Here is a 57,671-nt window from a genome sequence, read left to right on the forward strand (position 1 = left end):
ATCGATAAATGGAATATTATCTGGATCAGTTGTTAAGGCGCCATAACGTTCACGTAAAATATCTTTTTCATCTTCTGGTAATTTGTTGATTAAGTGATTGAAGACATTGTCTTTTTCTAATGCGATAACCCCTAAACGCCAACCAGTGACACCGAAGTATTTAGAGTACGAATAAACTCCTAATGTGTTGTAAGGAAGGGTACACATTAATGATTTGAAATCGTTAGAGAATGTACCATATACGTCATCGGTAACAATCATTAAATCTGGATTTTGACGTTGTACGACTGATTTTAAGTAATACATAGACTCTTCGTTGATTGCAACTGACGGTGGATTACTTGGGTTAACAACACAAGCTAATTTGATGCTAGTATCTGCTAATTTATCTAACTCTTCTTGCGGATATTGCCAAGTATGACGGCCTTCTTCACTAATTTCTGAAGCATAAATTTTTACGATATCGAAATGATAACGAGGTAAGTTAGCAATTTCTACATAAGGGGTAAAGATTGGAACGAATAAGGCGATTTTATCTCCTGGAGATAAAATGCGGTTGGCAATTAGTGAGTCGAAGATATAGCACATTGCGGCTGTACCACCTTCAACAGCGTATAATTGGTGAGTAGATGTTTCGGGATTCCCACCCATTTCTTTAATCACATAATCTTTCACAACTTGTTCGATATGGATTAACATACGATCAGGAACTGGGTAGTTGTCACCGATAATAGCATCAACTAATTCAAATACCCAAGAATCTGGATCAAATCCTTTATCTTTAATACCATATTCAATGATGTTAGATAGTAATTCAATACCAGGAGCATCTTTATGATTTCTTACATAAGAGGTGAATCGCTCATAAATTCCTGGTTTTTCAGGCATACCAGCTAAATCTTTTTCATGCCAAGTACGTTGTGTTTCTTCAACGGCGAATTGTCCAAGAGTGAAGAAGGCTTGACGTGGAGTGGCAGCTGTCCAGTTAGGATTTCCGCGTCCTGCATTGAGCATAATACGGACACCTTTTTGTTCAGATTGTTTAGCCATATGAATTAACTCATCTTTTAATTCAAATGGGCTTAAGTGTTGTACTCTTTCAATGATATCATTGATTTTTTTACGCTTAACTTCAGCTCGTGTAGTCATACAAAACTTCCTTTCAAATTTTGTTTCAAGATATTAATAAGGTTAGGAGAAGAAAATAATAACCAAGGATCCCCAAACAGTTAATAAGATATTACCAACAGCGTAAGGAACGGTGTATCCAAGTACGGGTGCATTACTTTCAGCTTTCTCAGTAATAGCCCCAATTGCCGCTGTTGTTGTTAAAGCTCCTGCAGTTGCTCCTAGAGCAATTGGAGCTGAAAATTTGAATACATATTTTCCAAGAAAAATTCCCGCGAATGTTGGAATAAGTGTCACCACCACACCTGCTAAGAAGAAACTGATCCCTGATGATCTTAAACCAGAAACGAACCCTGGACCGGCATTAATACCGACAACAGCAACGAAAGCAGCAAGACCAACATTACTTAAGAACCAAGCAGTTCCTTTTGGAATACGACCAATGGTCGGACGACGAGAATGAATTAGTCCAAAGATTAATCCCATAATCAAAGCCCCACCACTTGTAGATAAGCTGATTCCAACATGGCCAATCGTGAGCGCCGGTATCCCAATTAATCCACCAATTAAAATCCCTAAACCAACGAAAATCATATCCGTTTCATCTGAATCACGTGCTGGTTTTCCGATTTTGTACGCTAAAGCTTCTACATCATCAACAGGTCCTGTTAGTGTAATCACATCTTTCTTTTTAATAACTGTTTCGTTATTATAAGGGATTTCATCTCCTGTACTTTGAAGTTTAGAGATAAAAACACCACGTGTTAAAGTGTTGTGACGAACCTCACTAATTGATTTTCCAGTAATTTCACTATCTTTAACATAAACAGCCACTGTTTCAGTTGGAAAGTTAATTAACGTATAGTCTGAAATTTCTTGCCCAATCTCTAGAAGGTTAATTTTAGAGACATCTCGTTCTTTAAAAGAAAATGCAACGCGATCATTTTTTTGGATAATTTCATCCTCATTTGGTCTGAAGACATCATTCCCACGTTTCATTCTCACCATAAATAGACGAATACCTTCTGTGGCAAGTTTGTGTTCAACTGCTTTTACAGTTTGTCCAATGTAGCAATCATCAATGATATAAGCGCGATAATCGACATCTCCTGCACGCGAATTTAAAAGTTTTCCTTCAAGTGCATCTTTAGACGCATTATCGATTTTTCGACTTTCTTCAGCTAAATCAACTCCATAAATTTTTGGACCCAGTGTTGAAAGAACAAAAGCGCATCCGATGGTACCAAAAATGTAAGTGACGGCGTAACCGACTGGAACGAAATCACTCATGGATTTAATATCAGCAGCTGAGACTGATAGCTGACTAATCGAATCTTGAGCAACCCCGATAACAGCAGATTGAGTTAAAGCTCCCGCTGCGAGCCCTGCGGCTTGTCCAGCGTTGTAATGAAGGATTTTTCCAACGATAATTGTTGAAATGAGTCCAATTACGCAGACGATAACTGAAAAAATAACTTGTGGAATTCCGTCTTTTTTGAGCCCTTTAAAAAATTGAGGTCCTGCATTATAACCTAGAGCAAATAAGAAAAGAAGGAAGAAAACTGATTTTACAGTGGCATCAATCGTGATGTTTAATTGCCCGATGATAACCCCTGTTACTAATACCCCAGTAACGGAACCGATTTTAAAGGTACCGATTTGGATTTTTCCTACTGCGTATCCAATGGCTAGCGTTAAAAAAAGCGTTAGTTCTGGATGTGAGCGTAATGCATCGATAAACCATGTCATAGTAACTACCTCATTTACTAGATTTTTAAAAATGACAATAATATTATTATCTGTGCTAGTAAATTTATGCTGTCTTTTAAGGATTCCCAACAATTTACTACCCAATGTTTGGTTTAAATTTGAAAATCAATATAAACTAATAAAGATATAATTTTAAAAAAGAGGTGTTTAAATGAATTTTTATTTAATGCCACATCCACCGATTATTATTCCCGCTATTGGAAAAGGGGAAGAATTAAAGCTTTATAAAACGACATTAGCCTGCAATCAAATTGCCGAGGAAATATCAAAGCTTAAACCTCAAACCATCATTATCATTACTCCCCACGGGCCGATGTTTTCAGATGCCATTTGTATTTTAGATGATGAAAAAATAGAAGGTGACTTATCGCAATTTCAATGTCATGATGTGAAGATGAGTCTAACATTCGACCGGGAGTTAAATGAATTAATTTTGAATTTAAGTCAAAACAGAAATATTCCAGTTGTCTCAGTTGATCAACATCTTTTAAAAATGTATCATCGTCGATTTCAACTAGATCACGGAGTTGTTGTTCCTCTTTACTTTATAAATGAGCAATATCGAGACTATCAATTAGTTCATATTACTTATGCTCCATTAAAAGATCGTCAACTTTATGAATTTGGAATGGTTTTACAAGAAGCAGTCAAACAATTAGACCGACAGGTTGTCATGATTGCGAGTGGTGATTTATCACATAAATTAAAAGAAGCAAACATGAAGTATGGCGAAGAGTTTGATCGCCAGTTTTTAAACCACCTAAAAAAAGGTGAGCTTTTAGAGCTTTTTGAATTAGATAAAGAAGTGGTCTACCAGGTGGCAGAGTGTGGATTACGCTCGATGAAAATTATGAGTGGTGCCATGGATGGTGGAAAGTATGAAGGTAATGTGTTAGCTTATCAATGTCCTTTTGGTGTCGGTTATGGAACGGTAAAGTTTAATTATTTAGGAGTAGGGATAAAAGGATTAAAATATATTGAGAAAAAGCCTAAAATTAAGGCAGTATCGATTTTACAGAAAGAAAATCCCTATGTTTATGTTGCACGTAAAGCGTTAGAGGATTATTTTCAACAAACTAAAACGCTGTTAACACAGGAAGATTTACCGAGTGAAATGTTTGTTAAACGGCAAGGTGTGTTTGTTTCCTTAAAAAAACAGGGTCAATTACGTGGTTGTATTGGAACCATTTTTCCAACAACTGATTGTGTAGCAACAGAAATTGTAAGAAATGCGATTGCAGCGGCAACACAAGATCCTCGTTTTATGCCAGTTGAGGAAGAGGAATTAACCGAGTTAAAGGTTTCCGTTGATGTCTTAACCGAGCCTATTTCTTGTTCTAAAGAAATGTTGAATCCTAAAAAATATGGGGTCATTGTTAGCTGTGGAATGAAAAAAGGGGTATTATTACCTGACTTAGAGGGGATTGAAACAGTCGAGGAACAACTATCAATTGCCTGTCGTAAAGCGGGGATTGGTGAAACTGAATCTTATGAAATTGAACGATTTGAAGTGATTCGCTATCAAGAAGGTGATTAAGATGGATGCTCCTGTTTTGTTTTATAAAGGAAAAAAAGATTTAATTCAGTGCGAATTATGTTCACATCTTTGCATTTTATCGGAAGGAAAGTGGGGGAGGTGTAAAGTTCGGACGGTTCATGATGGACAATTAATTGCAACTAATTTTGGTAAAGTTACCTCAGCAGCTTTTGATCCGATTGAAAAGAAACCCTTGTATCATTTCATGCCAGGGACTTGTATTTTATCGATTGGAAGTTTTGGATGTAATATGACCTGTTCTTTTTGTCAAAATTATGAGATTTCACAACATCAACCTCATTCAAAGACTTTACCGGTTGAACAGTTATGCCAGATTCTTTCTGAACAACCCAATCATGTTGGCGTCGCGTTTACCTATAATGAACCTTTCATGTGGTATGAGTATGTCTATGAAGCCGCTAAAAAAATTAAACAAACAATGCCACATCAAAAAATTGTGATGGTCACGAATGGCTATATAAATCAATCGCCATTAATGAAGTTATTACCGTACATTGATGCCATGAATATTGATTTAAAAGGATATACCAATCAGTATTACCGTAAAATTTGTGGAGCAAAATTAAACCCAGTTCTTGAAACCATTAAGCTAGTAGCGAATAAAGTACATCTTGAAATTACAACGTTGCTAGTGAGTGATGAGAATGATTCACTTGAGGAAGTCAAGGAAATTGCAAAATTTATTGCCAGTATTAATCCTAATATTCCGTTTCATTTAAGTCGATATTTTCCCAAATATAAATTAAATCATCAAGCAACGGAAATAGAGGTGTTAATAAAGGCGAAAGCGATTGCTCGAAATTATTTGAATTATGTTTATATTGGTAATGTTGCTAATCTCAATCAAAATACTTACTGTCCCGATTGTCAGGAGTTGTTGATTGAGAGAAATTTATATGAAAGCAAAGTTTTTTTAACTGAACCCAAGTGTCCAACCTGTGGAGCAAAAATTGAAATGATATTAACTTAAAAACTAAATATTGTTAAAAAAAGTGTGTTATTTTTGACTTTTTCTCAAGAAGAAGATAAAATATTTTTTGTCTTGAGAGGAGAGATATTTATGATGAAAAAATTGGTTAATACCGCTTTTACTTACACAGTAGTTGCGTTAGTTTGTGGGGTTATTTATCGTGAGTTCACAAAAATGGTAGGATTCACAGGCCAAACGAATTTATCATTATTACATACCCACTTATTTACACTTGGAATGTTATTTTTCTTAGTGGTGTTAGCTTTAGAAGCAATCTTTAAAGTAAGTGAGCAAAAAATGTTCAAGTGGTTCTTTATTATTTATAATATTGGATTAGTTTTATCAGCAATGATGATGGCTGTTCGTGGATTTTTACAAGTTCAAGGAACAGAATTATCAAAAGCATTAAACGCTTCAATTTCTGGTATCTCTGGGATTGGACATATTGGTTTAGGGGTTGGATTAGCTTTATTCTTTATTGTTTTAAAACGAAGTGTAGCGACAAAATAAAAAAAGTGATGCAAATCTCATTTGCATCACTTTTTTTATGAAGATAAAGCCGTTCTGGGTGGATAATTGGTTTTATCTTTTGATAAAACGATATGAACAATCATTGAAATGATCCCACTTATTAATAAGAATGAATAAAAGCTAATTCCACGACATAATAACATAGCTGGAACTAATAGATGGCTTGCAAAAAATAATTTAAAGACACTCATAAAGGCATTTTCTGAAGCTCCGACTGCACCTGGTAAGGGAATAGAGGAAACAGCTAATGAAACGAGTGCTTGTAAGGAAATAATTTCAAGCATAGTATATGTATTTAAATGAAAGGCTTTGTAGACGAAAAATGGAACAAGATAAGTGGCAGTTAGTTGAATCGTTGTTGTCAATACAATTTGAAGTAGTAAAAGGGGTTGCGTTTTAATGTAAGCTGCGCCTTTTGTATATTCTAAAACGAGTGTTTCTAGTTTTTGACGGGTTGCTTCAACATTTTTTAGAAGTTTCATTTTGGCCAATAAGGTCGTTAAAAAATTAATTAACTGATAAATGAATTTTTTAGAAAACATTGCCATCAAAATTGCAGTCGTTAAAATTAAATTAATAGAGACACTAAAGATTAAGAAATATTTAATTCCATTTAAGTTAGTCATGAGAAAGTCATGATTGACTAAAAAGAGAATTCCACCATATAACATCATGACAATTTGATAAACGACGGTAATAATTAATAAATTTAAGGAAGAGTAAGAAAGATTAATTTTTGCTTTACTCATATAAAACATTTGAGCGGGTTGGCCTCCAGATGAAGAGGGGGTAATCGAACTAAAGTAGAATCCTACGAAAGCAAACCCTAAACATTTAAGATATGAAACCTTTTGTTTTAAAGCTTTCATAATGGAAAAAGTATTCATTGCTTCGCATGCCACAAAAATAAACATCATAGCAAGTCCTAATAGAATGTAAAATGGATTCACCGTTTTGAGTGCTTGGAGAAGCGAACTGATGGATTGATCTTTGAAAATGAAATAACTTGTCAAACCCATTAGGAGTATCATAAATAAAAGACTTAAAGATTGCTTTGTTTTACTATTCATAAAGAACTCCTTTCTAGTGTAATGAAGTGATAACCTTGTTGTTTTAAATGTGGAAGTGTTGTTTTTAATGCCTCAAGCATACGTTTTGGGGCTAAAGGATCGGCATAGGCGCCATGTCCTGAATCATGTAAACATAAGATAGAGGAGTCATTAATTGAATTCAAAATTTTATTTTGAAGAATTAAGCTCATACTATTGTAATCCCAATCGTTAACCATTAAATTCCATAATATCATGGTTAAATCGTGTTTTTTTACAAAGTAATAGGTGAAAAGATTCGTATGTCCCCACGGGGGACGGTAATAATGAGATTTTACACCGATTTCTTCCATGATTTCAAGGCTTTTAGAGAAATCTTTTTTAGTATAAATGTAACTATAAAACCAAGCGTTTCGATGATTTAATGAATGAAGGGCAATCGTATGTCCCTCCATTTGCATACGTCGTACTAATTCAGGGTGTTGCAAAGCATGATCAGCGACGACGAAAAAGGTTGCTTTAATTTGATGTTGTTTCAATAAATCTAATAGTTTTGGGGTATACAAAGGGTTGGGGCCATCATCGAATGTTAGCATAATTCCTTTTTTTGGTGTCGATTTTATCACATTTTTATTAATCATCTTATTATAATATGTTGGTAAAATAGAGTGGATCATAAACAAAATGATTAAAATTGTAGAAAATAGTTTCATGATGCATACGCTCCTAACTGTACAGATAAAATAATCTCTTCTAATGCATTTTTATCAAATTGTTTTTTTAATTGTTGCATGTTGCGTTTAATCTCATCTAAAGCCTTTGCATCATAAATAAGATTAGAAACCATTTCAATATAATCTGTTTGCTTTTTTTGAATGACATGTCCAAGGCAATGAAGTGAAATAAAGTTCGCGTTATTTACTTCCTGTTGTAAAAATGGTTCAAAGACAAGCAACGGAATTTCAGAATTAATCGCCTCAAATACCGTGATTCCACCTGGTTTAGAAATCATTAAATCAGCTTCTTGCATAAATTTATATACCTGGTCCGTAAATCCAATGACCTCAATATTTTGGTATTTATTATGCAATAAATTAAAAAGACGCTTGTTTTTCCCGGTAATTACCGTTGTTTTAACATGATTTAATTGATTTAGTGCTTCATAAAAAGATTCGGATTTGGGTAAGAGACCAAGACCACCTCCCATAATTAATAATTTCTTTTCATAGCTGTGACTATTTTTAAATGAAGACTCAATCGGTTCATTGAATTCGCGCTTAACAGGGATCCCGATGACTTGTATTTGACTGGCATGCACGCCTTTATTAATAAGGTCCATTTTGATAGAAAGAGAAGCAACTAAATAATAGGTTGTATTTTCATTAATCCATTCACAGTGACTACTTACATCAGTGATACAGGTAACAAAGGGAATTCTTTTTTTCGATTTTTTATCATAGTGAGACAATAACTGAGAACAAAACGGAACGGTTGAAATAATTAAAGTTGGATTTAATTCATTTATTAATTGCTGAAGAGAACGTGAAAAGTAGTCCACTAAAATAGGTTTTTGATTAATTTCCCCTTTTTCTGACAAACGATAGAAAAAGTTATAGCAAGTACTGGCTCGATTAATTAATAAATTAAAACTTTTATACAGGATATTTGAAACTCTGGGAGCTGAATATTCAAAAAAATCAACAATTGAAATTGAAGCATTTGGAAATTTTTGTTGAATTTGCTGTTCGATTGAATGCGAAGCAGAATAATGTCCCATTCCAAATTTAGCAGTTAAAATTAATATTTTCATTTGACATTCTCCTTTTTCCTTTTCATACGAGTATTATAAAAGTTAAATCTTTAGAATTAAGGAGAAAAAGTCTTAAGAAATTTTAAAGATTCTCTAATCAAACCTTAAGAATTAAGGTGATAATTCGAGATTAATGCATATTGTAATAAAAGTATGGATGATTGTCATACTATATATAAATAGAAATATCATTCATCATTTTATCATTCGTCTTAGTATTCAAACTTTTTTGAATACTAAGACGAATGATAGTCGAGGGGTCATTTTACAATAGAATTTAAAATCGTGTGGGTCACTTTAGTAGTGAGTATAGTAAGATTCCTACGCTAGTAGGATATAACATCCTCGATGGTTACGGAAAATAAAAAATTTTTAAGTGTCAAACATTTATCTAGAGTTATAGATAAAGATTATTTTTTTAAAGGAGGGATATGGTGAGGGATATTAACTCTTACATCACAACCATAAAAAATCAGATTGAGAAAAACCACGATGAGATTTTGTCATTAAGTCATGAAATTCATGATAACCCTGAAATTGGGAATCAAGAGGTAAAGGCTTGTAAATGGCTAACCGATTTATTAATCAAGCATGGATTTGAAGTGAAGGTTAATATTGCGACTCATCCGACGGGTTTTATTGCACGTAAAAAAGGGCAGAATAAAGGGCCTGTTATTGGATTATTAGCTGAATACGATGCTTTAAAGGGCTTAGGTCACGCGTGTGGACATAATATTATCGCGATGACGAGTGTAGCGGCAGGGATTGCACTTGCCCAAATCATCGATCAAACAGGTGGAGAAATTGTGGTGTTTGGAACGCCGGCTGAAGAGGGTGGACCTCATGGGAATGCAAAAGCCTCTTATGTTGCGGCCAATTTGTTTGAAGGTGTTGATGTTTGTATGATGATTCATCCTTTTCATACAACAGCTAAAACCCAGCCGACACTCGCGATTGTTCCGATTGAATTTGAGTTTTTTGGAAAAGCTTCTCATGCAGCCTCTGCACCTGAACAAGGGGTTAATGCCTTAGATGCTATGATTTTGTTTTATAACGGTGTTAACGCACTTCGTCAACAAAGTCCACGTGATGTTTTATATCATGGGATTATTACTCATGGCGGTGAAGCACCTAATATTATTCCAGATTATACAAAAGCAAGTTTTTATATTCGAGCTGCGCATCACGAAACTTGTTTAATTTATAAAGAAAAGATTTTACACATCGGAAAAGGTTGCGCTGAAGCAACAGGATGCGAGTTTAAGTATAATGATGATTTTAATCAAGTTCATGAGATGTTAATCTGTGATCGATTTGAACAGTTATTTATTGAAGAAGCAAAGAGATTAGGGTTAGAAGTTAAGTTAGAAGGTGCTAAAAGCATTGGTTCAACGGATGCCGGAAATGTGAGCCAAGTGGTTCCAACGATTCACCCAACACTTAAAATTTGTGACGAGTCCATTACGATTCATACCCAACACTTTAAAGAAGCTGCTATTTCAAAAGTAGGAGATCAAGCTATCTTAGATGGAGCATTGATTTTAGCTTCGATTGGGCTTCGATTATTAACAGAAGAATCGTTATTAAATGAGATAAAAAATGAATTTGAACAACTAAAATCGTTAAAGAGTCTAGTCAACTAAAGACTCTTTTTTAGTTTGTTTGTCATAATTGTAGGTTTTTTTTGAGTATACTATAGTAAAAAAAGGGGGAATTGTAGTGGAAAAAATGGTGCACAGTTTAATTGAGTTAATTGGACATACTCCGTTGTTAGAATTATGTCAGTACAATCAGCAAGAAGGAGTTTTGGCTTCTATTGTTGCTAAACTTGAGTATTTCAATCCTGCAGGAAGTGTAAAAGACCGCATTGCTTATTCGATGGTATTAGCAGCAGAGGAGGAAGGGAGATTAAGTAAAGACTCAGTTATTATTGAACCAACCAGTGGGAATACTGGGATTGGATTGGCTTTTGTTTGTGCAGCTAGAGGGTATCAACTAACTTTAGTCATGCCAGAAACAATGAGTCTTGAAAGACGTCATTTACTAAAGGCACTAGGTGCAAATTTAGTTTTAACAAAAGGCAGTGACGGAATGAAGGGCGCTATCGCTAAAGCAAATGAATTATGTGCTAGCACACCTAGAGGAATTATTTTACAACAGTTTGAAAATTCAGCTAATCCGTGCATTCATAAGCAAACGACCGCACTTGAGATTTGGGATGATTTAGAAGGGAATGTTGATGTGTTTGTAGCAGGGGTTGGGACGGGGGGAACGATTACCGGTATTGGTGAAGTTTTGAAACAGAAAAATCCCGATATTAAAATTATTGCTGTTGAGCCGAAAAGTTCGCCTGTTTTATCAGGAGGAAAACCAGGACCTCATAAGATTCAAGGAATTGGAGCAGGCTTTGTTCCTAAAATTTTAAATGAATCGATTATCGACGACATTGTGCAAGTTAGCGATGAGGATGCTATTGCAACATCGCGAAAGTTAGCCAAATCAGAAGGATTATTAGTTGGTATTTCATCAGGAGCAGCGATTTTTGCAGCGACTGAGCTAGCAAAACAAGAAGCATTTGCATTTAAACGAATTGTTGTTTTATGTCCGGATACAGGAGAGAGATATTTATCAACAGGTCTTTATGAACTGTAATGAAAAAAGACGACTTTCACGTTTTAGTGAAAATCGTCTTTTTTACTTTATAGAACGTTAATGACACGACGGTTAATTACGGTAGTTGCTTTTTTGGGGAAGATAATAGTTAAGGTATCCTGATTGAGCCTAGCTGTAATTTTATTACTTTCAACATCGCCTAAATTGAATGTTTGAGAAAAAGAGCTAGATTGATAACTTTGAGCCCCATCTTGCGTTGCCTGATATTCTTGTTTAACTGTTAAAATTAAGAGTTGATCTTCAACCACAAGTTGAATGTTTTCTCTTTTTAAATTAGGAAGAGTTAGCGTAAAGATGTATTCTGAACCTTGATCGATGAAAGAGGTGTTGTTCATTGTATTAAAGCTTGATTGAAATGAATTGAACATCATATTTTCCATCTGATTAAAAAGATCAAAAAAACCATTACCACTAGAAACTTGATTAGTCTGATTTTTAAAAGGTGTCAAATTAAACATAAAAATGCCTCCTTTTTAGCTGTTTTAGATTTTCTTCTTATTATATGTGTGATTGCCTCGAAATGTGCTCTATGATTAGACGTTAATTTATGCTAACATTAAAGAGGTCTAATATTTTATTATATGGTGATAAAAATGAATATTGTGGAGATTGCAAAGTTAGCCGGCGTTTCTAAATCGACGGTTTCAAGATATTTAAATGATGGCTATGTCAGCGAAGATGCCAGTACGAAAATTAAAGAAGTGATTGAAAAAACAGGATTTGTTCCAAAACGTCAAGCACAAATTATGAGAACACAAAAAACAAATTTAATCGGTGTTATTGTTCCTAAAATCAGTACTGAAACGGCAGCCCGCGTTGTTGAGGGAGTGACTAAAGAGTTAAGTAAGTATGGTTATGAAGTGTTGATTGGAAATTGTGAGTTATCGATTGAAAAAGAAATGGACTATTTAAAAGTATTTCGTAGTTATCAAGTCGATGGTATTATTTTCATGGCAACAGAAATAACACCTAAGCATTATGAGTTGATGGATCAACTTAATGTCCCGATTGTGGTTTTAGCACAAAGAGTTGAAAATTATCCATGTATTATTCACGATGACTATCATGCGAGCCGAGATGCTGTTAGGTTTCTTTTAGAAAAAGGCCATGAATCAATTGGATTTATTGGAGTAGGTGAATATGACGTGGCAGTTGGGGTTGAGCGTAAGAGAGGATATAAAGATGAGTTAATGGCTCAAGGAATAGCAATTGATGAGAATTTAATTCAAATTGGTGATTTCTCTCAGCAAAGTGGGTATCGTTTAGCAAAAGAGTTAATGGAGTTAAAGCGTCGACCGACTGCTATTTTCGCGGTAACTGATCATTTGGCCATTGGATGTATGGAGTATCTAAAAGAAGCGGGATATAAAATTCCTGAGGATATTTCTGTGATGGGACTTGGTGATACACAAATTGCAGGATTAGTTACGCCTAAATTAACAACCATTCATTATTATTTTCAAACGTTAGGCGTTAGAGGAGCTAAGTTATTAGTTGATTATATTCAACAAGGGAAATCATCTACTAAAAATTGTGAAAGCAATTTTATTTTTACGTATAGACTTATTGAAAGAGATAGTGTATAATAATCTTCGAAATGGAGATTATTATTTTTTATCCGCGGTGGGAACGTTCCCTTAAGGTAGGGATCAGTTAATATAGTTTATTTTGCTCCAAGCAATGAGTAAGCGCAAATATTTTTATTAGAGAATGTGGGAACGTTCTCTCATTCTTTTGTAAAATAAGAAAGCGTGTTCTAAGAGTGAATGAGTAAGATAAAAGAGTTAATCAAAGCTATAAGAGAATCGTTTTATGAAAATATTAATCTTATGAGACCTATCATGGGGTCGATCTAATCTTTAAGATAATGTCCCGAATAAATGATTATCTTAAAGTAGAGCTTGTAAATATGAAATTTGAGGAGGAGTACTCAATGGCAAATTAAAATTATGCTGAAGTAGCAAAAGCTATCCTTTCTGCTATTGGTGGAGCAGAGAATGTTAATAGTGCTGCACATTGTGCAACACGTTTACGTTTAGTTTTAAAAGATGAATCAAAGGTTGATCAAGCTGCGATTGAAAAAATGGATATTGTAAAAGGTGTATTTTCAACGGCTGGACAGTTCCAAATTATTATTGGACAAGGGACAGTTAATCGCGTTTATGCAGAATTAGCATCACTTGCTGGAATTCAAGAAATGAGTACGGCGGATGTTAAAGATGCTGCGATGGAAAAATTAAATCCTTTCCAACGTTTCTGCCGTATGTTATCAAACATTTTCGTTCCAATTATTCCTGCAATTGTAGCCGCTGGATTATTAATGGGAATTTTAGGAGTTGTTGATAAAGTTGGTTTAGGACATTTAAAAGAAGAATGGTGGTTCATGTTATTAGATATGTTCTCATCAGCAGCTTTTAACTTCTTACCAATTTTAATTGCAATCTCTGCAGCAAAACAATTCAAGTGTAATCCTTACTTAGCAGCAACAATCGGGGGAATTATGATTCACCCTGCTTTACAAAATGCTTGGACACAAGGGACAGGATATGAAACAGTTAGTGTTATGGGATTATTTGATATGCCATTACTTGGATACCAAGGAACTGTTTTACCAATCTTAATTGTGATCTTTGTTATGTCTTATGTTGAGAAATATACTCGTAAATTCGTACCTAAGATGTTAGATATTTTATTAACTCCATTAATTACAGTCCTAGTAACTGGATTCTTAGCTTTAGTAGTTATCGGACCAATCGCTAACACAGTAGGTGGAGCAATCTCAACATTCTTCACGTATGCCCTAAATAACTTTGGAATCTTCGCAGGATTATTATTAGGTGGAACTTATTCATCAGTTGTTATCACTGGGATTCACCATAGTTTCCATGCTGTTGAATTAGAGTTAATTGGAAATACTGGATTCAATCCATTATTACCAATCTGGGCAATGGCAAACGTGGCACAAGGTGGGGCAGCATTCGCAGTTTACTTTATGACTAAAAATGCTAAAACAAAAGCAATCGCTTTACCATCGGCAGTTAGTTGCTTATTCGGTGTAACAGAAGCAGCAATCTTCGGTGTAAATATGAAGTATGGTCGTCCATTTATCGGGGCAGCAATTGGTGGTGCTTTAGGTGGAGCATATGTTGTGATGACTAAAGTATTATTTACAGCTGTTGGTGTAACTGGATTACCAGCCTTAGCTATCACTGCACCAGGAACAATGTTAAATTATTTAATCGCAATGGGAATTGCACTTGCAGGTGCATTTATTGCAACATGGATTCTTGGAATTAAAGAAGAAAACTAATATTTAAATATTGAGATCAAAGATGAATAATGGGAGTTTCCCACTATTCAGTTTTGCGTATATAAAGAAAAGGAGAACGGTATCATGAAAAAAGTCATTGCAATCGGAGAAGCATTAATTGATTTTATTCCACAACAAAAAGGAGTCGCTTTAAAAGACGTTGAAGGATTTGTGCGTGTTCCAGGAGGAGCACCATTAAATGTGGCAGCAGCCGTTGCAAAATTAGGTGGTCGTGCACAAATGTTAACCAAGTTAGGGGTAGATGGATTTGGAGATGCCATCTTAGAAGAAGTTAAACCTTTAGGTGTTGATGTGTCACGCATTAGTCGTACAAATGAGGCGAATACAGCTTTAGCATTTGTATCATTAAAAGAAGATGGAGAGCGTGATTTCTCATTCTATCGAAATCCAAGTGCAGATATGTTATTAAGTGCTGAAGAAATTTGTGAAGAAGATTTTGAAGAAGGAATTATCTTACACTTCTGTTCAGTAAGCCTAATTGATGCTCCAATTAAAGAGGCACATAAAAAAGCGATTGAATATACAACGAAGCATAATGGAATCATCAGTTTCGATCCAAATGTTCGCTTACCTTTATGGAAAACACCAGAAGCTTGCCGTCAAGCTATTTTAGAATTCTTACCATTATCAAATATCGTGAAAATTAGTGATGAGGAATTAGAATTTATCACAGGAATTAAAGACGAACAAGAAGCACTAAAATCATTATTTGTTGGTCAAGTTGAAGTTGTCATCTATACGAAGGGGACGGAGGGTGCAGAATTTATTACGAAAGAACGTAATATTTCAGTTCCATCATTTAAGGTAAAAGCAGAAGATACGACTGGGGCAGGAGACTCTTATATCGGATCATTCTTATATCAAGTTTCAAAAGCAGCGACAAACTTAGAAGAATTAGTGAATTTAGATGAAGCTAAAGTAGTAGAAATCTTAACGTTTTCAGCCGCAACAGCAGCACTAACAGTTTCTAAAAAAGGTGCAATTGCAGCCTTACCAACAACAGAAGCAGTCATTGAAATGATGAATCGCTAAGCTATAAAAAATGGGAGGCTAGAGCATGATGACAAAAGAGCAGTTTATTAAAGAAATTGAAGCCCACAAACACGAAGTAATGAATAAAGTTGCAACGGATGCTTGGCGCAATAAGTATCATATTATGGCCCCAATGGGATGGATTAATGATCCGAATGGATTATGTTATTTTAAAGGTTTATACCATGTGTTTTATCAATACTCTCCACTTGATGCAAAGGGTGGCTTAAAATTTTGGGGACATTATACATCGCCAGATATGGTAAATTGGACAGAGCATGAAATTGCCTTATATCCAGATATTGCGGCAGATGTTGATGGAGTTTATTCGGGTTCAGCCATTATTCATAATGATGAAATGTACTTATTTTATACAGGGAATGTTAAACATGAGGGGAATCATGATTACATCTTAACAGGACGTGAACAAAATGTAATTATGGTTAAATCAAGTGATGGATTTAACTTTTCAGAAAAACAAGTTTTATTAACAAATGAAGATTATCCTAAAAATATGGGCCTTCATGTTCGTGATCCAAAAGTTTGGGAAGAAGATGGAATGTTCTACATGGTTTTAGGAGCTCGTTCTGTTGACGATAAAGGATATGTTTTACTATACCAATCAACTAATTTAGCGGATTGGAAATTATTAAGCGTTCCTGCTGGTGGACTTGATGACATGGGATTCATGTGGGAGTGTCCAGATACATTCAAGTTAGAAGGTAAAGATGTTTTTATGTTCTCACCACAAGGAATAGACGCTAAAGGATTAAAATTCCATAATGTTTATCAAAGTGGATATGCGATTGGTTCATTTGATGAATCTAAACATGTTTTAAATCTAGGAGAATTTGATGAGCTAGATCGCGGATTTGATTTTTATGCGCCACAAACATTTATTAATCATGATGGACGTGTGATTATGTATGGTTGGGCAGGTGTTCCGGATGCAATTGAACATAGGAATCCAACGATTGAAAATGAATGGCAACATTGTTTAACCCTTCCACGTCAACTTGTCTTAAAAGGTGATAAAATTTATCAATTACCTGTTGACGAACTAAAAGCGATGCGTCAATCAGAAATTGCCATGAATAATTTATCTTTAGGTGAAAAGAAGGAAATTGAATTATTCGAAAACTATGCTTTTGAATTAAACTTAGAATTTACTAACTCAACGAAATTTAGACTTACACTTCGTGAAGATTTAAAATTATCTTATGAAAATGGTATTTTTACATTAGCGTTAGGTGAAAGTGGATATGGGCGTGATGAACGTTCGGTTGCGGTTGACACGATTGAAAATCTTCATATTTATTCCGATCATTCAATCGTAGAAGTTTATTTAAATAATGGAGCAGAAGTCTTTACAACTCGTATTTATAATAAGGAAGTTGATCAAAACTTAGTTCTTGAAGGTGAAGGGCAAGTTAATCTTGTAAAATGGCAATTATAATGTAAAAAAGAGAAATCACATGTGATTTCTCTTTTTTTACACATACCTAACTAACAAATTAACATAATGATATAAAATATGGAAATTATACTTTAGTAAAATTCTAAACGTGTTATAATGATAGAAATAGCTTTGATATGGGAGAGAGAGTATGAAAAAGGACGCTAATTTTTACTTTAAACTATTTTATTCAACGTTTTGTTTGAGTGCTTTTACTTTTGGTGGTGGCTATGTCATTGTTCCATTAATGAGAAAGAAATTTGTTAATGAATTAGAGTGGTTAGATGAAAAAGAAATGCTCGATTTGACTGCAATTGCACAATCAGCACCAGGGGCAATGGCGGTTAATGCTGCCATTTTAGTTGGATATCGATTAGCTGGAATTTTAGGAGCATTTATCACTATCTTAGCGACAGTTTTACCACCTTTAATTATTTTATCGGTTATTTCAATGTTTTATCAATTGTTTAGAGAAAGTATTTTGGTGGGTGCATTGATGTTTGGAATGCAAGCAGCGATTGGAGCTGTTATTGTAGATGTTGTTTTTGGCATGGCAAATAATCTTGTGAAAGATAGTGGGAAAAAGATGATTTGGATGATGTTAATCGTTTTTATACTCAGTTATATTTTCAATGTGAATCTAATTTTAATTATCATCACATGTGCACTAATCGGAGCATTTTTAGTTCATAAACATAGAGAAACAAAGGGAGATGAGGTGACAGAATGATTTATCTAAAACTATTTCTTAGTTTTTTTCAAATAGGTCTATTTAGTTTTGGAGGAGGATATGCGGCATTACCTCTGATAGAGGAACAAGTTGTTGTACAAAATGGTTGGTTAAGTATGACGGGATTCACAGATATTATAACGATTTCGCAAATGACACCGGGTCCGATTGCAATTAATGCTGCAACCTTTGTTGGAATGCAAATTGCAGGACTTCTAGGAGCCATTATTGCAACAATGGGGTGTGTTTCTCCATCTTGTATCATTGTCTTAACCTTAGCCTTTTTATATCAGCGATACAAAGAATTACCGATTATAAAGGGGATTCTGTTCGGTTTACGTCCTGCCGTTGTCGCATTAATTGCTAGTGCAGGTGTATCCATTATTTGTTTATCTTTTTTTGGGGAGGAAATATGGCCACCGAATTTGAATCATCTTCAGGTGGTGTCTGTGATTCTTTTTATACTTAGTTTAATTGGACTTCGTAAGTTTAAGCTTAATCCGATTACGGTCATGCTTATAGCAGGAGGAATTTCCGTTATCCTACAATTCATTTAAAATAATAAAAAAGAACAAGTCATATGACTTGTTCTTTTTTATTACCTGAATTATATAATTAAGTCAGACAACTGGTAAACGTATTTAATGGTAATAAAAAAGACATAGATGGTACACTTAATTCATCGCCAAACAAATTAAGGAGTTTTCATCTATGTCTTATCATCATCTTAACATAAATCAGCTGACAAATATAGAGTCAAATTATTATTTAGGAGTTAACGCTCGTGAATGTGCACGTCGCATGAACATTGGAAAAGACAAAGTGTATCGCTATTATCGCTTATTCAAACAAGGATTAACAGTTGAAGAAATCTACTCCACTTACAAGCAAAATAAAAAGCGTTGTGGGAGAAAAGAACGTGTGTTATCAGAACAGAAGTTAAAGAATATTCATGAGTTATTAGGTCAAGGGTGGTCATTAGATGCTATCGCGGGTCGTGATAAGATCATGGATCACTCAGAAAGAGTCTCGACTAAAACATTATATAAGCTTGTTAAAAATGGAGTCATTGACGCTAAAAAGCTCCGTCGAAAAGGAAAGAATAACCCTAAAAATCACAAAGAAACACGTGGGAGAATTAATGATTGTAAAACCATTCATGAGCGAGATAAGCAGTATCCTAAAGCTTCGATGAATCAAGAATATGGGCACTTTGAAGGGGATACCATTGTCGGTAAGAATCGTGAATCAGCCATTGTCACTTTAGTTGAAAAGAAAAGTAAATATATCGTACTATTAAAAGCAAGTCGTAAGAGTCAAGATGTCAAAGATGCGACATTAAATTGGCTAAATGAACAAGTTGAAATCGACATCAAAACAATAACCTTTGATCGAGGAAAAGAGTTTTCTAGATGGAAAGAAATTGAACAAGAAAGCAAGATACCTCTTGAGATTTACTTTAGTGATCCAGGAGCACCAGGACAACGAGGATTGAATGAGAATTCAAATAGTATCGTTAGACAAGATCTACCGAAATCCACGGATTTATCCGTACATTCACAAAAGAAATTAAATGAAATTGCGATGAAATATAATCGTGTACCCAGAAGATCTTTAAACTATTACACACCAGAAGAAATCATGAAAAAAGCAACTGGATTAGATTCACTCCTTCCAATTGCTTAGTTTGTGATGAATAATTGTCTGATTTAAATTGACAACTCAGGTTATTTTAAATGACGTCTTGGAATATTAAAGCGTAATTTACGTTCAATAGCATTTAATTCAAAGTCATCTTTTGGAGCAACGAATAAACAAGTATACCCTTCTTCACCAGCGCGACCTGTACGTCCGATACGATGAATATAAGTTTCTGGTGTTTCAGGGATATCATAATTATAAATATGAGTCACTCCACTAATATCAAGGCCACGTGATGCTACATCTGTTGCAATTAAATATTGTAAATTAGCCTCTCTAAATGACTTTAAAATACGCTCGCGTTTATTTTGAGCAATGTCACTGTGAATGACTTGGGTATTGAAACCACGTTGCTTCATTTTAGCGAATAATTGATCAGCACGACGTTTCGTACGACAGAAAATAATCGCTAAAAATGGGTTATCTTCTTCAAGAACTTGACAAAGTGCATCAGCCTTCCAACGATCCGTCGTTTCAACTAATTCTTGCTTAATACTTTCAACAGCAACTTTTTTAGCTTCAATCGTAATCATTGTTGGATCATATGAATAACGGTACGCTAGACGTTTAACGTTTGGTGCCATTGTAGCAGAAAAACATAAGGTCTGTCTATTTCTTGGCGTTTGACGTAAGATTTGATCCACTTCATTTCTAAATCCCATTAATAACATTTGATCTGCTTCATCAATAACAACAGATTTGACTTTATCTAAAGTAATCGTTTGACGTTCTAGGTGATCAATTAAGCGACCTGGCGTTGCGATAATCAGATGAATTGATTTTTTTAGCTTATTTAATTGAGAACCAATGTTGCGACCTCCATATGCGGCTAAAACATTAATGTTTCGAATTTCTGCTAGTTTATTAGCTTCTTCTGTAATTTGCAAGGCTAATTCACGAGTTGGTGTAATAATCAAAGCTTGTGTTGCTTCGATATCAGGTGAAATATTTTCAAAAAGTGGCAGTAAGAATGCTAATGTTTTTCCAGTTCCAGTTTGGGCTTGAGCAATGACATCTTTATAATTTTTAATTAAGGGATAGCATTGTTCTTGAATAGGAGTAGGTGAAGTGATACCAGATTTTTTTAAAACTTGAATCAGATCATCACTAACACCTAATGTTTTAAAGTTCATATTGAATTACCTCTCGTTGTTAAATTTATTACCTTAATCATACCATAGTCTGATAGATTTACCTAATTTTCAATTTAAAAAAAGACCATCTTACCTAGATGGTCAAAGAACGATATATATCTAACACTACCCTCAATAAGAATTCATTCCCCAATGAACCCTTATAAGACTATTTTAACTCTAAAATAATGATAAAAAAAGTGTTCATTTGCACACAAAAGGCGGATTAATCAATAAAGATGATGATAATTTACTAATAAATGCAATAAAATGTATGAAATAGGAGGTAAAACACAAAACAAAAGAAAAAATGTGTTAAACTTTGGTTAGTTGAGAATAGAAGAGAAATGGGCTGATACAGGGAGTGATCGTAGTGACTAGCATGAATCACAATATCAAATTATATTGCGATAAATTATTACAGGATGAATCATACATTTTAAAGCTAATGTCAATTTTAGGGGATCAAAAACGTGGAAAAAAATTATCTTTATCTGATTTAGAACAGATTTTAATCTTTACTAAAAAACATCAATTAAAATTAGCACAGGCCGGCATGCTTCATGTGGTAGCATGGTTCAGTGGCGAAGATGGGATATATGATATTGCGGTTGATTATTTGTTAGAGTCTTATCAGATTTATGAAAGTTTAAACGCAGTTGATGGAATGGTATCAGTATGTAATGCGTTAATGTGCGTGTATTTTCACACCGGACTATATACGGAGAGTCAAGAATGGGGAGTAAAAGGAATTAAACTTTCAGAAGGTTTAGAAGATCCAAAATATGTGGCTCATCTTTTAGGAAATACCGTGATTCATTATTTAAGATTAGAAAAATATAAAGAAGCTCGAGAAGTTCAAGAAAGAGTTAATTATTTAAACATTAACACAACGAAAATGAATGAGTTAGTTTTTTTACAAACGGAAGCAGAATTATGTTTAGTAGAGGGTAATTTGAAAAAATCTAAAGTCATCTTAGATGACGTAATCAAGAGATCTTATGAATTAGGTTATCCGATTGCATTTGCTGATTCATTCCGTTTAAAGGCACGACTGCTACATAGTATGGGGGATGAAGTAGGAAGTGACTTGAATTTTCAAAAGAGTGAAGAAATTGCGATTCAATATCAGTTAAAACAGGAAAAAATGAAGACGTATTTGGAATGGGCAAAAATCTGTTTGCAACAAAAGCGATATGAAAAAGCCGAGGATTATTTGCTAAAAGCTTATCAACAGGCCAATCGAAAAGTTGATCCACTCTTTTTCTCACAATTATGTGGGACATTGATTGAGTTGTATAAAGCAATCCATGATTTTGAAAAGGCGTTAAACTATTATGAAATTAAGTATGAGCATGAAAAAACGTTAGAATTAGCTAGAACTGAGTTATGGGGTAAAAAGTTAACACAGGAAATGTCTGCATATGAATTAAGAATTATTAAAACGCTATATGATGAACTTCAAATTATTTCATCGATTGGTCAATCCTTAACAACGAATTTAAGTTATAAGCAACTATTATTAAGAATTCACGATGAATTAGCTAACTTGATTAGTTCTAATGTCATGGCGATAACAGAATTAAATCAGGAAGAAGAAAGTTTAAAATATGCTATCTATATGCAAGACGGGGACTATGTGGATTCAGGGCATATCCAACTTGATGATGAAAATAGTTTAGGTGTCTACTGTATTAAACATAAAAAAAGTTTAATTATCCATGATCTTTTAACAGAGTACAAACACTATCATCTTGAAAAAGATAAAACCATTTTACTTCAGAAGGGAATACAATCCTTATTATGTTGTCCCCTACTCATTCAAGATGAGGTAAAAGGTTACATTACCATTCAAAGTTATGAGAAAAATCAATACTCAGAGCGTGATTTAAGCAAGTTAAGTATATTAGCATCTTACATTGCTATCGCGCTTGAAAATGCTAAATTATATAAAAAGGCAAATTACTTAGCTCGTTATGATGGATTGACAGGTCTAAATAATCGAGTTCAAGTTCTAAAAAAAGGGGAACAAATGCTTAAATCGGCTCACAATGATCGCTGCTGTGTTTTAATGTTAGACATTGATCACTTTAAAAAGATTAATGACACATTTGGTCATCTAGTTGGAGATGAGGTGATTCAAAAAGTAGGATTACTTTTAACAAAGAAAGTTAATTCAAATATTCATATCGGACGATATGGAGGAGAAGAATTTGTTATTTTCTTGCAAGGTTATACTGAGTCGAAGGCATTAGTATTTGCTGAGAAAATCAGAGAAGAATTGTTAACCCTTAGCGTAAAAAGAATAAAAGAGCACTTTCCTTCAATTACGGCTAGTTTTGGCGTTTATGAATACGAACAAGGTTCTTTATCTGCGGAAGAAGGCATTCATTTTGCTGATCTGGCTATGTATTATTCTAAAACGACAGGACGTAATAAAGTGACGCCGTACAGCATGCTTGAAAATAAGGAGACTATTGCTTAATTTTATTAAGTAGTAGTTTTTTTTATTAACCTTAAAAGACTCATCACTTAAGATTTATTTTAAATAGGCTTATACTAGAGTGTTGATGTGATAAAAGAAGGGGGCACATGCATAAGATTTAGTAAGGAATTTTATTACCTCTATGAGGCTTGATGGCAAAACGTGAGAGAGGTGCCTAATGAAAAAAAGTCACGGAATTGAAAAAGAAATTAAAAAACTTCGAATACATCTTTCACATTTACAAGAAAATAGCAAAAAAGCATCGCTTCATCTGTTAATGAATGAGGAAGCACTCATCCGAAAAAAAATTAAAATATTAAAACAACTACCAGATATGGAAGAATACGGGGGAGAAATTTTATATAATGACTATGTATTGTTATTAAACGATATTTCACGAAAAATCTTAAGTCATTACAATGAAGAAAATCAAACCGATTATAATTTTGAAGACCTCACCTCATCTTACAAAGAGGCTTTTATTAACAGTGGAATTTTATGTGTGCTACAAGGTATTTATCTTCCTAGATTAATGAATCATGATTTTCAATGCTATCTCCCAATTAACCCAAAAGATGAATATAAAAAAACGAGGCAAATGAAGCGAAAGTTTTATCTTCATCTTGGAGAAACGAATACAGGAAAAACTTATCATGCGATCGAGGCTTTGAAAAAATCTAAGCGCGGCATTTATCTAGCACCTTTACGTTTACTAGCTTTAGAAAATTATGAAAATCTAAATCAGTCTCAAATTCCCTGTCATCTTTTAACAGGGGAAGAAGAAATTATCGTCACGAATGCTAATCATATTAGCTGTACGATTGAAAAATTAGATTTGAATCAATTATATGATGTAGCCGTGATTGATGAAGTTCAGTTAATAGGCGATGTTATTAGAGGGGCGTCTTGGACAAAAGCAATCTTAGGATTAATGAGTCAAGACATTCATATTTGTGGTGCTTTAAATACAAAAAAATTATTAATTCAATTAATTGAGGATTGTGGTGAGGAATACGAGATAAAAGAATATTATCGGAATACTCCTTTGAAACTAGAGCAGACGCCGTATCAAATGAATAATCCTTCTGCTGGAGATGCGTTAATTGCTTTTTCTAAGAAAAAAGTTCTGGAGCTATCACGATATTATCAAGATCGAGGCTATAAAGTCAGTGTCATTTATGGCGATCTGCCACCTGAGGTGAGACGGTTACAATATTCGATGTTTAGTAGTGGAGAAAGTGAATTGTTAATTACAACAGATGCGATTGGAATGGGAGTTAATTTACCCATTAAACGTATTGTGTTTACGAGTTTAAAAAAATTTGATGGTGAAGATATTAGAGAGTTAACGTCACAAGAGGTCAAGCAAATTGCAGGTCGGGCTGGAAGGAAAGGAATCTATGAAGTTGGATATGTGACGAGTATCGATGAGTATTTGGGGAGGCTTCAAGAAAAATTAGAGTGCGAAGATCGATTGATTGAGAAAGCAATCATTGGACCGACGGAATTATTACTTCAAATAAAAGGGATTCCATTGATTGAAAAGTTAGCGATATGGTCTATGTATTATGACGAATTTTCGTATTATCAAAAAATGGATGTTAGCCATTATCTATTTATTTTAGAACAAATTAAGCCCTATAAATTATCGCAAAACGATCAATGGAAAGTGATGAAACTCCCCATTAATTTTACAAATCCAGAATTGTTAAATTTATTGTTGTTCTTTATTGAGGAAGTGTTTGTTGATGGGAACTTCGAATTAACTAAGCCAAAAATTCACTCAGAAGACCTCGATTTGTTAGAGATTCATTATCAAGAAGTTAATCTCTATTATAATTTTTCAAAATCATTTAATTTAATATTTGATGTGAATTGGGTATACCGAGAACGAGCGAAAATTAGTAAAAAATTAAATTATTTATTACACTGTCTTTAAATCAAAAAAAGAGCATTTATCTATGAGATAGATGCTCTTTTAACTATTAAGCGCGACTTAATTGCGTAATTTTTGTTTCAATTGGAGTTAAGAAGAATTGGATACAAGGTCCGATTAATAATGTTGCAATAATTGTTCCAAGACCTAATTTCCCACCTAACGTGAATCCAAGAACAACCAAGATAACATCAAATGTAATACGAACCCATTTATATTGCCACTTTAATTTATCGCAAATAATAATTGGTAATTGGTCTGTTGGTGCAACACTTAAATTAGCTGATTTTAAGATTGAGAATCCAATTGCAATAACAACACAGCTAATTGCAACGATAGCTAATCGAACGATTAAAGGTAATGATTCAATTCCAAGTGGATCGAATAATTGATTTAAAAGATCTAAAAAGGGTCCAGCTGTAACAACAGCTAAGAATGTTCCTAAACGAATATACTCACGCGCAAAAATTAAAATACCAACAAAGACAATTCCCATGAATAGCATGTTTGCTTGACCAACCGTGATGTGAAGAATATTTGATAAACCTTGCATAAAGATTGTGACTGAGTCTACTCCAGTATTTGATTTGATAAAGAATGAAACTCCAATTTGAATGATGAAGCATCCCACGATAAAGCATAAAATTCTAAAGATAAAATTTTTGAAATTCTTTTGTTTCATTATAGTCCCTCCGATAGTGTGTTTTACTTTTAGATAACGATTGATAAAAATGTGAATTTAAGACATGTTCTATATTCGAATTGCATGCGCTTTAAATTTATTAATTTCAGGTAATATCATACAAAAACAAATAGGAGTTGTCAATTAAAAAGTAAGCGAAAACATTGTTGCTATTATCAAATTTTATTTATTTTTTTAAAACAATGTGGAGGTTTAGTGTATCCGTTTTTATTATAATACCAATGTTTTTGATGTTTTTTTGCACGAAGTAAATGTGACAAAAAAACATATATTTTTTATAGAAAATTGCAGATAAAAATTAAAAAAACATTTCAAAAAAATTACAATTATTGTTAATAAAAGATTAAAATGGTAAAATTGATGTATGAGTTCGTACTATTTTTAGGGGGTAAAAATAACATATATTAAAGCGCCTTATTTTATATTTTGATCAGGTGAAATGAATGAATCAATAAAAAATAGTCAAAGATGAAGGTGAATCATGAGATAGAAAGAATAGTAGTTAGGAGGGGCATGAAATAATGAATATTCAAGGAAGGTTTTCATCATACTTAGATGAATATAATAAAATTACGATCTTAGTACCAAAGAGTTATTATGGAGGGGAAATTGCACCTTTTAGATTAGTTAATCTAATGAATCAGGAAGTACTCGAGTTAAAAGTAGAAGAAAAATTTGATTTTGGAAATGAGCTAAAATATATTTTATCGATTCAAGGGTTTGTTGAAGTAGGGCAAGAATATAGGGTCATGGATTGTTATAATAATGATAGCTATTTATTTTTAGGCTATATTGCGAGAACAGATGAATTCGATAAGCGTTTTTATTATACTGGAGACGATTTAGGAGCGACTTACTCTAAGACAATGACACGCTTTAAATTATGGGCGCCAACAGCGACACAAGTCCAACTAGTCCTTTATGAAGAGGATGTGACGCATTATCGCAAAATGAAACGAAGATCAAAAGGAATTTGGGAATTAACGGTTTATCAAGATTTAGAGGGATATCGTTATCGTTATGAAATCGTAAATAATCTCGTTAAACAAGAAACCATTGATCCATATGGCATCGCATCGACTGCTAATGCGACTTATAGTGTCATTATTGATCCCGCTTTATGCGAAACAATTAATCATGATATTAGACCCCAACTTAATCAACCAACAGATGCCATTATTTATGAACTTAGTGTCAGAGATTTTACAATTAATGATGAATTCATTAGGCATAAAGGGAAATATTTAGGCTTAACAGAATGGTTAGAAGGGAGTAATGCAGGACTAGATTATTTGAAAAAATTAGGTGTGACCCATATTCAATTACTTCCGATATTTGATTTTGAAGGTGTTGATGAATTAAATCCACAAAAAAGTTATAACTGGGGGTATAATCCTGTTCAATACAACGTTCCAGAAGGAAGTTATTCAACAGATGCCACGAATCCGTATGCTCGTATTAATGAATTAAGAAAATTAATTAATACACTACATGAAAATGGATTTGGTGTTATTATGGATGTGGTATACAATCACGTATATGAACGACGCACTTTTCCTTTTGATGCAATGGTTCCAACATACTTTTATCGCTATGACTATCAAGGAATGCCATCAGATGGAACAGGGTGTGGAAATGACTTAGCAACTAATCGATTAATGGTTCGCAAATTTGTATTAGACTCTGTAAAATTCTGGGTTGAAGAATATGGAATTGATGGGTTTAGATTTGACTTAATGGGGATTATAGATGTAGATACGATGAATGAAATTCATCAATTATGTGAGGAATTAAATCCATCGATTTTGATTTATGGAGAAGGCTGGGATATGAATACGCCACTTCCTCAAAATCAAAAAGCAGCTAAATTCAACGCTTATAAAATGCCTAAAATTGGACACTTTAACGACTCATTTAGAGATAATATAAAGGGTCATACTTTTAATCATCAAGAGCGTGGCCTAGCACTTGGAAACTTTGGATATGCGAATGTGGGAAAACAATTATTAGCAGGAAGTTCTGGATTAAGTGAAGGAGAAACGTATATGTTTTATCAACCTTCACAAAGTATAAACTACATTGAATGTCATGATAATCACACGTTATGGGATCGCATGCAACTTTCAAATGGTGATGAGAGTGATGAAATTCGTCAAAAACGTCAAATATTAGCGACAGCCATGGTTATTTTTGCGCAAGGGATTCCTTTTATCCAGTCTGGACAAGAATTCTTTAGAAGTAAAAAAGGAATTGAGAATAGCTATAATATGCCAGATGAAATTAATGCGATTAATTGGGAAGAGGCCAAATCACACCAATCAAGCATCGATTTGATAAGAGGATACATTCAAATTAGAAAGGCACATGGCGCTTTTAGATTTTCTAATTCTTTATTAGTAAAAAAACATCTTCGTATTTTTCAACATCATCATTCTGTGATAGAATATACTTTGAAAAATGTTAAAGAATATGGTGAATGGGACGAAATTCATGTCTTCTTCAATACACAAAATCGATCAGTAGAAATTCCGGTGATGACAAAAGGATTACAAATCATTGCAAATGCCTCTAAAAGTGGTTTAACCTCTTTAGGTGAAGTTGGAAATGAGCTTAGCATAGAACCTCTAAGTACAACGATTATCGTCAAATAAAGGAGATCCCACATGGAAGCAGATAAAGATATCATCAATCGATTAAAACGGGTCGAAGGACAAAATAGAGAAATGATTCGAATGATTGAAGAAGAAAAAGATTGTCGTTCGGTTATTCATCAAATGAATGCTGCTAAAACAGCCATTGATCGAGCCATTGGTTATACAGTGGCCAATCATCTAGAAAATAGTATTTAGCAGTATATTGAAGCAAAGAATAAAGATAATCAAGTATTAGAAGAGGCAATTGATTTGGTTATCAGAAGTAGATAGGGAAAAATCCTTAGCACTGCTAAGGATTTTTTATTAGAGAAATGGAGTGTTACGATGACAAATCAAGTAAACATCAAGATTTTAGGTGTAGAAGATGCTCTAATTTTAAATGCCATGCAAGTATTGAATCAGACATTTTTTACAAGTTCAACCATTAATGAATCAGAACAGCCGGACCTAATCTTTTATTATGAAGAAAAAAAAGAAGGAGATGAACTAATCGTCACAGGAACGTTAAATCAAGACGTTCAAACGATTCGTCGTCAACTTGAAGCAAATGAATCAAAGACACGTAAGTATGCCTATTTAGCCGTTTATTTACTCCTATTACAACATCATACCGGCCATATTCAGGCGTGGGGACTGTTAAACGGAATGCGTCCAACAAAACTGGTTCACGGAATGAAAAAACGAGGTTATTCCGATCAAGAAATTAAAGAATACATGCAGGCTGAATACTTAGTCAGTGATGAAAAAATCAATTTATTACTTGATGTTGCGAACCACCAATTAAAAGTTATTCCAGACTTACATACCATCCAAAATGAAATTAGTCTTTATATTGGAATTCCATTCTGTCCGACACGATGTGCGTATTGTACCTTCCCAGCATATGCACAAGAACCGTTCAAAAAATGGATTGAACCCTTCCTTGAAGCACTGCTAGAAGAAATTAAATTAGTTGGAGCGTTCATTAAAGAACGTCAACTCAAAATTACATCCATTTACTTTGGTGGAGGAACAGCAACTTCTTTAACAAAAGAGCAGTTTGAAAAACTATTAATCACGGTATATGAACACGTGGCTAATGCTTCTGAAGTTCGTGAAATCACAGTAGAAGCGGGACGTCCAGATACCATTACACCCGAAAAATTATCATTATTAAAAGAATATGACATCCATCGTATCAGCATTAATCCTCAATCATTTAATCAAGCAACGCTTGACAGTATTGGTCGCCATCATACGGTAGAAGATGTCATAGATAAATTTAAAATGGCTAAAGAATACGATTTTGATAATATTAATATGGACTTAATTGTTGGGCTTCCTGATGAAGGAGAAAAAGAATTAGCCTATACATTAAGTCAAATCGAAGAACTTCAACCTGAATCATTGACGGTTCATATGTTAGCCTTTAAACGTAGTTCAAAAATTACTCAAAATCGCGGGTTATATACGACAGCAAGTAAAGAAGAGTTAGAACGTATGAGTCGAATGACGTATGATTTTGCAAAAGAACAACAGTATTTACCTTATTATTTATACCGTCAGAAAAATATTTCCGCTAATATGGAGAACATTGGGTATTCCAAAGAAGGACATGAAAGCATCTATAATATTTTAATTATGGAAGAAGCTCAAAATATTTTAGGTCTTGGCGTTGGAGCTTCGAGTAAATACTTAATTGGAACGTCAGTTCATAATCCAAAAGACTTAAAAACGTATATTGATTCTTATCAAACGTATGCAACTAAGAAAATTGAAACGCTAATTGAAAGTTTAGAAATAGGTGATACCCATGCAAATTAAAGATTTAAAAGTAAAAGAAGTTCAAACCATCCAAGTGTTAATCAAATCTGTTAACGTCGCTAAAAATGCAGCGCAAAAATCATATTTAAGATTTGAATTTGTTGATCAAACGGGTACTATTTTCGCAAATAAATGGAGTGTTAAACCAGAAGAAATAACGCTATTTCATCCAGGCCAAGTTGTAAAGGTTAAAGGTCTTATTCAACTTTATAATACCCAAAAACAAATCAATATCGAAACAGTAGAGCCCGTAGAAGGGGATCTTGATATTTCTAAATATGTCATGGCCTCTGCTTATCCAGCAGATGTCTTAAAAAGCAACATCGAAACGTTTGTCAATCAAATGCAAGAGGGGTACTATAAAAATATTGTAAATGCCTTTTTAAGCAAATATGAGACTGAATTTTACCGTCATCCCGCTGCAAGTCGTATGCATCATGCTTTTATTTCAGGACTTGCACAACATGTCTATGAAATGTTGAAAATCGCAGCCGTGTATTGTGACATGTATGAGATGCTGAATCGAGAATTAGTGTATGCAGGTATTATTTTACATGATATGGGGAAATTATTTGAAATGACATGTGAAAATCTTGTCAGCACGGAATATACCTTAGAAGGGTTAATGGTGGGGCATATCAGCATGATGGTGTCACTCATTGATGAAATGTCTAAAGAACTAGAGTGCGAGGGAGAAGAATCTATCTTATTAAAACATATGATAATTGCACATCATGGTAAATTAGAATGGGGATCACCAAAAGAACCAATGATTGCAGAAGCAGAATTAGTTCATTACTTAGATGTTGTTTCTGCGAAAATGACGGCTCTTGAGACGGCTTTTAAAACTTGCGAAATTTCTCAAATGAGTGAACGGGTTCCTATGCTCGATAATCGCCGTTTTTATAAACACAAATAAAAAAAGACTGAGAAGGATTTAATTTCTTCTCAGTCTTTTTTTTATTCAGCGGCTTCTTCTGTGTTATCAGAAGCGTCTGTTCCTTCATCAGTTGTTACATCATCAGTTGTTACATCATCTGATGATTGAGTAGCAGTTTCTTCAGTTGTTGTGTTATCAGTTCCTTCTTCAGCAGATAAAGAATCTTGAATGTTAGCTACGATTGCATCATAACGTTTTTGAACTGATTCATCTGTGAATTTAACATTTGCTTCTGTACGATATTTAATTAAAATCGCTTCTAATTTTAATTGAGTATATTCTTCAGAGCGAATTGTTGTTTCTAATTCATCTTTTAAATCATCGAATGATGGCTTTTCATCTTCTGCATATTTGTAGATAACATGGTATCCATATTGTGTTTTAACGGGTTCTTCAGTGTATTCACCAACGTTTAAAGCAAATGCGGCATTTTCAAATTCAGATACCATTTGACCTTTTCCAAATGATCCTAAATCTCCGCCATTTGATGCTGAACCATCTTTACTATATTCTTTTGCTAATTCTTCGAATTTAGCTTCTTTATCTTCGGCAGCATCTAATTGTGCAATTAAATCTTTAGCTGTTTCTTCATCTTCTACTAAGATGTGACGAGCGCTAATATTTGGTGTGTATTCATTATAAGCAGCTTGTAATTGTTCGTCAGTAATTGGGTATTCAGCGGCGAAAGCAGCATCTTGTAAGGCAGCAAGTTTGAAGTAATTGAAGATTTCCTCATCGTTCATTAATCCGTATTGTGCCATATAAGCATAGTAGTTGCTTCCCCAGTTCACTTTAAACTCATCGATTAAAGCTTTAACCTCTTTCTCATCATAAGAGTATTTATCTTCTAATAGATGAGTATCAAGGATTGAGATTCCAGTTGATAATCCATAGGCAGGAACTAATTCATTATATAAGTCTTCAACAGTATATTCTTTTTCATTTGTTTTAGCGATTAAATCACTCTTAGTTTTGTTTTCAGTATAAGTTGAAGAGATTTCTTTGTATTGATCTTGTAAGAACGTATTATAGATTGTAAATCCAGCATCCTCACGCTCTTTAGCAAGGGCAGCTACAACAACTTCATCTGTCATTTTTTCTTTTACTAATGTTTCTGTAATTGAATCTTTTACCTCATCAAGCGTTGGAATTTCTTCAGTTGTAGCCTCTTCAGTTGTTGTTTCATCAGTAGTTGCTTCAGAAGAAGATTCCTCAATTGTTGTTTCCTCTTTTTTATATGTTTCGTCGTAACGCGCTTGAATTTCTTCATCTGTTACAGTAATTGATGCTTTAACAGCAGCTTCACGATATAAATTTAATGCTAAATATTCGCGAACCTCCTCTTCAGAATTGAATCCTTGAAGAGCTAAGAATTGATCGAAGTCGGAATAAATTGATTTATACATGTCAATCATTTGATCAATTTGAGTCGTATCAATCTCATATTTTGTTGATAAAACATCGTAATCCACTTGATTAAGTAGAGCTACAATTCCTCCAGTTTCAACCATGTCATTGAATAATTCTTGCTTAGTTACGTTGTATACATCTGATGTAATAAAATTCTCGTTACCATTTGGTAATTTAATGCTCACTTCATCTTTATTTGAACAGGCACCTAACGTTAAGGTTACGGCTAGTGCGGCTGCTGCAGCGAAGTACTTTTTCATCACTTTCACATCCTCTTAATTGGTATATTATAACGTTTTTAATGATAGCATTTTTCAAAATGGGTAACAATATATTTTTGGTAGGTTTTTGTGGAATTTCGGTAAAAACATAAACCAAATTATGAATTTACCATAGTATATATTAGCTCAGGAAACTTAGTGGGAAATTTGAAAGGAGTTGAGATTAATGTTCGGTAATGGTTGTGCATTTATCTTAGTATTATTCATCCTATTAGTTATCATCGGATGTGGATGCGGATGCGGATTTGGAGCTTTCTAATTAAGCTGTAAATCAATTCCTAGATAAAGAAAGTTTCAATGTTCTTTTCTTAAAAAGAACAAAAAATTAGTGATTATTAAGGGAGCGAACTTGTTATGTGTGGAAATAGCTGTGCATTTATTTTAGTCTTATTCATCTTATTAGTGATTATTGCATGCGGATGTGGATGCGGATTTGGAGCTTTCTAATCAGGCTTTAAATTAATTCCTAGATAAAAAGGTTTCAGTGTTCTTTTCTTAAAAGAACAAAAAATTAGTGATTATTAAGGGAGCGAGTTAGTTATGTGTGGAAATAATTTTGCATTTATTTTAGTCTTATTTATTTTATTAGTAATCATCGGATGCTGCTGTGGTGTTGGACTAGGTTGCTAACGATATAAATACGAAAAAATTTGTAAATGGTTAAAGTGTGAAGTGAAAATATCACCATTGTTTTCTATTAGAATGGGACAGAAGAGGGTGGTGAGGAAGAGACTTAACGAAAGTTAAGTCTCTTTTTTTGTAAAAGGTAACGCCTAATATAGTGTCTGACAATCATCATAACCTTATACTTTAAAATAAGAAAATGTTAAATTGAACAAAGGAAATGATCCTATTGATTGTGTTTTTAAATGGTATCTTTTGATGGGAAAGGGACTTTAATTATAAAGGCATGTTCTTTCGACATTTAAGAGTGGGAAAATGGAAGTATAAAACGATTACAAACAGAGATTGTGTGAAATATTACAGAATGAAAAAATAAATATTATTAATACGTGGATGGCACATTGCAAAGCAATAGGGGGTATCGTATAATCTCCTTGAAATCCAAAATAAAGGGGAGGTTATTATGGAACATACAAGCTTAACATCAGAGAATTTCAATAAGCTAGATGTGTTTATTCAATCACATTTAAGTGAGACGGAAGGGTTGATGCCAATTTTACATGAGGCGCAAGATATTTTTGGTTACATTCCATTAGAAGTTCAAAAGTTTATTTCAAATCGCACTGGGATTTCAGTTTCAAGAATTCATGGGGTCGTGACTTTTTATTCTCAATTTTCAACTGAACCAAAAGGTGAAAATGTGATCGGGGTCTGTTTAGGAACAGCTTGTTATGTAAAAGGTGCTCAAGCAATTTTACAGAAATTCAAAGAGGAATTAGGGATTGAACCTGAACAAACAACATCAGATGGAAAATTTTCATTGGTAGCTACAAGATGTATTGGTGCTTGTGGACTAGCACCGGTTATTACAATTAATGACGATGTTTACGGAAAGATGGATGCTTCACAAGTATCTAGTATTCTTAAAAAATACAACTAGTGAATTATTCAATTATGTAAGCGTTGTATTTTTTAGAAGGTAGAAATGGGGGAACATTGTTGAAAGTATCAACGATTATGAGTCTTCTAGATGCAAAGTGCTTCACTAAATTTCAATTAGATGATGAGATTGAGAGTGCTTTTGCCTGCGATTTGATGAGTGATGTTTTGGCATATGTTAATCAAGATATTTTATTGATTACTGGTCTTGCTCATGTACAGACCCTACGTACAGCTGAAATGTTAGATATTAAGTACATTGTATTTGTAAGAGGAAAGCAACCCAATCAAGAGATGATTGAATTAGCTAAACATCATCATATGATTTTACTAGGAACGCATTTAACGATGTATGAAGCAAGTGGAATTTTATATCAAGAGGGATTAGTTGGATTACAAGTCTGATGAAATGGCAGGGTGGCTAAATGAAGAATAATATACGATTTGTGTTTAAAGTAAAAGCAGATGATTTTTTGAATGCAGGAAAAGTATCGAGTGAAATTAAAAAATACTTGTCTCAGCTTGGGTTGTCTAGAGAACTGATTCGGAAAATTGTCATTTGCTCTTATGAAGCAGAAGTTAATTTAGTCATTCACTCACTGGGTGGAGACATTGAATTAGAAATTTCAAATTCAGCTATTCATCTATATTCTATTGATCAAGGTCCAGGCATTGAAAATATTAATTTAGCGATGAAAGCGGGTTTTTCGACTGCATCAGAAAAAGCCCGTGAAATGGGATTTGGTGCCGGAATGGGATTGCCGAATATGAAAAAACATTCAGATGAGTTTGAAATTAAATCATCGAATGGCGGAACATTTATTCGTATGACATATTTCATTCCTAGTTAGGAGGTTAATGAAATGAAAGGATATAATCATCGCATTAAAATAAACTTTGATGATTGTATCGGTTGTACACGATGTATGCGTGTTTGTCCTACGGAAGCAATTCGAATTGTCAATGGAAAAGTCAAATTAATAGAAGAAAAGTGTGTGAATTGCGGAGCATGTTTTACAACTTGCCATGTTCATGCCTTTGACTTAAAAAAAGAGCGATTAGAAGAATTAAATCAATATCCGTTTAATGTGGCTATTTTACCGATTGCGATTTATGGCATGATAAAAGATTTAGAAGATTTAAATATTGTGTACCAAACGTTATATGATATTGGATTCGATGCTGTTTTTGATAGTTCAATTGTTTATGAATGTTTAGGAGAAAAAATTGAATCTTATGTGACAAGTTGCAAGCTGTCTAATATGCCATATATTTTGACGCACTGTCCCAGTGTGGTCAAACTTATTCAAGTTAAGTATTCTGATTTGAATCATCATCTTGTTCCATTTGATTTTCCAATTGAAATTTGTGCCAAGTTAATTCGAAAAAGGTATGCAAAGCAACTAAAGATGAATCCAGATGAAGTCGGAATTAGTTATATCAGCGAATGTTTAGCTAATTATATGGAAATAAAACAACCGATCGGTAAAAAGGAATCTAATATTAATTTCGTCTTTTTACTTTCAACTATTTTCAAAGATATTTTAAAGCATATTGAAAATGATCCGCCTCAAACGCTGAATCACACGGTTTCTTTAAACGGAATTTTATGTGCTAAAGTAGGTGGGATTAGAAGAATTACCCAATTAATTGATTGTTTATCTGTTGATGGAATGAATCAAGTGGTTGAAATTTTAGAAAAATTAGATATGGGGCAATTGAATCATATCAATGTTTTAGAGTGTTATGCATGTGTAGGTGGCTGTGTTGGAGGGACATTCACACTTGAAAATCCATTCATTGCTAAGAGTAAAATTAATCGTCTCGTCAAAAGTGTGATTCCTTCAGATTCGTTGGAAAAACAAATGCTAAAAGAATTGTCTGATACCTATGATTGGGTATTTGAAAGTGAATTAGAGCATTTTGATATTTCAAAATTAGATGATGATTTCTTTACTTCATTAGTCAAATTACAACAGATTAATGACATCTATCATCAGCTCCCAAATATTGATTGTTGTGCATGTGGGTCACCTTCTTGTCGAGCTTTGGCGGAAGATATTGTTGCTGGATTAAAACGATTAGAGGATTGTATTGTTTTAACACAGAAAAAAAGAGGTGATAATGTTGACACTTAGTCAAGTTTTATTAGATTCAAGATTAACATTAATTTGTGGTGAAGATTTAGAAATAACACAGGTTGAAGGCTTTTATATTGGTGATTTATTGAGCTTTGTCATGGGAAAAGCGAAAAAAGGCCAGTTATGGCTAACCGTTCAAGCTCATCCTAATGTGATTGCAATTGCAAGTCTTTTAGAATTAAGTGGGGTTATTGTTTTAGAAGGGGTTAAAATCCCAGAAGAAACCATTCAATTAGCAAAAGAGCACAAGATAGCATTGATGCAAACAAATAGTAGTGCAGTTGAAATGATTCAAGCATTACTGTCGTTAAGTTAAAGAATGAAGCTGTACTATGACTTACATATTCATTCGGCCTTATCACCTTGTGCTGATGAGTCTATGACCCCAAATAATATTGTCTTAATGGCTAAAATTAAAGGTCTCGATATGATTTCACTGACCGATCATAATAGTGTCAAAAATATGGGACCAGTTGCTAAGATTTGTGAAAAAGAGAATATCTTATTTATTCCAGGTATTGAAATTGAGACCATTGAAGGAGTACACCTACTTTGCTATACCGATAGTTTAGAAGCGATGATGAAAATAGGGGAAGTTACTGAAAAACATCTAGGGATGATTGAAAATCGTCCTGAATTTTTTGGAACTCAGTGGGTCATGAATGAAAAGGATGAAGTGATTGAAAGGGTTAAACCACTGTTAATTCAATCGACCACGCTAACGATTCAAGATGTTATTAAATTGGTCCATGAAATAGGAGGTGTTGTCATAGCTGCGCATCTGAATAAAAGAGAACACAGTATTTTGACAAACCTAGGGTTCATTCCTCCAGATTTATTAATTGATGGTGTTGAATTAAATGCCTACGTTTTAAAAAAAGATAAAGCCTCGCCTAAATGGGGAGACTATTTAGTTTTTATTAATTCTGATGCCCATCAATTAGGCGATATCAGTGAAGCTGAAAATGTCATAATTTTAGAAAATAAGTCTCGCTTCGACTTTTTTTCTTATGTTAAGAAGGAGGAGAAATGAGAGATCTTTCCTTACACTTATTAGATTTAACAATGAACTCGATTCGTGCAAAGGCAACACTCATCGAAATTAAGTTCATTGAATCTAAAAAAAATGATCAACTCATCATGGTCATTAAAGATAATGGATGTGGCATGAGTCAAAAGATGTTAGAGCAAGTTAAAAATCCATTTTTTACAACCCGTACGACCCGAAAAGTTGGACTTGGGATTCCCCTTTTAATGGCGATGTCTTCAAGATGTGAGGGAGACGTCTTCATTCAATCTGAAATCGGGGTTGGGACTGAAGTGAGGAGTACAATCAAACTTAGTCATATTGATCGACCTCCTTTTGGTGAGATTCATAATACGATTGCATCTTTAATTTATTTAGAACCAAACATTGATTTTATCTATGAGCATCAAAATGATGAGTTAGACTATTTATTTTCTACGCAACTTGTGAAAGAAGTGATCAAGGATTTACCGATTAATCATCAAGAGGTGATGAATTGGATTAATAAAGAATTAAAAGAAGGGGATTTTGCCTTCACAACTTACTAATAGTAAAGGGGTTCTGATATGAAAACTTTAAAGGAATTAGAAGAAATCCGTGAAAAAACCTTAAAGAATTTACAATTGCGCGATCATGAAGGGAAAGAAGTTCGTGTGGTTGTTGGAATGGGGACTTGCGGTATTTCAGCAGGGGCACGTCCTGTTTTGAATGAATTAGTTAATGAAGTGAATCAAAGACATCTTGAACATGTCGTGATTACTCAAACAGGATGTATTGGAATGTGTACATATGAGCCGATGTTTGATGTTTTTGATGCATTTGGGAAAACAACTTATGTTCATATGACACCTGAAAAAGTTAAAAAAGTAGTTTTAGAACATTTAGTTAATGGAAACATCGTATCAGAATATACAATTGGTGCAGTGACGAACTAGTAAAAAATAGAAGGAGGGGTATAGATGCAGTTTTATCGGTCACATGTTTTGATTTGTGGGGGAACAGGTTGTACATCATCAAAATCAAAGGAAATTAAACATGAACTTGTTAATCATCTTGTACGGTTAGGACTTGATAAAGAGGTACAAGTGGTTATGACTGGGTGCTTTGGTCTTTGTGAAGCTGGACCTATCGTTATCGTTTATCCAGAAGGAACGTTCTATTCTAAAGTTCAAGTTAGCGATGCAGTACGTATTGCAGAAGAACACTTATTAAAAGGTCGTATTATTAAAGATCTTTTATTCAAAGAAGCTTTAGAAGAAGGTGAAATTAAAGCAGTTAATGAAGTAGAATTTTATGCCAAACAAACAAGGGTTGCTCTGAGAAATTGTGGGAATATTAACCCAGAAAATATCGATGAGTATATTGCACATGATGGATATCGTGCCTTAGGAAAAGCTTTGACTGAAATGACACCAGAACAAGTCATTGAAGAAGTTAAAAAATCAGGATTAAGAGGCCGTGGTGGTGGTGGTTTTACAACAGGTCTTAAATGGGAGTTTACTTATAAATCAAAATCAGATAAAAAATATGTGGCCTGTAATGCAGATGAAGGGGATCCTGGAGCCTTTATGGATCGTTCTATTTTAGAGGGAGATCCACACTCAGTTTTGGAAGCAATGGCTTTGGCTGGATACGCTATCGGGGCTGATACAGGATATATTTATGTTCGCGCTGAATATCCGATTGCTGTTAAACGGTTAAGCATTGCCATTGAACAAGCACGAGAATATGGATTACTTGGTCATGGAATTTTCGGAACAGATTTTAACTTTGATATTGAGTTACGACTAGGTGCGGGAGCTTTTGTTTGCGGTGAAGAAACAGCTTTAATTGAATCAATTGAAGGAAAACGCGGGATGCCAAGGCCAAGACCACCATTTCCAGCTGTTAAAGGGGTATGGGGAAAACCAACGTTATTAAACAATGTTGAAACTTATGCCAATGTTCCACTCATTATTTTAAAAGGTGGAGAGTGGTTCGCAAGGATTGGGACTGAAAAATCAAAAGGAACAAAAGTTTTTGCTTTAGGTGGAAAGATTAACAACACCGGATTAGTTGAAATTCCAATGGGAACAACATTAAAAGAAGTGATTTACGGTATTGGAGGAGGGATTCCAAACGGTAAAAAATTTAAAGCTGCACAAACTGGAGGACCATCAGGAGGATGTCTAACAGAAGAACTGTTAGATACAGAAATTGACTTTGATAATTTAGTGAAGCTTGGATCTATGATGGGATCAGGTGGAATGATTATTATGGATGAAGATAACTGTATGGTTGATATCGCAAGATTTTATTTAGATTTTACATGTGATGAGTCATGTGGAAAATGTACACCTTGTCGTGAAGGAACAAAACGCATGATGGAAATTTTAAATAGAATTACCGAAGGAAAAGGTGAGCTTTCCGATTTAGATGAGTTAGAACATTTAGCAGAATATATTAAATCAAGTTCTTTATGTGGACTCGGTCAAACAGCACCCAATCCAGTTCTATCAACACTCTCTCATTTTAAGGATGAGTATTTAGCTCATGTTGTTGATAAACGCTGTCCATCAGGGGTTTGTACGAAGTTATTAGAATACTTTATTACCGATAAATGTATTGGATGTGGAATGTGCGCCAAAGCCTGCCCAGCATCATGTATTAAACCGGTTGGTGAAGTAGTGAATGAAAAAACAGGACGTCGTCGTCATGTGATTAATAAAGTAGATTGCATTAAGTGTGGGGCTTGTATGGCTACTTGTCCACCAAAAATTAGTGCAATTGTAAAGCGATAGGGGGGATTAGAAATGGAATTAGTCAATCTCACAATGAATGGAATAGCTTTGCAAGTTCCGTCTCATTATACGATTTTAGAAGCTGCACGCGAAGCGGGAATTAAAATTCCAACCTTATGTTTTTTAAAAGATTTAAATGAAACAGGTGCTTGTCGAGTGTGTGTGGTTGAAGTAGAAGGGGCTCGTTCGCTTGTGACGGCTTGTAATATGAAAGTTTCGGAGGGAATGAAGGTTCACACTCATTCAAGTAAAGTGTTAGATTCAAGAAGAATGACGGTTGAGTTACTACTTGCTAATCATAATGTCGAGTGTACAACTTGTGTGCGAAATCATAACTGTGAACTAAAACAATTATCAAATGATTTAGGATGTACGGGTCGTCATTTTAAAGGGGAACGTCGAGAAACGATTTATCGAGATGATTCATATTCAATTGTGCGTGATACATCAAAATGTATTTTATGTGGACGTTGTGTTGCCGCATGTCGTGAAAAAGCAGGGGTTGAGGTTTTAGCTTTTAATCAACGTGGGTTCAAAACTTATATCGGTCCAGCGTTTGAAGCATGTATGGATGACGCAGGTTGCATTCATTGTGGACAATGTATTGCCGCTTGTCCAACCGCCGCATTGCAAGAACATTCAAATATTAATCAAGTTGTTGAAGCTATCAACGATCCAAATAAAATGGTTGTTTTTCAAGTTGCCCCTGCTGTTCGCGCAGCACTTGGAGAAGAATTTAATTTACCAATTGGAACATGTGTAACTGGAAAAATTGCGGCTGCACTTCGTCGTATTGGAGGACCAAGCAGTAAAGTTTTTGATACAAACTTTAGTGCTGACTTAACGATTATGGAAGAAGCTTATGAATTGGTTAATCGAATTCAACAGGGAGGAGTCCTTCCAATGATTACATCTTGTTCTCCAGGATGGATTCGATTGGCGGAACAATATATGCCAGATGTCTTACCACATCTTTCAACTTGTAAATCACCACAACAAATGTTTGGAGCTATTTTAAAGTCTTATTGGGCAGAAAAAAATAATATTGATAAATCATCGATCTATTGTGTTTCTGTTATGCCGTGTGTAGCTAAAAAAACTGAATTAAAACGTGAAGAATTAGCGGTTAATGGAATAGCGGATGTTGATGCATCCATCACAACGCGAGAATTGGCTCGAATGATTCGCATGTATGGATTAGATTTTAATGCATTACCAGATGAAACATTTGATCAACCACTTGGTGAATATAGTGGTGCTGGAACTATTTTTGGGGCAACAGGTGGTGTAATGGAAGCGGCCTTAAGAACAGCAGCAGATGTATTAAGTGGTCAATCTTTAGAACAAATTGAATATGAAGCAGTACGCGGTGTTGAAGGCGTTAAAGAGGCAACCTTAACCGTTGGCGATTTAACTTTGAATGTAGCAGTTATTCATGGTGGAAAACAAGCGCTTGAAACAGTGAATCAGTTATTAACGAGTGATAAACCTTACCATTTTATTGAAGTGATGGGATGTAGTGGCGGATGTGTTGCTGGAGGAGGACAACCTCATATTCCAGCTCACTTATTTAATAAAGGATTAGATATACGAGAAGAACGAGCAAAAGCTCTTTATGAAGATGATAAAGCCCAAGTCATTCGAAAATCGCATGAAAATCCTGTGATTCAAAACGTATATGCAGAATATTTAGGAACACCAAACAGTCATTTAGCTCATGAGTTACTACATACTCATTATGAGAAAAAAGACTTGTATATAAAAAAGTTAAACGAAACAAACTAATCAAGATTATAGTAAATACGAGTCGTATTTGATTATAATGTTTAAATGTTTTTATTTTAAAGCATATTCCTTTGATAGTTTTAAGAGTTTAGGTATACTATAACTGTAACCGAGATTTAATTGATTATGAAAAGTTATAATGTTTTAAATCAAAATTTGATGATATTAGCTGGAATAAAGGTTAGTAAATAGGTTTGTGACTAACGTTTATGCGGTATGGTATTAAATGTATAAAAATGAAATAAAAGCATTTTGCTTTCGTTGTTGATTAGTGTTAGGTATAGTATAATTGTATCGTGTATATATTACAAAATGTATTAAAATCAGGGAGGTTAATGTTATGTCTAAAGTGTTCCAATCAATGGATGGATGTCAGGCAGCTGCATATGTTTCTTATGCTTTTACAGAAGTAGCGGGAATTTATCCAATTACGCCTTCGACTCCAATGGCAGAATATACAGATTTATGGGCTTCACAAGGTAAAAAGAACTTATTTGGTGCGCCAGTTAAGCTTGTTGAGATGCAATCTGAAGCTGGGGCAGCTGGTACCGTTCATGGTTCTTTACAAGCTGGGGCTTTAACAACAACATATACAGCATCACAAGGTTTATTATTAAAAATTCCTAACATGTATAAAATCGCAGGGGAATTATTACCAGGCGTTATCCATGTTTCTGCTCGTGCTCTTGCTGCACAAGCATTATCAATCTTTGGGGATCACCAAGATATTTATGCAGCACGTCAAACAGGATTTGCGATGCTTGCAACAAGCTCAGTTCAAGAAGTGATGGACTTAGGAGGGGTTGCTCACTTAGCAGCTATCAAATCAAGTGTTCCATTCTTACACTTCTTTGACGGATTCCGTACTTCACATGAAATTCAAAAAGTTGAAGTAATGGATTACGAGGACTTAGGAAAATTATTAGATTATGACAAAGTTCGTGAATTCCGTTCACGTGCGATTAACCCAAACCACCCAGTAACTAAAGGGTCAGCACAAAATGACGACGTTTACTTCCAAACACGCGAAGTACAAAATAAATACTACGATGCAGTTCCTGGTATTGTAGCAGATTATATGGAAAAAATTTCTGAAATTACAGGTCGTCCTTATGCACCATTTATGTATTATGGAGCAGAAGATGCAACAGATATTATCGTTGCAATGGGATCAATTACAGAAACAATTAAAGAAACAATTGATTATTTAATTAAAACTGAAGGACGTAAAATTGGTTTAATTACAGTTCACTTATATCGTCCATTTAGTTCTGAATACTTCTTCAAAGTATTGCCAAGTACAGTAGAACGTATTGCAGTATTAGACCGTACAAAAGAACCAGGAGCACCAAGTGAACCATTATGTTTAGATGTACGTTCAATCTTCCATGGTCGTGAAAATGCACCAAAAATTATTGGAGGACGTTTCGGTTTATCTTCAAAAGATACAACACCTTCACATATTTTAGCAGTGTATGAAAACTTAGCTGGAGAACAAAAAGATGATTTCACAGTTGGTATTGTCGATGATGTAACATTCAAATCATTACCAATTAATAAAGAAATCATGGTATTAGAAGATCACGTAACAGAAGCTTTATTCTTCGGTTTAGGATCTGATGGGACAATCGGAGCTAATAAAAATACAATTAAAATCATCGGAGAAAATACTGACTTATATGCACAAGCATACTTTGCATACGATTCAAAAAAATCAGGTGGTTTAACACGTTCTAATTTACGTTTTGGTAAAGATGTGATCCGTGCTCCATATCTAGTATCAACTCCAAGTTTCGTATCTTGTTCAATGGATACATACATTGGTAAATACGATATGATTAGTGGATTACGTCAAGGAGGAACATTCTTATTAAATACTGTTCACTCTAAAGAAGAAATCGTTGAAATGTGGCCAAATAGTTTCAAAAAACAATTAGCAGAGAAAAATGCGAAAGTATACTTAATTGATGCCGTAACATTAGCTAAAGAAATTGGATTAGGACGTCGAACTAATACAATCATGCAATCTGCATTCTTCAAATTAAATGAGCAAATCATGCCATATGAAACAGCTCAAACATTAATGAAAAAATATGTTGAAAAATTATATTCACGTAAAGGTGAAGCAATTATCTCAATGAACTTCGCTGCTATTGATAAAGGAGCAGAGGGATTAGTTGAGTTAACAGTAGACCCAGCATGGGCCAACTTAACAGACGAAGAAGTTCATGTTGATGAAACTCGACCACACTTCGTAAAAACAATTGCTGATCCAATTAATCATAATGATGGAAATAATTTACCAGTTTCAGCATTCGTTGATTATGCTGATGGAACAATGGTAAATGGTTCTGCGGCTTATGAAAAACGTGGGATTGCAAACTTCGTTCCAAAATGGATTGAAGAAAACTGTATCCAATGTAATCAATGTGCGTTCGTTTGTCCTCATGCTGTTATCCGTCCATTCTTAGTGACTGAAGCAGAAAAAGAACAAGCTCCAGAAGGAACACGTACATTAAAAGCGATTGGAAAAGGATTAGATGGATTAGAATATTGTATCCAAGTTTCAACACTGGATTGTACAGGATGTGAAGTTTGTGCACATATCTGTCCAGGTAAAAAAGGAAATAAAGCCTTAGTTATGGTTCCAATTAGTGAAGAATTAGAAGCAGGACAAGCAGAACGTTCTGACTACTTCTTCAATAAAGTAACTTATAAAGATGATTTATTACCAAAAACAACAGTTAAAGGTGCTCAATTTGCTCAACCATTATTCGAATTCTCTGGAGCATGTGCTGGATGTGGAGAAACTCCATATTTAACATTAATGACTCGTTTATTCGGTGATCGTATGACAATTGCCAATGCAACAGGATGTTCATCAATCTATGGTGGTTCATTCCCAGCAACACCTTATACTACAAATGCTAATGGAGAAGGACCGGCATGGGCTAACTCATTATTCGAAGATAATGCAGAATTCGGATTTGGTATGCATGTGGCTGCTGAGACATTACGTAACCGTATTGGAATCATCATGGAAGAAAATATGGAAAACGTAGAAGCTGAATTAGCAGAATTATTTACGAAATGGTTAGATAACCGTCATAATGGTTCAGTAACAAAAGCATTAGCACCACAATTAGAAGTTGCTATTTCTTCATCAGCTAATGAAGCAGTTAAAGAAATTTTAGACTTAAAAGATTACATCGTTAAACAATCTAACTGGATTGTAGGTGGAGATGGATGGGCATATGACATCGGTTATGGAGGATTAGACCACGTTATCGCTAATAATGAAGATGTTAACATCTTAGTATTAGATACAGAGGTTTACTCAAATACTGGTGGACAATCATCTAAATCTTCTCGTGCCGCTTCAATTGCTAAATTTACTGCGGCTGGTAAATCAGGTAAGAAAAAAGACTTAGCAGCGATTGCAATGTCTTATGGACACGTATATGTTGCTCAAATTTCTCATGGTGCTAGCCAAGCTCAAGTATTAAAAGCATTCATGGAAGCAGAAGCTCATGAAGGTCCATCAATTATCTTAGCGTACTCACCATGTATCGCTCACGGTATTAAGGGTGGATTAGCTAATAGCCAATCTCAAGCTAAATTAGCAACAGAATGTGGATATTGGCCAACATATCGCTTTGATCCAAAATTAATCGATCAAGGTAAAAACCCATTAACAATCGATTCTAAAGCACCAAACTGGGATAAATATCAAGACTTCTTAATGAGTGAAGCTCGTTATGCTCAAGTTACAAAAATCAACCCTGAGCATGCACAACGCTTATTAGATGAAAATAGAAAAGAAGCACAACGTCGTTATCGTCAATTAGAACGTATGGCTGCTCTTGACTATTCAGAAGAAGCAATTGAAACAAACGAATAATATAGATGAAACAGGTCAGTTAATCTGACCTGTTTTTTTATGTCTAATCGAAGGTGAAGCTTTTATAAAACAGGATAGAAAATAGCCAAGATGGTCTCAGACTTAAAGGATATATTAGAAAGGAAACGTAGAATGTTTATGTATTGAGAATTATTTTGTTAGGGCAATGTATCGCATAATAAAACGACAAAGGTGAACAAAAAACTACAAAAAACAAATAAAAACCAAAAATAAACCGCTTTCATATAGTTTGTGTGTAACGGGTTACTAAAAAATAATATGAATTAATAATCATCTGACAAAAGACGCTAAAATCAAACGTTTAGTCGTGTTAGGATTATGAGGTAATAAAGAGGGTCATGGAGGAAATGATAAAAAAGAAATAGAGATGGCCGAAATATTGCAAGGAAGAATGGGGGATTATTAAATGAAAACATTAGCCATGATTTTAGCCGGAGGACGAGGATCAAGACTTGATATTTTATCATTAGGAAGAGCTAAGCCTAGTGTTCCATTTGCAGGGAAATTCAGAATTATTGACTTCGTTTTGAGTAACTGCTCAAATTCAGAAATATATGATATTGGAATTTTAACTCAATACTTACCATTATCATTAAATGAACATATTGGGGTTGGACAAGCGTGGGATTTTGACCGTAAAAATACAGGGGTGACGCTATTACAACCATGTGAAGGATTGTCATCTGATGAATGGTATACTGGAACAGCAGATGCTGTTTATCAAAATATTAGCTATATTAAACGTAAAAATCCTGATTATGTGTTGATTTTATCGGGTGACCATATCTATAAAATGGATTATCGTCCTTTAATCGATCAACATATTAAAACGGGAGCAGATGTAACGGTCTGTGCTCAAGAAGTGGATATTAGAGAAGCCTCACGCTTTGGAATTTTAACAGATGATGAAAATGGACGCATTATTGAGTTTGAAGAAAAGCCAGCAGAGCCAAAAAGTAATTTAGCTTCAATGGGGATTTATGTGTTCACAACAGATGTTTTAATTAATACTTTACAAGAGTTGAAAAAAACAGGATTAGATTTTGGTGGTGATGTTATTCCTCACTTAATTCATCATGGAAATGTGTATTCTTATCGTTTTAATAGCTATTGGAAAGATGTAGGAACTTATGAGTCTTACTTGGAGTCAAACTTAGAATTAACAACAACGGTTGATAAAATTCAATTAGATATGTATGACAAAGATTGGGTTATTCATACAAGAAGTGAGGAAAAACCAACAGCTAAGTTTGGTTCAAAGGCGCAAGTATGCCAAAGTTTAATCTCTAATGGATCGATTATCGCAGGATCTGTTACAAAATGTGTTATTAGTCCAGGGGTACATATTCATCCAAATGCAATCGTTCGAAACAGTGTTATCATGAATGATACAGTGATTGAAGAGGGGTGTATCATTGATGGAGCGATCATTGATAAAAATGTTGTCATTGGAAAAGGTTCAATCATTGGACGAGGAAAAGTACATTGTCCAAATGAAGAAAAACCAAATGTTTTATCAAGTGGATTAAATGTTATTGGTAAGGGTGTATGTATTCCAGAAGGGACAATTATTGAACGAAATGTTCGTATTTTCCCTCATGCAGAAGCAAACGATTTTAATGAACAAATCATTACATGTGGTCGAACAATCCGTCCGTCTAAGGAGGCATAACTGGTGAAAGTAGCCTTTGTATCCTCTGAAGTATATCCGTTTATTAAAACGGGAGGATTAGCTGATGTTGCCTATGCCTTACCGAAAGCATTAGCTAAACTTGGACATGATGTTCGTGTCATTTTGCCAGCCTATAAGCAAATTCCTGAAGGATTACTTCAGGGAGCTTATTGGGTAACGAATGTAGAGTTAATGGGAAAAACGTTCTGGATTAACTGTGTTGAATCAGAAGGTGTTAAATATTATTTAATATTTGAACCACTTTTTTCAAATCGTGATTCAATTTATGAAAATGATGATCGTGATTATCAATTTGCGATGTTTTGTGAAATCACATTAAAATTATTAAAAAATATTAACTTTCAAGCAGATGTCATTCATACTAATGATTGGCAAACGGGATTAATTCCATTTTTTATGCATCAACGTTATTATGCAGATCCATTTTATTATGATACGAAAACACTTTATACCATTCATAATCTTCGTTTCCAAGGTATTTTCAGTTCTCAAGCAGTTCGTGCACTTGGGTATCGGTTTGATGATATTAGCATTAATTACATGCAACTTGGAATTCAATATGCGACGAAGGTTAATACAGTAAGTGAAACATATGCGAAAGAAATCCTTACTGATTTTTATGGAGAGCATTTAAATCATAATTTATGGATGAGAAAAGCGGATTTAAGTGGAATCGTCAATGGAATTGATGTGGATTTGTTTAATCCTGAGGTTGATTTATCACTGCGTAGTCAATATTCAGTTGAGACGCTTTATTTAAAAGCTGATAATAAAGAAGAGTTACAACGCCGCTTTGGAATGGAAGTTAATAAAGAAATGGCTTTAATTGGAGTGGTCACACGATTAGATTCTCAAAAGGGTTTGGATTTAATGGCCTGTGTGATGGAAGAAATGTTAATCCATGATCATGTTCAATTCTTTATTTTAGGATCGGGAGAGGCGAAGTATGAAGCATTTTTCCAATCTCTTCGCGACCGTTATCCGCAAAAGCTTGGGGTTTACTTTGGATATAATGCGGCACTTGCTAATTTAGTTTATGGAGCAAGTGATATGTTCTTAATGCCTTCTTTATATGAGCCATGTGGATTATCACAACTTATTTCACTTCGATACGGAACAGTTCCAATTGTTCGTGAAACAGGTGGATTGAATGATACGGTACACGCCTTTAATGAATTCACGAAAGAAGGAAATGGATTTAGTTTCACGAATTATAATGCGCACGATATGATGTATACCATCCGCCGAGCTTTAAGTTTTTATTATCAGGATAAAGAGACTTGGCAATTATTAATGAAACGTGGGATGACAGGGGATTATTCATGGGAACAATCCGCGCAGCGATACGTGGAATTATATCAGTCGATGTTTTAATAATAGGCATAGAAATGACTAGTTTTGAATTAGTGATTTCTATGCTTTTTTTATGTTTTGAGATTGATAAGGACTTCTAAAAAAGTAAAAACTAAAAAGTAAGAGAAAAAGATAAGATTATGGTAAAATATCATATATGGAAAAATGTCGAAATCTAATAAAAAGGTGATAAGCAATGTCAGTTGATAAAAATAAAATTGAAGAAGCAGTTAAGATGATTTTAGAGGCCATTGGGGAAAATCCAAGTCGTGAAGGGTTAATTGATACACCAGCACGTGTGGCTAGAATGTATGAAGAGGTTTTTTCAGGTTTACACGATGATCCCACAAAACATTTACAAGTTTATTTCAGTGAAGAATATGATCAATATGTATTAGTCCAAGATATTGTGTTCCATTCGATGTGTGAGCATCATTTATTACCGTTTTTCGGGCGTGTGCATGTCGCGTATTATCCAGAAAATGATGCGGTTGTTGGATTAAGTAAAATTCCACGTGTCGTGGATATTGTGTCTAAACGCCCCCAATTACAGGAGCGTATGGGAAAACAAATTGGCGATGCTATTGTTGAAACCCTTCAATCTAAAGGGGTTATGGTTGTTATCGAAGCGGAACATATGTGTATGGTGATGAGAGGAATTAAAAAGCCAGGAGCTATTACAAAGACCATTTATAGTACAGGTGTGTTTAAAGAAGAGATCGCACTTCGTCAAGAAGTCTTAAATTTAATTAAAGGTTAAGAGGTGAGGTAGATGCGATATTTTACAAGTGGTGAATCACATGGTCCCCAATTAACGGCTATTATCGAAGGAATTCCAGCTGGACTTGAGTTAACAGCCGAGATGATTAATGAAGAGTTGAAAATTCGTCAAGGTGGATACGGACGTGGAGATCGAATGAAGATTGAAACAGATCGTGTTGAAATTGTCAGCGGAGTTAGACATGGTAGGACGCTTGGATCCCCCATTACGTTAATCATAAAAAATAAAGATAATAAAAATTGGGGCCAAACGATGTCAGTTGCTCCAATTGATGAACAGGATTATGAAATAAAAAAAGTGCCACGCCCTGGCCATGCCGATTTGGTGGGTGCGATTAAATATGGACATCGTGATTTACGTAATGTCCTTGAACGTTCATCAGCTCGTGAAACAGCAATTCGAGTTGCAGTTGGAGCGGTAGCTAAACAAGTTTTAAAAGCTCTTGAGATTGAAGTGGGGGCTCATGTTTTACAAATTGGGAACGTATCGGCAAATATAGAAGAGGTAACCGTTGAAAAGATTAAATTACAGGCAGTAAAGTCTTTAGTGCGCTGTCTTGATGTAGAAGCCTCACAGGCGATGTGTCAAGAAATTGATATAGCGAAATCAAAGGGAGATTCACTTGGAGGAGTGGTTCAGGTTCTCGTTGAAAATGTTCCAGCTGGAATTGGAAGTTATGTTCAATTTGATCGTAAATTAGATGCAAAGATAGCAGCAGCGGTGATGAGTGTTCAGTCGGTTAAAGGCGTTTACTTTGGAGATGCGATGATGGCTTCAAGTCACTTTGGAAGTCAGGTTCATGACCAAATTACTTACGATAACGGATATACCAGACAAACAAATCATTATGGTGGATTTGAAGGAGGTATGACCAATGGAATGCCACTTGTTATTCAGGCGATGATTAAACCAATTCCAACACTGTATCAACCCCTTCAATCCATTCATATTGAAACGAAAGCAGTTGAAGAAAGTATGATTGAACGCTCCGATACCTGTGTGGTTCCGGCGGCAGGTGTTGTTTTAGAAGCGGTGGTGGCTATTGAAGTTGCAACTGCTATAATAGACGAGTTTCAATCAAATCAAATGAGCCAACTAATCGATTCGATGAATGCTTATCGTGAATATGTGAGGTTATACTAATGCAAAAATTAATGATTCAAACGAAGCATTCCACGTATCCCATTTATGTCGGAGATTGTTTAGCCTCCTTAAATCCATTTATTCAAAAGGCGAGTCAAGTTGTGGTGATAACCGATCAAACGGTTTATGATCTTCACTACGCGCAACTGAAAGAGTATTTACCTTCTGAGTCCCCTGTTTTCGTGATAAAACCAGGCGAGTCTTCTAAATCTATATCAAATTATTATGAAATTCAGACGTTTTTAATTGAACATCAGGTCGATCGTCGTGGTTTAGTGTTAGCTTTTGGAGGGGGCGTTGTCGGAGATTTAGCTGGATTCGTCAGTGCGACTTACATGAGAGGGATTGATTTTATTCAAATCCCAACAACGCTATTGGCACACGATAGTGCGATTGGTGGAAAGGTTGCCATTAATCATGAGCTTGGTAAAAATTTAATTGGTGCATTTTATCCTCCTCTTGCCGTTATTTATCATCTTGATTTTTTAAAGACGTTAAGTGATAAAGAGTGGCGTAGTGGATTTGCTGAAATGCTGAAACATGGTTTTATTGCAAATGATGATTTACTAACAAAACTGATGAGTTATCCATCTCTTGAACCGTTAAAGCACCCTTCTTTTTCACCGATTTTAATTGACAGCCTAAAGGTGAAGCAAGTGATTGTAGAGGCTGATGAATTTGAAAAAGGACAACGTGCTTTTTTAAACTTTGGGCACACGTTTGGCCATGCTGTTGAACTGGTGTATCCATCCCTTTCTCATGGAGAAGCTGTCGCAATTGGGATGGCTTTTGCTCTTTTTGTAAGTCAGGAAAAACTATTCCTTCAAGTTGATTTGATGAAGTATTTAAACACATTAGTTAAATTAAATTATCCGATTTTATTAGAAGAAGAGAAGATTGAAACGTATTTAAACTATATGGATCATGATAAGAAAAATGATCGACAATTGATTCGATTTGTATTATTAGATGATAAACAGTCTCCATGCCTTGTTAGTTTGACGCGTGAAGAGACGAAACGATATGTTAAGCAGTTTTTAAAATGGATGAACGATAGGAGGTTATAAAGATGCGTTTAAGTGGAGAGTTACAAGTCGCAGGAGATAAATCGATTACGCATCGTGCTATTATTCTAAGTAGTTTAGCAACTGGACAAACTGTCATTCATGACCCGCTACTAGGGGCTGATTGTTTAAGCACGCTTGAAATTTTTAAACAGTTTGGGGTGACGTATCAATTAACGGCTAATCAATTAATCATCGATAGCCCAGGTGTAGATGGATTTACCTATTCAAATTCCATTCTTGATGCCGGAAATTCAGGAACGACTGCACGTTTATTGATGGGGGTGTTAAGCGCTCTTCCAACAACGCTAACGTTAGTTGGTGATGCTTCATTGTCAAAGCGCCCAATGAAACGTGTGACAAGTCCATTAAAACAAATGGGAGCTTGCATTGAATTAACACATGATCAGACGTTGCCAGCTACGATTAAAGGACAAAGTCTTAATGGAATTGAGTATGAATTACCAGTAGCAAGTGCTCAGGTGAAGTCAGCTATTATGTTAGCGGCTATGTTTGCAAGTGGAGAAACGAAAATCCATGAACCGGTTCCGACGCGTGATCATACGGAAAAAATGTTTGAAGATTTCCAAATTGTCTATAATAAGGAGAACCGTGTGATTACCTTAAGTGGGCCTCAGATGCCAAAAACGCCAGGCCAAGTCTTTGTTCCAGCTGATATTTCATCGGCGGCTTTCTTTATGGTAGCAGCCTTAATGGTTGAAGGCAGTGACCTTATCCTTAAAAATGTGGGTCTAAATGAAACTCGCTGTGGCATTGTGGATGTCCTCTTGCAAATGGGAGGACGTCTGACTATCCAAAATGAGCGTTATTTTGGTGGTGAGCGAGTGGCGGATATTCGAGTTCAGTATACGAAAGATTTAAAGGGGATTATCATTGAAGGTGAGATGATTCCTCGTTTAATTGATGAAATTCCGATCATCGCCTTACTGGCAACGAAAGCGATGGGACAAACCATCATTAAAGATGCAGAAGAATTAAAAGTAAAAGAGACGAATCGAATTGATGTGACGGTTGGAGAGTTAAAAGCCATTGGTGCCAACCTTTTCTCAACCGAAGATGGTATGGTTATTAACGGCGATATTAATCTGAGCTATCACCCTGCTTTAGTCTCAAGCCATGGTGATCACCGCATTGCAATGATGTTATATGTGGCATCATTATTGATGAAAAATGAGCTTGAAATAGAAGAGATGCAAGCGATGAATATTTCATATCCTGACTTTTTAGTGCATATGCAAAAAGTTTTAAAATAAGTGAGAATGATGTTGAAGATAGAAAAATAGAGGTGTTTTATATGACAATTGAAACGTTTATTGAATTATATGAAAAAGGACAAATAACAGAAGAAGTCGTTGAACAAATGCAACATTTTGCTTTTCATGCTAACGATGATGAAATTTTCTTAGTAGCACAAATTTTTGCGGCACTGGGACGTGTTTCAGCTGCGATTGAATTAGTAGAGCCATTAATTTCAAAATATCCGCATGAAACGAATTTAAGAACATTCCTAGCTGATTTATATTTAGATTTAGCGGAAGATGAAAAAGCATTAGATTTATTATCAGGAAGTGATGATGAGTCAGATGTGAGTGTTTTATTACTAGAGGCTGATATGTATATTGCTCAGGGGTTATTCGAAGTAGCCGAAGATAAATTAAAAAAAGCAATGACCTTAGAACCTAAAAATGATTTGATTAAATTAGCTTATGCAGAGTTTTATCATCATATCGGAGAATTCGAGCAGGCTTTAAATTTATATTTAGATTTAATTGAATGTGGCTTATCAGCTGAAATTAACGTGTATGATCGTTTAGCTACCTGCTATTCTCATATTGGTGAGTTTGAAAAAGCTTTAGAACAATTTGAGTTATCAGAAAAATATTTTGGAAAATTAAATACCGATCAACTATTTAATAAAGGGTTTTTAGCTTATCAATTAAATGATGAGGTTGAGGCAAAGAAAGTATTCCAAGAATTAAAAGAATTAGATCCTTCTTACGATACGATTTATCCGATTTTAGCTAAAATCTACTTAAAAGAAGAAGATTATGAAAAAGCATTAGAAATGGTTGCAGAAGGAATGACACATAATGAGTATAATGCGGAGCTATATTCGATTAAAGGAACAGCATTAGAAAAGTTAAAAGATTTTGAAGCCGCTCGTGATGCGTACTATGAGGCTTTAAATTTAGACCCTGAAGATTTAGAGTCAGCTCTAAGAAGCAACCGTATTTGTTTAATGTTAGAAGATTATGAGGAAGTGGTTCATAATATTAAACATTATGAAGAAAATGGATTATATGATGATCATTTTACTTGGGACTTAGCGATTGCTTATCTAGAGTTAGAAGAATATGATGAGGCAAAAGCGTGCTTTGAACAAGGAGCCGCATTATTTGCAGATAACGTTGAATTTTTATTTGATTATGCTCAGTTCTTAATTGAAGAAGGATTATCTAACGAAGCGATTAAGCTATTAGAACGTATTTTACAGTTAGACCCATCTGCAACACCAGCTCGCGAACTTCTAGAGAATTTGATGTAATAATTGTAAAAGAATTTACATAATCAAGACAGTTTGTCTTAAAAGAGGTATAATACATTCTAAATAAGATATTGATTGAGGTGATCAGTAATGTTTTTATATTATAGTCCGTATGGATATGGTGGGGGAATGTATATGGATTCTTCATACATCATTTATCTATTAATTGCGTTAATTGTCCCAATGCTCGCACAGGCTAAGTTAACGTCAACGTTTAATCACTACATTCGTGTCCGTAATTCATCTGGAATGACGGGAGCAGAAGTAGCGCGACGTATTTTAGATATGAATGGATTACAACATGTTCATTTAACAGAAGTGGGTGGTCGTTTGAGTGATCACTATGATCCAACTCGTAAAACGGTTCGTTTATCAAGTGATATTTATCGTGGAAACTCGATTGCTTCGGTTGCCGTAGCGGCACATGAGTGTGGACACGCCATTCAACATGCGAATGCCTATGCCCCGCTACAATTCCGTTCGGCAATGTTCCCACTGGTTAATTTCGCGAATAAATTTGGTTATATTGCCATCTTACTTGGATTTGTTTTAGGAAGAGGAAACTTCTTATTACTTGGAATTATCATGGTCGGAATCACTGTATTATTCCAACTCGTGACATTACCAGTTGAATTTAATGCCTCAGCTCGTGCTCTAACACAGTTAGGTGAATTAAATATTTTATATGGTAATGAAGAGAAAGCTGGGGCACGTAAAGTCTTAACGGCAGCAGCTTTAACGTATGTAGCGGGAGCTGTAGTTGCGATTGCCGAGTTATTACGTTTGATTATGATTTTTAATCAACGAAATAATGACTAATAAAAAAATCCTATCTTGATAGATAGGATTTTTTTTAGATATTAATCAAAGTATGGGATGCCATTTGAATCAAATGTGAAACCTTCTCCTAATGTTTCATAAACATGACTTACAGTTACGAAAGCTTGAGGATCAATTTTATAAATAAGTTCTTTTAAAGAAGATAACTCGCGTTTATTGATAATGGTCATGACAATGACTTTATCATTTTTATTATAAGTTCCCATCCCATGAATAAAGGTTGCCCCTCGGTTCATTTTAGTGTGAATGGCAGCTGCAATTTGTTCATAATTATTTGAAATAATGAGAACCTTGTGTCCAGCCTGGAAACCTTCTTGGAATTTTCCAATGATAATGGCAGCAATATAAAGCCCAATAATGGTATAAATGGCATTTGTAAATGATAAGAAAATAATAAGTGAAATCGTGATGACAATAGCATCAAAAGTGAACATTGTACGTGACATTGGAATGTCGAGTTTATCTTTTATAATTTTAGCAATAATGTCAACACCACCTGTTGTTCCACCCGCATTAAAGATAATCCCAAGTCCAGAACCCACAAAGACTCCCATTCCGATAGCAGCTAAAATCATATCATTTGGAAGTGGGGGGATAATATGTCCAATCATCTCAAAGATTCTTAGGAAAACAGACAGCATAACCGTTCCGAAAATCGTGAGCCAAAATCCTTTTTTACTGAACTGTTTGTATCCGATAATTAACATAGGTATATTCAAGAGTAGGTTTGAAACAGCCGTACTAATTCCAAAGACATGAAATAAAATAATTGTAATTCCTGTAAATCCACCTTCAGCCATGTGATTAGTGATGGCAAAATTTATAATTCCAAAAGCCATCAATGCGGTTCCTAAAGAAATCAATAGTAGTTGTTTTAATAATTTTTGTGACACGTTAGAACCTCCTAGAATATTTTACTATTAGTTATTATTATATCATGAATGGATGAATAAACTATAACGAATAGACAAATTTTGAGGTGAGATGATGAAAAAGATAGTAGTGGGTGGCTTAAATGGGAAAATGGGAAGCTTTCTTGTCGAAGCATTGAAGAATGAGGAAGATTTAAAGTTAGTAGCTGGTGTGAGTGAAGTAGAAGATTTAACGGGTGACATCCCCGTATATTCAGACCCTCAAAAAGTAATTAATGAAATTGAGTTTGATGTGTATGTTGATTTTACTGTCTATGAATTTGCAAAAATAGCGTCGGAACTCATGTTAAAATCAGGAAAATCGATTGTGATCGGAACGACTGGATTTAATAAAGCTGACGTCGATTATTTAAAAGATGTGGCCAGACAATATGGAGGGCGCGGAGTCATTGCCCCAAACTTTTCAATTGGTGCCATTTTAATTAATAAGTTTACGGAAATGTGTTCTCATTATTTTGATAATTTTGAAATTGTAGAATATCATCATATCAATAAAAAAGATAAACCATCAGGAACGGCAGTTTATTTAGCTAATACACTAGACTGTTCTTTGAAACGAAAGTTAGCCTCAACTCATGTGCATAGTATTCGAATGCCAGGGATTTTAGCGAAACATCAGGTGTTAATTAGTGATGATTATCAAACACTTGAGCTCATCCATCAATCCAATAGCCGCCATTCATTTGAAAAAGGAATTATTTTAGCCATTCGAAAAGTTGAAAACTTAAATGAACTGGTGTATGGATTACAACATTTAATTGATTAAGAAGATAAAAACCTCCTTAAAATAATAAAGGAGGTTTTTTATTGATTATCTTGTTTAATGTTAAGTATAATAAAAGGAGTATAATTAAATTGGAGTGTTAAAAATGAGTTTAATCCGTGTTGGAAAGGTTGTTTTGAACCGTTTGATAGAAAATGGATATGAAGCTTATTTTGTAGGTGGAATGGTTCGCGATCGATTGCTAGGTCGAGACATTTATGATATTGATATTAC

Annotated in this window: 50 protein-coding genes and 1 pseudogene (2 of these 51 running past the window's edge); 41 read left to right on the forward strand and 10 right to left on the reverse strand. The window is 34.5% G+C overall.

The genetic code is table 11. The annotated features are described in order from the left end of the window. Positions 1–1,149, reverse strand: the 5' portion of a protein-coding gene (gene aspD, locus HLK68_RS09155; protein WP_006784995.1) for an aspartate 4-decarboxylase. It extends 495 nt beyond the left edge of the window; the window shows 1,149 of its 1,644 coding nt (coding positions 1–1,149); the start codon lies at positions 1,147–1,149; the stop codon falls past the left edge of the window. Positions 1,150–1,191: 42 nt separating this feature from the next. Further along, positions 1,192–2,877, reverse strand: a complete 1,686-nt coding sequence (gene aspT, locus HLK68_RS09160; protein ID WP_006784996.1) for an aspartate-alanine antiporter — start codon at positions 2,875–2,877, stop codon at positions 1,192–1,194. A gap of 172 nt (positions 2,878–3,049) precedes the next feature. On the opposite strand from aspT, the gene amrA reads away from it, so the two are divergent. The 3 genes from amrA (at position 3,050) to HLK68_RS09175 (ending at position 5,936) form a co-directional block, all read left to right on the forward strand. Continuing rightward, positions 3,050–4,435 carry an AmmeMemoRadiSam system protein A gene (gene amrA / locus HLK68_RS09165; RefSeq protein ID WP_132942946.1) on the forward strand — a complete coding sequence of 462 codons (1,386 nt, stop codon included), beginning with the start codon at positions 3,050–3,052 and terminating at the stop codon, positions 4,433–4,435. A 1-nt stretch (position 4,436) separates the two neighbouring features. Then, positions 4,437–5,426 (forward strand): AmmeMemoRadiSam system radical SAM enzyme, encoded by a 990-nt coding sequence (gene amrS / locus HLK68_RS09170; RefSeq protein WP_006784998.1) that lies wholly within the window; start codon positions 4,437–4,439, stop codon positions 5,424–5,426. A gap of 90 nt (positions 5,427–5,516) precedes the next feature. Beyond that, positions 5,517–5,936 carry a DUF2871 domain-containing protein gene (locus tag HLK68_RS09175; protein ID WP_006784999.1) on the forward strand — a complete coding sequence of 140 codons (420 nt, stop codon included), beginning with the start codon at positions 5,517–5,519 and terminating at the stop codon, positions 5,934–5,936. Positions 5,937–5,971: 35 nt separating this feature from the next. Here HLK68_RS09175 and HLK68_RS09180 read toward each other — a convergent pair whose 3' ends face one another. The 3 genes from HLK68_RS09180 to HLK68_RS09190 are packed head-to-tail and all read right to left on the reverse strand — an operon-like array spanning position 5,972 to position 8,816. Next, positions 5,972–7,027 (reverse strand): lysylphosphatidylglycerol synthase transmembrane domain-containing protein, encoded by a 1,056-nt coding sequence (locus HLK68_RS09180; protein ID WP_006785000.1) that lies wholly within the window; start codon positions 7,025–7,027, stop codon positions 5,972–5,974. Then, on the reverse strand, positions 7,024–7,719 hold the full coding sequence (locus HLK68_RS09185; RefSeq protein WP_132942947.1) for a polysaccharide deacetylase family protein: 696 nt from the start codon (positions 7,717–7,719) through the stop codon (positions 7,024–7,026). Before HLK68_RS09185 ends, HLK68_RS09180 begins: the two co-directional genes overlap by 4 nt. Beyond that, complete coding sequence (locus HLK68_RS09190) at positions 7,716–8,816, reverse strand: MGDG synthase family glycosyltransferase (RefSeq protein ID WP_006785002.1); 1,101 nt, start codon at positions 8,814–8,816, stop codon at positions 7,716–7,718. The genes HLK68_RS09185 and HLK68_RS09190 overlap by 4 nt, the downstream gene beginning before the upstream one ends. 431 nt (positions 8,817–9,247) lie before the next feature. Between HLK68_RS09190 and HLK68_RS09195 the strand changes: the two genes are divergently transcribed. Next, positions 9,248–10,459, forward strand: a complete 1,212-nt coding sequence (locus HLK68_RS09195) for a M20 family metallopeptidase (RefSeq protein ID WP_006785003.1) — start codon at positions 9,248–9,250, stop codon at positions 10,457–10,459. A 76-nt stretch (positions 10,460–10,535) separates the two neighbouring features. Next, entirely contained in the window at positions 10,536–11,468 is a 933-nt protein-coding gene (gene cysK / locus HLK68_RS09200) for a cysteine synthase A (RefSeq protein WP_269149571.1), read from the forward strand. A 47-nt stretch (positions 11,469–11,515) separates the two neighbouring features. Here the strand turns inward: cysK and HLK68_RS09205 are convergent, their stop codons facing one another. Beyond that, complete coding sequence (locus tag HLK68_RS09205; RefSeq protein ID WP_006785005.1) at positions 11,516–11,947, reverse strand: Hsp20/alpha crystallin family protein; 432 nt, start codon at positions 11,945–11,947, stop codon at positions 11,516–11,518. Between the two features lie 135 nt (positions 11,948–12,082). Between HLK68_RS09205 and HLK68_RS09210 the strand changes: the two genes are divergently transcribed. From HLK68_RS09210 to HLK68_RS09240, 7 genes and pseudogenes are all read left to right on the forward strand, one after another. After that, the gene (locus tag HLK68_RS09210; protein WP_006785006.1) at positions 12,083–13,075 is read left to right on the forward strand and encodes a LacI family DNA-binding transcriptional regulator; all 993 of its coding nucleotides are present in this window, start codon (positions 12,083–12,085) and stop codon (positions 13,073–13,075) included. 371 nt (positions 13,076–13,446) lie between these two features. Continuing rightward, positions 13,447–14,799, forward strand: a pseudogene (locus HLK68_RS09215) (sucrose-specific PTS transporter subunit IIBC); the annotation flags it as partial. Between the two features lie 84 nt (positions 14,800–14,883). Then, a complete protein-coding gene (locus HLK68_RS09220) occupies positions 14,884–15,852 on the forward strand; it encodes a carbohydrate kinase family protein (protein ID WP_006785008.1) in 969 nt (322 codons plus the stop codon). Positions 15,853–15,877: 25 nt separating this feature from the next. Further along, positions 15,878–17,308, forward strand: coding sequence for a glycoside hydrolase family 32 protein (locus HLK68_RS09225; RefSeq protein WP_132942949.1), 1,431 nt, complete (start codon positions 15,878–15,880; stop codon positions 17,306–17,308). 151 nt (positions 17,309–17,459) lie between these two features. Continuing rightward, a complete protein-coding gene (locus HLK68_RS09230) occupies positions 17,460–18,038 on the forward strand; it encodes a chromate transporter (protein ID WP_006785010.1) in 579 nt (192 codons plus the stop codon). Then, positions 18,035–18,595, forward strand: coding sequence for a chromate transporter (locus HLK68_RS09235; RefSeq protein WP_006785011.1), 561 nt, complete (start codon positions 18,035–18,037; stop codon positions 18,593–18,595). The genes HLK68_RS09230 and HLK68_RS09235 overlap by 4 nt, the downstream gene beginning before the upstream one ends. Positions 18,596–18,749: 154 nt before the next feature. Next, a complete protein-coding gene (locus HLK68_RS09240) occupies positions 18,750–19,724 on the forward strand; it encodes an IS30 family transposase (protein ID WP_055164376.1) in 975 nt (324 codons plus the stop codon). Between the two features lie 41 nt (positions 19,725–19,765). On the opposite strand, the gene HLK68_RS09245 is transcribed toward HLK68_RS09240, so the two are convergent. After that, positions 19,766–20,872, reverse strand: coding sequence for a DEAD/DEAH box helicase (locus HLK68_RS09245; RefSeq protein ID WP_132942659.1), 1,107 nt, complete (start codon positions 20,870–20,872; stop codon positions 19,766–19,768). Positions 20,873–21,254: 382 nt separating this feature from the next. Between HLK68_RS09245 and HLK68_RS09250 the strand changes: the two genes are divergently transcribed. Together HLK68_RS09250 and HLK68_RS09255 are read left to right on the forward strand one after the other, a co-directional pair. After that, the gene (locus tag HLK68_RS09250) at positions 21,255–23,357 is read left to right on the forward strand and encodes a sensor domain-containing diguanylate cyclase (protein WP_238843649.1); all 2,103 of its coding nucleotides are present in this window, start codon (positions 21,255–21,257) and stop codon (positions 23,355–23,357) included. A 178-nt stretch (positions 23,358–23,535) separates the two neighbouring features. Next, positions 23,536–25,296 carry a helicase-related protein gene (locus HLK68_RS09255; protein WP_006785681.1) on the forward strand — a complete coding sequence of 587 codons (1,761 nt, stop codon included), beginning with the start codon at positions 23,536–23,538 and terminating at the stop codon, positions 25,294–25,296. A gap of 46 nt (positions 25,297–25,342) precedes the next feature. Here HLK68_RS09255 and HLK68_RS09260 read toward each other — a convergent pair whose 3' ends face one another. Then, positions 25,343–25,975: a YczE/YyaS/YitT family protein gene (locus tag HLK68_RS09260; protein WP_006785682.1), complete on the reverse strand. Its 633-nt coding sequence runs from the start codon at positions 25,973–25,975 to the stop codon at positions 25,343–25,345. A 542-nt stretch (positions 25,976–26,517) separates the two neighbouring features. Between HLK68_RS09260 and pulA the strand changes: the two genes are divergently transcribed. From pulA to HLK68_RS09280, 4 genes are all read left to right on the forward strand, one after another. After that, on the forward strand, positions 26,518–28,647 hold the full coding sequence (pulA, locus tag HLK68_RS09265) for a type I pullulanase (protein ID WP_132942660.1): 2,130 nt from the start codon (positions 26,518–26,520) through the stop codon (positions 28,645–28,647). A 12-nt stretch (positions 28,648–28,659) separates the two neighbouring features. Beyond that, positions 28,660–28,845: a metal-sensing transcriptional repressor gene (locus tag HLK68_RS09270; RefSeq protein ID WP_006785684.1), complete on the forward strand. Its 186-nt coding sequence runs from the start codon at positions 28,660–28,662 to the stop codon at positions 28,843–28,845. Positions 28,846–28,974: 129 nt separating this feature from the next. Continuing rightward, on the forward strand, positions 28,975–30,453 hold the full coding sequence (gene hemZ / locus HLK68_RS09275; protein WP_006785685.1) for a coproporphyrinogen dehydrogenase HemZ: 1,479 nt from the start codon (positions 28,975–28,977) through the stop codon (positions 30,451–30,453). After that, entirely contained in the window at positions 30,443–31,372 is a 930-nt protein-coding gene (locus HLK68_RS09280; protein WP_006785686.1) for a 3'-5' exoribonuclease YhaM family protein, read from the forward strand. Before hemZ ends, HLK68_RS09280 begins: the two co-directional genes overlap by 11 nt. Positions 31,373–31,413: 41 nt before the next feature. Here the strand turns inward: HLK68_RS09280 and HLK68_RS09285 are convergent, their stop codons facing one another. Next, a complete protein-coding gene (locus tag HLK68_RS09285) occupies positions 31,414–33,063 on the reverse strand; it encodes a peptidylprolyl isomerase (protein ID WP_055165092.1) in 1,650 nt (549 codons plus the stop codon). Between the two features lie 187 nt (positions 33,064–33,250). On the opposite strand from HLK68_RS09285, the gene HLK68_RS09290 reads away from it, so the two are divergent. The 21 genes from HLK68_RS09290 (at position 33,251) to HLK68_RS09395 (ending at position 55,721) form a co-directional block, all read left to right on the forward strand. After that, the gene (locus HLK68_RS09290; protein ID WP_081448248.1) at positions 33,251–33,343 is read left to right on the forward strand and encodes a YjcZ family sporulation protein; all 93 of its coding nucleotides are present in this window, start codon (positions 33,251–33,253) and stop codon (positions 33,341–33,343) included. A 281-nt stretch (positions 33,344–33,624) separates the two neighbouring features. Beyond that, positions 33,625–33,714: a YjcZ family sporulation protein gene (locus HLK68_RS09300; protein WP_081448250.1), complete on the forward strand. Its 90-nt coding sequence runs from the start codon at positions 33,625–33,627 to the stop codon at positions 33,712–33,714. A gap of 457 nt (positions 33,715–34,171) precedes the next feature. Then, positions 34,172–34,648: an NADH-quinone oxidoreductase subunit NuoE family protein gene (locus tag HLK68_RS09305; protein ID WP_006785688.1), complete on the forward strand. Its 477-nt coding sequence runs from the start codon at positions 34,172–34,174 to the stop codon at positions 34,646–34,648. A 59-nt stretch (positions 34,649–34,707) separates the two neighbouring features. Beyond that, complete coding sequence (locus HLK68_RS09310; protein WP_006785689.1) at positions 34,708–35,052, forward strand: hypothetical protein; 345 nt, start codon at positions 34,708–34,710, stop codon at positions 35,050–35,052. Between the two features lie 20 nt (positions 35,053–35,072). Then, positions 35,073–35,498, forward strand: a complete 426-nt coding sequence (locus HLK68_RS09315; RefSeq protein ID WP_006785690.1) for an ATP-binding protein — start codon at positions 35,073–35,075, stop codon at positions 35,496–35,498. A 12-nt stretch (positions 35,499–35,510) separates the two neighbouring features. Further along, a complete protein-coding gene (locus HLK68_RS09320; RefSeq protein ID WP_006785691.1) occupies positions 35,511–36,785 on the forward strand; it encodes a [Fe-Fe] hydrogenase large subunit C-terminal domain-containing protein in 1,275 nt (424 codons plus the stop codon). Further along, positions 36,772–37,104, forward strand: a complete 333-nt coding sequence (locus HLK68_RS09325; RefSeq protein WP_229040068.1) for a hypothetical protein — start codon at positions 36,772–36,774, stop codon at positions 37,102–37,104. The genes HLK68_RS09320 and HLK68_RS09325 overlap by 14 nt, the downstream gene beginning before the upstream one ends. A 3-nt stretch (positions 37,105–37,107) precedes the next feature. Then, a complete protein-coding gene (locus HLK68_RS09330) occupies positions 37,108–37,821 on the forward strand; it encodes a PHP domain-containing protein (RefSeq protein WP_006785693.1) in 714 nt (237 codons plus the stop codon). Continuing rightward, the gene (locus HLK68_RS09335; protein ID WP_006785694.1) at positions 37,818–38,363 is read left to right on the forward strand and encodes an ATP-binding protein; all 546 of its coding nucleotides are present in this window, start codon (positions 37,818–37,820) and stop codon (positions 38,361–38,363) included. The genes HLK68_RS09330 and HLK68_RS09335 overlap by 4 nt, the downstream gene beginning before the upstream one ends. Before the next feature lie 18 nt (positions 38,364–38,381). Continuing rightward, complete coding sequence (locus HLK68_RS09340; protein WP_006785695.1) at positions 38,382–38,750, forward strand: (2Fe-2S) ferredoxin domain-containing protein; 369 nt, start codon at positions 38,382–38,384, stop codon at positions 38,748–38,750. 24 nt (positions 38,751–38,774) lie between these two features. After that, positions 38,775–40,595, forward strand: a complete 1,821-nt coding sequence (gene nuoF, locus HLK68_RS09345) for an NADH-quinone oxidoreductase subunit NuoF (RefSeq protein ID WP_006785696.1) — start codon at positions 38,775–38,777, stop codon at positions 40,593–40,595. A 12-nt stretch (positions 40,596–40,607) separates the two neighbouring features. After that, entirely contained in the window at positions 40,608–42,380 is a 1,773-nt protein-coding gene (locus HLK68_RS09350; RefSeq protein ID WP_006785697.1) for an NADH-dependent [FeFe] hydrogenase, group A6, read from the forward strand. A gap of 340 nt (positions 42,381–42,720) precedes the next feature. Beyond that, a complete protein-coding gene (gene nifJ, locus HLK68_RS09355) occupies positions 42,721–46,281 on the forward strand; it encodes a pyruvate:ferredoxin (flavodoxin) oxidoreductase (RefSeq protein ID WP_006785698.1) in 3,561 nt (1,186 codons plus the stop codon). 427 nt (positions 46,282–46,708) lie between these two features. After that, positions 46,709–47,974 carry a glucose-1-phosphate adenylyltransferase gene (locus tag HLK68_RS09360; protein WP_006785699.1) on the forward strand — a complete coding sequence of 422 codons (1,266 nt, stop codon included), beginning with the start codon at positions 46,709–46,711 and terminating at the stop codon, positions 47,972–47,974. 3 nt (positions 47,975–47,977) lie between these two features. Beyond that, positions 47,978–49,369: a glycogen synthase gene (locus HLK68_RS09365; RefSeq protein WP_006785700.1), complete on the forward strand. Its 1,392-nt coding sequence runs from the start codon at positions 47,978–47,980 to the stop codon at positions 49,367–49,369. Positions 49,370–49,544: 175 nt separating this feature from the next. Next, entirely contained in the window at positions 49,545–50,108 is a 564-nt protein-coding gene (gene folE, locus HLK68_RS09370; protein ID WP_132942661.1) for a GTP cyclohydrolase I FolE, read from the forward strand. A 12-nt stretch (positions 50,109–50,120) separates the two neighbouring features. Beyond that, positions 50,121–51,272 carry a chorismate synthase gene (gene aroC, locus HLK68_RS09375; RefSeq protein WP_006785702.1) on the forward strand — a complete coding sequence of 384 codons (1,152 nt, stop codon included), beginning with the start codon at positions 50,121–50,123 and terminating at the stop codon, positions 51,270–51,272. After that, complete coding sequence (gene aroB / locus HLK68_RS09380; RefSeq protein WP_006785703.1) at positions 51,272–52,339, forward strand: 3-dehydroquinate synthase; 1,068 nt, start codon at positions 51,272–51,274, stop codon at positions 52,337–52,339. The genes aroC and aroB overlap by 1 nt, the downstream gene beginning before the upstream one ends. Positions 52,340–52,341: 2 nt before the next feature. Beyond that, positions 52,342–53,610: a 3-phosphoshikimate 1-carboxyvinyltransferase gene (gene aroA, locus HLK68_RS09385; RefSeq protein WP_009607412.1), complete on the forward strand. Its 1,269-nt coding sequence runs from the start codon at positions 52,342–52,344 to the stop codon at positions 53,608–53,610. A 41-nt stretch (positions 53,611–53,651) separates the two neighbouring features. Then, the gene (locus tag HLK68_RS09390) at positions 53,652–54,902 is read left to right on the forward strand and encodes a tetratricopeptide repeat protein (RefSeq protein WP_006785705.1); all 1,251 of its coding nucleotides are present in this window, start codon (positions 53,652–53,654) and stop codon (positions 54,900–54,902) included. A gap of 90 nt (positions 54,903–54,992) precedes the next feature. Next, positions 54,993–55,721 (forward strand): zinc metallopeptidase, encoded by a 729-nt coding sequence (locus tag HLK68_RS09395; protein ID WP_006785706.1) that lies wholly within the window; start codon positions 54,993–54,995, stop codon positions 55,719–55,721. A gap of 41 nt (positions 55,722–55,762) precedes the next feature. Here HLK68_RS09395 and HLK68_RS09400 read toward each other — a convergent pair whose 3' ends face one another. Further along, a complete protein-coding gene (locus HLK68_RS09400) occupies positions 55,763–56,635 on the reverse strand; it encodes a YitT family protein (protein WP_006785415.1) in 873 nt (290 codons plus the stop codon). Positions 56,636–56,729: 94 nt separating this feature from the next. Between HLK68_RS09400 and dapB the strand changes: the two genes are divergently transcribed. Both dapB and HLK68_RS09410 read left to right on the forward strand, forming a co-directional pair. Further along, a complete protein-coding gene (dapB, locus tag HLK68_RS09405) occupies positions 56,730–57,440 on the forward strand; it encodes a 4-hydroxy-tetrahydrodipicolinate reductase (protein ID WP_006785416.1) in 711 nt (236 codons plus the stop codon). Positions 57,441–57,543: 103 nt separating this feature from the next. Next, positions 57,544–57,671, forward strand: the start of a protein-coding gene (locus HLK68_RS09410; protein ID WP_132942662.1) for a CCA tRNA nucleotidyltransferase. It continues 1,033 nt past the right edge of the window; the window shows 128 of its 1,161 coding nt (coding positions 1–128); it begins with the start codon at positions 57,544–57,546; its stop codon lies off the right edge, out of view.

Origin of the sequence: Turicibacter sanguinis, from assembly GCF_013046825.1 — a bacterium.
Taxonomy (GTDB): Bacteria; Bacillota_I; Bacilli_A; order MOL361; family Turicibacteraceae; genus Turicibacter; species Turicibacter sanguinis.

Coding starts and splice junctions, on each gene's coding strand:
- aspT (WP_006784996.1), bottom strand. CDS start 2,877: ATGACATGGTTTATCGATGCATTACGCTCACATCCAGAACTAACGCTT.
- amrA (WP_132942946.1), top strand. CDS start 3,050: ATGAATTTTTATTTAATGCCACATCCACCGATTATTATTCCCGCTATT.
- amrS (WP_006784998.1), top strand. CDS start 4,437: ATGGATGCTCCTGTTTTGTTTTATAAAGGAAAAAAAGATTTAATTCAG.
- HLK68_RS09175 (WP_006784999.1), top strand. CDS start 5,517: ATGATGAAAAAATTGGTTAATACCGCTTTTACTTACACAGTAGTTGCG.
- HLK68_RS09180 (WP_006785000.1), bottom strand. CDS start 7,027: ATGAATAGTAAAACAAAGCAATCTTTAAGTCTTTTATTTATGATACTC.
- HLK68_RS09185 (WP_132942947.1), bottom strand. CDS start 7,719: ATGAAACTATTTTCTACAATTTTAATCATTTTGTTTATGATCCACTCT.
- HLK68_RS09190 (WP_006785002.1), bottom strand. CDS start 8,816: ATGAAAATATTAATTTTAACTGCTAAATTTGGAATGGGACATTATTCT.
- HLK68_RS09195 (WP_006785003.1), top strand. CDS start 9,248: ATGGTGAGGGATATTAACTCTTACATCACAACCATAAAAAATCAGATT.
- HLK68_RS09205 (WP_006785005.1), bottom strand. CDS start 11,947: ATGTTTAATTTGACACCTTTTAAAAATCAGACTAATCAAGTTTCTAGT.
- HLK68_RS09210 (WP_006785006.1), top strand. CDS start 12,083: ATGAATATTGTGGAGATTGCAAAGTTAGCCGGCGTTTCTAAATCGACG.
- HLK68_RS09220 (WP_006785008.1), top strand. CDS start 14,884: ATGAAAAAAGTCATTGCAATCGGAGAAGCATTAATTGATTTTATTCCA.
- HLK68_RS09225 (WP_132942949.1), top strand. CDS start 15,878: ATGATGACAAAAGAGCAGTTTATTAAAGAAATTGAAGCCCACAAACAC.
- HLK68_RS09230 (WP_006785010.1), top strand. CDS start 17,460: ATGAAAAAGGACGCTAATTTTTACTTTAAACTATTTTATTCAACGTTT.
- HLK68_RS09235 (WP_006785011.1), top strand. CDS start 18,035: ATGATTTATCTAAAACTATTTCTTAGTTTTTTTCAAATAGGTCTATTT.
- HLK68_RS09240 (WP_055164376.1), top strand. CDS start 18,750: ATGTCTTATCATCATCTTAACATAAATCAGCTGACAAATATAGAGTCA.
- HLK68_RS09245 (WP_132942659.1), bottom strand. CDS start 20,872: ATGAACTTTAAAACATTAGGTGTTAGTGATGATCTGATTCAAGTTTTA.
- HLK68_RS09250 (WP_238843649.1), top strand. CDS start 21,255: ATGAATCACAATATCAAATTATATTGCGATAAATTATTACAGGATGAA.
- HLK68_RS09255 (WP_006785681.1), top strand. CDS start 23,536: ATGAAAAAAAGTCACGGAATTGAAAAAGAAATTAAAAAACTTCGAATA.
- HLK68_RS09260 (WP_006785682.1), bottom strand. CDS start 25,975: ATGAAACAAAAGAATTTCAAAAATTTTATCTTTAGAATTTTATGCTTT.
- pulA (WP_132942660.1), top strand. CDS start 26,518: ATGAATATTCAAGGAAGGTTTTCATCATACTTAGATGAATATAATAAA.
- HLK68_RS09270 (WP_006785684.1), top strand. CDS start 28,660: ATGGAAGCAGATAAAGATATCATCAATCGATTAAAACGGGTCGAAGGA.
- hemZ (WP_006785685.1), top strand. CDS start 28,975: ATGACAAATCAAGTAAACATCAAGATTTTAGGTGTAGAAGATGCTCTA.
- HLK68_RS09280 (WP_006785686.1), top strand. CDS start 30,443: ATGCAAATTAAAGATTTAAAAGTAAAAGAAGTTCAAACCATCCAAGTG.
- HLK68_RS09285 (WP_055165092.1), bottom strand. CDS start 33,063: ATGAAAAAGTACTTCGCTGCAGCAGCCGCACTAGCCGTAACCTTAACG.
- HLK68_RS09290 (WP_081448248.1), top strand. CDS start 33,251: ATGTTCGGTAATGGTTGTGCATTTATCTTAGTATTATTCATCCTATTA.
- HLK68_RS09300 (WP_081448250.1), top strand. CDS start 33,625: ATGTGTGGAAATAATTTTGCATTTATTTTAGTCTTATTTATTTTATTA.
- HLK68_RS09305 (WP_006785688.1), top strand. CDS start 34,172: ATGGAACATACAAGCTTAACATCAGAGAATTTCAATAAGCTAGATGTG.
- HLK68_RS09315 (WP_006785690.1), top strand. CDS start 35,073: ATGAAGAATAATATACGATTTGTGTTTAAAGTAAAAGCAGATGATTTT.
- HLK68_RS09320 (WP_006785691.1), top strand. CDS start 35,511: ATGAAAGGATATAATCATCGCATTAAAATAAACTTTGATGATTGTATC.
- HLK68_RS09325 (WP_229040068.1), top strand. CDS start 36,772: ATGTTGACACTTAGTCAAGTTTTATTAGATTCAAGATTAACATTAATT.
- HLK68_RS09330 (WP_006785693.1), top strand. CDS start 37,108: ATGAAGCTGTACTATGACTTACATATTCATTCGGCCTTATCACCTTGT.
- HLK68_RS09335 (WP_006785694.1), top strand. CDS start 37,818: ATGAGAGATCTTTCCTTACACTTATTAGATTTAACAATGAACTCGATT.
- HLK68_RS09340 (WP_006785695.1), top strand. CDS start 38,382: ATGAAAACTTTAAAGGAATTAGAAGAAATCCGTGAAAAAACCTTAAAG.
- nuoF (WP_006785696.1), top strand. CDS start 38,775: ATGCAGTTTTATCGGTCACATGTTTTGATTTGTGGGGGAACAGGTTGT.
- HLK68_RS09350 (WP_006785697.1), top strand. CDS start 40,608: ATGGAATTAGTCAATCTCACAATGAATGGAATAGCTTTGCAAGTTCCG.
- nifJ (WP_006785698.1), top strand. CDS start 42,721: ATGTCTAAAGTGTTCCAATCAATGGATGGATGTCAGGCAGCTGCATAT.
- HLK68_RS09360 (WP_006785699.1), top strand. CDS start 46,709: ATGAAAACATTAGCCATGATTTTAGCCGGAGGACGAGGATCAAGACTT.
- folE (WP_132942661.1), top strand. CDS start 49,545: ATGTCAGTTGATAAAAATAAAATTGAAGAAGCAGTTAAGATGATTTTA.
- aroC (WP_006785702.1), top strand. CDS start 50,121: ATGCGATATTTTACAAGTGGTGAATCACATGGTCCCCAATTAACGGCT.
- aroB (WP_006785703.1), top strand. CDS start 51,272: ATGCAAAAATTAATGATTCAAACGAAGCATTCCACGTATCCCATTTAT.
- aroA (WP_009607412.1), top strand. CDS start 52,342: ATGCGTTTAAGTGGAGAGTTACAAGTCGCAGGAGATAAATCGATTACG.
- HLK68_RS09390 (WP_006785705.1), top strand. CDS start 53,652: ATGACAATTGAAACGTTTATTGAATTATATGAAAAAGGACAAATAACA.
- HLK68_RS09395 (WP_006785706.1), top strand. CDS start 54,993: ATGTTTTTATATTATAGTCCGTATGGATATGGTGGGGGAATGTATATG.
- dapB (WP_006785416.1), top strand. CDS start 56,730: ATGAAAAAGATAGTAGTGGGTGGCTTAAATGGGAAAATGGGAAGCTTT.